This is a genomic window from Marinomonas sp. MED121, from assembly GCF_000153025.1.
GTDB lineage: Bacteria > Pseudomonadota > Gammaproteobacteria > Pseudomonadales > Marinomonadaceae > Marinomonas.
Map to the genome: position 1 here is coordinate 15,460 of NZ_CH672436.1, position 57,671 is coordinate 73,130.

Consider the following 57,671-nt stretch of genomic DNA (forward strand, 5'->3'; position numbering starts at 1 on the left):
TAAAGTAAAAGGCGGCTTCGATCCAGTAAATGGTTATGACTACACTCAGTTAATTTCTAAGTTCACCATGGGGGCTGTGTTCTACAACCAAGCCGTTGATGGTTATCTAGACGAAAAGCTGAATGATACTAAGAAAACAAACGATAAAGCCTATAAAGAGGGTGCTGCTTATTCTGCTAAAGAGCACTATTGGGATGAAGCTTTTGGCTATTTTGGTGCGCCAGCCCATGCTTTAACGCTTGATGCTAAGGCGCTTTACGGTATTGCTAAAAAAGATCCAAAATACTTTGCAGCAGCTGATTATAACAAAGATGGCGTAGTCGATCTTAAAACCGAAATGGTTTATGCCCATGCTTATTATGCCGCTGGTTTTGATAAGTCGGGTAAAACGACTTACCTTAATAATATCGTTAGTGCGTTCTATGATGGTCGTGCGCTAATTCATGATGCTCAAGGCAGTAAGCTAGATAAAGCACAAATGGCTAAGCTGAATGATTATGTGAATACTATTCGTATAAACTGGCAACAAGTGATTGCTGAAGCGGCATTTAAATATGCAGGTTCTGTTTATAAAGACCTTGATAAATTAAGTGTAATCCAAGAAGCAAATGGTGATGTGACTAAAGCTTACCGCGCTTATGCTAAACATTGGGGTGAGCTAAAAGGTTTTGCAATGGCGCTGCAAGTGGGTGGTGAAGACTTAGGTGAAGCAGCGGTTAAATTAAATCGTTTAACAGGCTATAGCCCAGTTTTACTTGGCGATACACAAGTGATTGCTCGTAACGTTAAAGGCGAATTTGTTCAGTCTTCAAGTATTTCAATGGAAGAGTACAAATTACACATGATGAAGGTTCAGCTACTATTGGCTGAGCGCTTTAACCTTAAGGCTCGTTCAAATGATGTTCTAGCTGGCATGGATGACTTAGCCGCTAAGCTAAGCTCTTCAACGTCTATCGAAAACGACTAATTCCTATTAGTTGTATATCTTAGTTAGCCTATTTCAGGCTGACTAAGATGTTTGGGGTTACTCTGTAATGGAAGTATTTTGGAATGAGTATTGGCAAGCGCTTTTTGGGGACCTCATTAGTCCACAAAAGAGAGTGTCTCTGACTTATTTATTAAGTGCTTTCATTATTGCCCTTTTAAGCCTGTCCTTCTTTGGTCATAAACTCCCTATAAAACGTGCTGTGCGACATGTTTTTCAGGCCAAGGTATGGTGGTCGGCGACCGCATTTGCTGATTATAAAACACTTGTCATTAACGCTTTTATTCTTAAGCTGATTTCTCCCTTTTTATTGGCTAAGATGCTGGTGGCAATTTGGCTGTTTGAACAATGGCATTGGCTATTACCTGATAAACCAGAGCCAAATATTTGGCCAACCTGGTTGGTTGTACTCTGCTTTACGGTTTTTCAGTTTGTATTAGATGATTTCTGTCGATTTTATCTGCATAGACTGATGCATAGATGGCCATTTTTATGGGCTTTTCATCGGGTTCATCATTCTGCAACTGAATTAAACCCCTTTACTGTGTTTAGAACGCATCCGGTAGAATCCGTGTTGTTTTCTTTACGTTCAACCCTGAGCCAAGGTTTTTCAATTGCCTTGTTTTTTTACCTGTTTCCTAATCAGGTAGATATCTACATGGTGTTAGGGGTGAATGTTGTCACCTTTGTCTTTAACCTTTTGGGTGCCAACTTACGTCACTCTAATGTGATGCTTTGCTATCCTCATTGGCTAGAAAAGCTATTTATCTCTCCGGCACAACATCAAATTCACCACTCTGTGGCGAGAGAGCATTGGGATAAAAATTTTGGCGTGGTATTAGCTTGTTGGGATAGGTGGTTTAAGAGTTTGCATCACTCTGACCCAAAGCAAGTGCTTAAATTTGGGTTGAGTTTGAATACTCAGGAAAACCAACATTCTCTTTATGCTCTTTATCTTTCGCCGTGTTTTCAATCTTTGCGGATGCTGCTTCTTGTGCCTAGTCAATTTGTGGTTAAAAAACTGAAAGCGAGTACAGAAAAGCCGAGAGTTTAAATATAAATGGTAATTAATTTCATTTATAATCCCTTTAATATTTCCACGTTTTTTCATTCGGATAAATACGGCGACATTTTATATGCTTACTATTAACACTGAAAAACTATTAAATTCTATTACTCGTCCACGTTTTAAAATGGCATCAATTTTATCTTTCTTGCTAGCCTCTAGCGTTTCTTTACCTGTCATGGCAGATGAGGAAGTGAACGTTTACTCCGCCCGTAAAGAAGCACTGATAAAGCCTATGCTAGATCGTTTTGAAGAAGAAACAGGTGTCGCTGTAAACTTAATTACCGGATCTGCTGATGCACTATTAAGACGATTACAGGTCGAAGGTGAGTATAGTCCTGCGGATATTTTTATTACGGTTGATGCTGGGCGTTTACATAGAGCAAAACAAGCGGGTGTATTGCAACCCTTTCAAACGGCGAAGATAGATGAGCTGGTGCCAGAGCATCTTCGTGATAGTGATGATTATTGGTATAGTTTGTCACAGCGTTCGCGCACTATTTTTTATGCTAAAGATAGAGTCAATAAAAGTGAATTATCCAGTTATGAAGCGCTAGCAGATAGTCAGTGGAAAGGCCGTATTTGTGTAAGGTCTTCTGGCAATATTTATAATCAGTCTTTAGTTGCTTCTATGATCGAAGTGAATGGCGAGGATGCAACCCAAACTTGGGTGAAAGGTTTGATGGCAAATCTAGCCCGTCCTCCTTTTGGTGGTGATACAGACCTATTAAAAGCGGTTGCGACTGGCGTATGTGATATTACGATTGCTAACACCTATTATTTTGGTCGCATGATGAGAAGTGATAATGCGCTGGATCAGTTAGTTGCTGAAAAAGTGGGAGTGTTTTGGGCAAATCAAGCTGAGTCTGATCGTGGTGTACACATGAATGTAAGTGGTGCTGCTATTACTGCAGCATCAGTTAATAAAGACAGTGCGATCAAACTTATCGAGTTTTTATTATCCAATGAAGCACAAACCTGGTATGCCGATGTAAACAATGAGTATCCTGTTGTGGATGGCATTGCAGCACCAGTTAATCTGGCAAGTTTTGGTGATTTTAGGACTGATAAAATAAGCTTAACTAAATTAGGTGACAACAATCTAAAAGCCGTTAAGATTATGGATGCGGCTGGTTGGAAGTAGGGCGCTCTCTGCTTCACTCGATTTAAATAAGTGGATTAAGCAAAAGGAATAATGGTGAATAAAGCCAAAAGTATGCCCTTTCTTCGACCGAATTGGTTGTTGCTTATTTCTGTTCTGGTTGCTCTTCTACTCGCTTTGCCTGTGATGGTTATTTTAACCAATGTACTCACAGGTCAAGCAAATGTTTGGCAACATCTAATCGATACCGTATTAGCTGATTACATCTCTAGCTCATTAATTTTAATGCTTGGAGTGGGGGCAGGGAGTTTGTTGCTGGGAGTGCCTACGGCTTGGTTGACCAGTGTTTGTCGTTTTCCTGGACACAAATGGTTAGCTTGGGCGCTATTATTACCTTTGGCCGTGCCTGCCTATATTATCGCTTATACCTATACTGGTTTATTGGATTTTGCGGGTCCTGTGCAGTCATTAATTCGTGATCTAACAGGGCTTTCCTACGGGGAATATTGGTTTTTTGAGGTGCGTTCTCTCGCTGGCGCTATCGTCATGCTTTCCTTGGTGCTGTATCCCTACGTTTACTTGATGGCTCGCGCTGCCTTCTTAGAACAATCGGCTAATACATTAGAAGTGAGTCGCTCATTAGGGTATAGCCATACACGCTCATTTTTTAAATTAGCCTTGCCACTAGCAAGGCCAGCTATTGTGGCTGGGGTTACCTTGGCATTGATGGAAACTTTGGCAGATTATGGCACGGTAAAATATTTTGGAGTCACCAGTTTTACCACTGGCATAATGCGAACGTTTAATGGTTTTGGTGATGCGGCTGCCGCATCCCAATTAGCATCCGTACTGCTTTTATTTGTTACCTTTTTGATTCTAATGGAGCGTTATTCTCGGCGCCGAATTAGTTACCACTCTTCAGGTATTCGTAAAGCCTCAAATCGAAAAATAGAACTAACAAGACAGCAGGGAATACTTGCTGCCTGTGTGTGTTTTTTGCCCGTACTATTTGGTTTTATTGTGCCTGCTTTGCAATTGTTATACTGGGCCATTTTTAGTGCTCAAAGCATAGATGCTGCTTTTTTTAAGCTTGCTTGGAACTCTCTTTATTTGGCGGCACTCGCTGCCTTGATTGCCGTGTTGCTGGCTTTAGTTTTAGCTTATGCAAGTCGGCTTAATAAGCGTCCAACCGTTCAAGCATCGGTTACAGTGGCGGGGCTTGGTTATGCCTTACCAGGTACGATTATAGCGATAGGCATTATTATTCCCTTTGCTTGGTTAGATCATCAAATCATTGCTTGGGTTAAGCAAGCCTTTGAAGTGCGTTTGGGGTTGATTCTATCTGGTACCTTATTTGCGCTTTTATTTGCCTATACAGTTCGCTTTATGGCGGTATCTTTAGGTGCGGTGCAAAGTGGATTGGGTAAAATTACACCTAGCCTTGATGCAGCAGGGCGTTCACTAGGTTATAAACCATTGGATGTATTACGTAAGATACATGTCCCCTTGCTCAAGAGTTCAGTGCTAACAGCCTTGTTAATCGTTTTTGTCGATGTGTTAAAAGAGTTGCCGGCCACCTTGATACTGAGGCCTTTTAACTTTAATACCTTAGCTGTAAGGGCATTTGAATTAGCGTCTGATGAAAGGTTAGCTGACGCTGCCCCTGCTTCTTTGATGATTGTTCTCGTGGGGTTAGCCCCCGTAATACTTTTGAGTCGCTCTATTGGCTCTGTTAAAACACATTAATTCTTGAGTTAGCTTAAGTGAGTGATATGACCTCTTTACCGCCCAGCCAAATGTTAACCGATTTAAGCATTGAGAATGTGGCTGTTGTTTATGATGATAAATCGATTATTGAAGGCATTGATTTTCAATTAAGTGCTGGTCAAATCGGATGTTTACTCGGGCCAAGTGGCTGTGGTAAATCAACTTTGTTGCGAGCAATCGCAGGCTTTGAACAAATTGCAACTGGCTCTATTGCGCTTGATGCTCAAACCTTATCTGAGCCTGGGTTTGTGGTGAACCCTGAAAACCGAAATATTGGTATGGTGTTTCAAGATGTTGCTCTTTTTCCTCATTTAACCATAAGTCAAAATATTGAGTTTGGTATTCAAAGCTGGAATAAATCGGATAGGCAAGAAAGAACGCGACACCTCTTGTCATTGGTAGGATTAAGTGGCTATGAGCAGAGGTATCCAGATTCTTTGTCTGGTGGACAGCAGCAGCGTATAGCGTTAGCGAGAGCTATAGCGCCTAAACCTAAGTTACTTTTAATGGATGAGCCTTTCTCTGGTTTAGATGCCAAGTTAAGAGAGGAGCTTGTACCGGATGTTAGGGCCATTTTATTAGCTGAAAAAATGAGTGCTATTCTGGTTTCTCATGACCAGATGGAAGCCTTTGCCATGGCAGATCAAATTGCTGTAATGAGTGAAGGGCAAATCCATCAATTGGCTTCAGCATATCAAATTTATCATAAGCCAGCGACTAGATTTGTGGCGAGTTTTATTGGTCATGGAGATCTGTTGCCTTCAAAAGTCTGTGGGCCAAACTGTGTTGTATCTGATCTAGGTGAAATTACTGGACAAACTGATCATGGTTTTAGTGCAGATCAGGAAATTGACCTTTTAATTCGACCTGATGATATTTTGCATGACGATGATAGTGAGTTTACGGGAGAAATTGTCAGTAAGTGGTTTCGAGGGTCGCATTTTTTATACCGAGTACGTCTAGCCTCTGGCAAGGTGGTTTATTGCTTTGCATCATCACATCATGATCATTCGATAGGTCAATCTATTGGTTTATCGGTAAACTTAGATCATTTAGTGCTTTTCCCAAGAGATGCATAATTCGGCCTTAATATAAAAAAAGGAAGCTCAGCTTCCTTTTTTATATTAAGGCAGGTATTGAAGGATCACGCGGCCCCAATCCCTTGTTCATGGCATGCTTCAATAATGCCTTCAAAATCGTACTGGGTAAGCTCAAGGTGCTCTAGGCAATAGTGGCCCACCTTTTCCCATTCATAATCTACTTTTGCATTGCCAACAATTTTATAGGTCTCACAAATGTGCTCCGCCATTTTTAAAATGGAAGCGAAGGTCAGTGTTTTTGTGTCGCCTGCAATGCGTTCACTAAAAAGCCGGTCTAGTCTGTGCTGATGAGCGATGACATGGGAGCAAGTTTTAGGCAGCCCCCAAGACTTAGCAAGGTAGTAACCTATGACTGAATGGTTGGTTTTAAAATGATCATTCTCAATATTAGTCAGTAGAAAGTTAGGGTCGTTATAACCTTCTTCTAAAATCGGTACATAGTTTTTAAAGCGCTGCATCATTAAAGGAATGCCAGCGTTATGAAAAAGGCCTAATGCGTAACACTCGTCTTGGTATTTAAAGCCAATTTGTTTAGCAACACTCGAGCATACTGCTGCTACATCCATGGCGTTATCCCAAAAGCTGTGTAGTGACGCAATAGAATCATCAGATAACTCGCTTTTTACTGCGAGTGCATTGATGATATTAGCGACACTATTAATACCCAACATCATCACTGCTTGCTTGATTGACGTGATCTTACGTTGCAAGCCATAAAAGGCGGAATTAACAAACTTTAGCGTGGCAGCAGAAAGGCCGACATCTTGAGAAATAATTTGAGCAATCCTGTCCATATCAGGATCTGGCATAGCTTGTTCCATGTGAAGGTCAACCATTACCTGAGGTTGAGGAGGAATGGTGATACCTTGAAGGACGCGCTTTAATTGTTCAGTGTTTAGATCGGAAGACATAATTACTCGATATACAAACTTGATAAATATGGTCGGTGAAAACTAAATTTTTATGCTAGATGAAAAACGGAAATATTTATTTTATAAAAAGTGACTGGTTTGCTGCAAAATCATAGCAAAATTTGACTTAATAATTATAATACTTTTTTCTCTTTCGTGGATGACTATTTTGAGTGTAATACGACTAAAAGGCCAAGCGGATCGTCGCTTAAGAGCGGGCCATCAATGGATTTACAGTAATGAAGTAAATACAGATGCTACCCCTTTAAAGCAGTTTTCTGCCGGTGACCAAGTAGTAGTTGAAGCTGCTAATGGGAAGCCGCTGGGCATTGCAATGATTAATCCTAACACCCTAATATGCGGTCGTTTAATTAGTCGTGACCTTAAATCTCCCATGGATAAGTCTTTGGTTGTGCACAGGCTGAAGATTGCTCTATCTCTGCGTGACTCTGTTTATGCTGCACCTTATTATCGCCTTGTCTTTGGTGATTCGGATGGGCTTTCTGGTCTTGTTGTTGATCGGTTTGCTGATATCTTGGTTGTGCAAATTTCGACAGCCGGCATGGAGCGTATTAAAGAAGAAATTATTACCGCCTTGCAAGAGGTGGTAAAACCTTCCGCTATCTTAATGAAAAACGACGGTAAAATGCGTGATGTTGAAGGGCTTGCTTCCTATGTGGAAGAAGCATTCGGCACTGTGCCTGAGGTTGTTTATTTGCAAGAAAATGAGGTCTTGTTTGAAGCGCCTGTTTGGGATGGCCAAAAAACGGGTTGGTTCTATGACCACAGAGAGAACCGCAAAACCTTACAAACTTTTAGCCCAGGTAAACGTGTGTTGGATGTTTTCTCTTATGTGGGTGGCTGGGGCGTACAAGCCGCTTCTGCTGGCGCAAGTGATGTGACCTTTATTGATGCTTCTGAAAAAGCATTGGGCCATGTGGAAAGTAACTTGACCATGAACCAGTACGAAGGCAATGCTAATTTGATGCAAGGCGATGCGTTTGAATCTATGCAATCTTTGATTGATGATAAGCAACGTTTTGATGTGGTTGTGATTGATCCACCTGCGTTTATTACGCGTCGTAAAGATACTAAGGCAGGTGAAAGTGCCTATTATCGAGCTAACCAGTTAGCAATGCGTCTTGTTGCTAAAGGCGGTACCTTAGTAACGGCCTCATGTTCTATGCATTTAAAAGAAGAGAAGTTGCATGAAATTGTTCGTAGTAATTCGCGTTCTTTAGAGCGATTCTCTCAGCTGATTTATCGTGGTACGCAAGCGCCAGATCATCCAGTACATGCATCGATTGAAGAAACCGAATATTTGAAGGCGCTTTTCTATCGCATCCATAATAATATGGGCCTGTAATGGCTTAGTTAAGATAGATTGCGTGTTTAAAAAGGCAGCTTAGGCTGCCTTTTTGTATTTTAGCTATGAATCTCGTAACGAAATGTTGAGCCAGCCTTTTTGTGTTGCAACCTGAGTCAGTTTTTCATCGGCATCAACAATGATTGGGTGACTAACAAGCTCTAATAAAGGTAAATCATTATGGGAATCACTATAAAAATAGCTATCTTCAAGCGAGTTGCCTGTTTCTTCTAGCCAAGCCTTTAGTCGAGTTACCTTGCCATCTTGAAAGCTTGGAATGCCAGTAATGCCGCCAGTGTATTTTCCGTCTTTAATTTCTGGCATAGGCGCAATCAGATGATCCATGCCAAGGTATTGACTGATTGGGCCAGTTACAAATTCATTGGTGGCAGTGATTATCATCAAGAAATGGCCTTGATCCCTGTGTTTTTTGATCAAATCAATCGCTTTCTCTTGCATCATAGGCATGATTTTCTTTGTCATAAATTGCGCATGTAAATCACTAAGTTGAGTCTGATTAAACTCAGTTAATGGCGCTAAACTAAAGGCAAGGTACTCATAAATATCTAGCTTGCCAGAGAGATAGTCTTGATAAAACTTATCGTTTGCTGCCTTGTATGTGCTGGCGTCGACGATTCCTTCTTCTACTAGAAACTGCCCCCAGTTGTAGTCACTATCACCCGAAAGTAGGGTGCCGTCCAGATCAAAAATAGCCAGTGTCACAGGTCTTCCTCAATATATGATTTTAACCAAAAGTATACCTTTCGTGAGAATAATTAACAGAGGTTCGATTTGTGAAGAAGTGGGAAATATGGAACAATGGCGTAATTTATTTTAACTTTCGAAAGAACGATTTTAAAAGGTAATAGCTCGTGATTGATGCGGACGGATATAGACCGAATGTGGGCATCATACTGATGAACGAGCGTGGCCAACTTCTTTGGGCTCGACGAATTGGGCAAAATGCTTGGCAGTTTCCACAAGGCGGAATTAAGCATGATGAAACGCCGGAAGAGGCTCTCTTTCGTGAACTAAAAGAAGAGGTGGGGCTAGAGCCTCACCAAGTTGAAATCATCGGGAAAACCCGAGGTTGGTTACGTTACCGTTTGCCAAAACGTATGTTGAGGCACAATAGTAAGCCGCTTTGTATCGGACAGAAACAAAAGTGGTACCTGTTATCCATACGCTGTGCAGATGCTTGTGTATGTGTTGATTCTGCGGATTGTCCAGAATTCGATGGCTGGCGATGGGTTAGTTATTGGTATCCTTTAGGGCAAGTTGTCGCATTTAAAAAAGATGTTTACCGACGCGCTTTAAAAGAACTGATTCCCAATGCCCATAAAAGGCTAAAGAAACTCGATAAGTCCGTGGCTTAACGGACTTTTTGCTTGTAAGGAAAGCTATGCTAGGTTTACTCAGACGTATTACCCAAGAAGTGACAGCAGCGCAATCATTGCCAGCTGCATTGGATATCATTGTTCGCCGTGTTAGGCGCGCGATGCGTGCTGAAGTATGTTCTATCTATCTGGTTGACCCTAACTCACAAGATTATATTCTCATGGCAACTCGGGGTCTTAACTCCGAAGTGGCAGGTCAAGCAAGTTTAAAGCCGGATGAGGGCTTGGTGAGCTTGGTTGGTCGTCGTGCAGAACCAGTTAACCTTGAAGACGCTCATTCCCACCCTTCATTTCATTATTTAAAAGGCACGGGCGAGGAGAGATATCAATCCTTCCTAGGTGTGCCGATTATTCACCACCGACAAGTACTGGGTGTCTTGGTTGTTCAGCATGAAGAAAAAAGACGCTTTGATGAAGGTGAGGAAGCTTTTCTAATCACACTTTCTGCTCAGCTAGCTGGGGTTATTGCCCATGCTGAAGCGACAGGTGCGATGACGAGTTTAAACTCGAACGCTAAGCCTGAAGGTGATTTACGCTATAAAGGGATTGCAGGCAGTTCTGGTGTTGGTATCGCCAAAGCCATTGTCATTTACCCTCCCGCTGATCTAAATGTTATCCCTGATCGTAAAGTGACTGATGTGGAGGCGGAATTAAGCGCTTTTAACGCAGCTCTTTTGGCGGTACGTAAAGATATAAAGAAAGCAGGTAACCGCCTTTCTAAGCACCTTTCTAGTGATGAAAAAGCCTTGTTTGATGTCTATCTTAAGATGCTAGATGACAACGCACTAGCGTATGAGATTGAACAAAAAATACGTGGCGGAAACTGGGCGCAGGGTGCGTTAAGAGAAGTTGTGCAATTCCATGTATCGCATTTTGACCGTATGGATGACCCTTATATCAGGGAAAGAGCGTCTGATCTGCGAGATCTTGGGCGACGAATCTTATCTCACCTGCAAGAAAATGCGCCAAATTTAGCTCAGCGGTTTAGTGAGCCGGCCATTATTGTTGGTGAAGAGTTGACGGCATCTATGTTGGGAGAAATCCCACTGGATAAGATCAAAGGCTTAGTTTCTGTAATGGGTTCTGGTAACTCCCACGTGGCTATTTTAGCCCGTGCTATGGGAATACCAACGGTTATGGGGGCACTTGATCTGCCTTATAATCAGCTTGAAAACGTTGATATGATTATTGACGGTTATCAGGGACAGGTTTTTACCTATCCTTCAGAGACATTGATTGAAAGCTTTCAACAAATTGTTGATGAAGAAAAAGCCCTTGAAGAAGAATACCTCACCCTTAAAGATTTGCCATGTGAAACCTGTGATGGGCATAGGCTGTCTTTGTTTGTGAACACAGGCCTTTCGGCGGATATCTGGCGTTCTCTTGATAGAGGAGCAGAAGGCATTGGTCTTTATCGTACTGAAGTGCCGTTTATGGTGCGAGAGCGCTTCCCAACCGAAGCGGAACAAGTGGCTATCTATCGTCAGCAGCTTGAAGGTTTTGCACCTGCCCCAGTGACAGTTCGTACTCTAGATGTGGGTGGTGATAAGGCATTGCCTTATTTCCCGATTGTAGAGGAAAACCCCTTCTTAGGTTGGCGTGGTATTCGCGTTACCTTAGATCATTTAGAAATTTTCATGGCGCAAATTAGGGCCATGATCAAAGCCAGCGATGGTTTACATAATCTGAAAATCTTATTGCCAATGATTTCCAATGTGGCAGAAGTCGAAGATGCATTGGCCCTGGTGCGCAGAGCCTATGCGGAAATTAAAGAAGAAGGTTATGACGTTAGGATGCCCGAAGTTGGCGTCATGATTGAAGTTCCTGCTGCGGTTTATCAGGTGAAGCAACTGGCATCTCTGGTCGACTTTATGTCTGTGGGTAGTAATGATTTAACTCAGTATTTACTCGCGGTAGACAGAAATAATCCTAGGGTGGCAGATTTATATAACTGCTTCCATCCTGCAGTACTAAGAGCCTTACTTAATATTGTTATTGAAGCTCAGCATGAAGCGATTAGTTTGAGTGTTTGTGGTGAAATGGCTGGTGATCCTATGGGAGCCATTTTATTAATGGCGATGGGCTATGACATTCTTTCTATGAGTGCTACCAGCTTACCTAAAGTGAAAGCTGTCATTCGCAATATAACCGAAGAACAAGCACAACTTATGTTGGAGCAAGTGATAGGCTTAGCTCATGCTGATGCTGTGGTACAAACTATGAATCGTCTTATGCGTGAAGCCAATATCGAGCGTTTAGTTAGGCCGAGTAAGAGTAAATCGAGTAAATAACCAAAACACTGAATTGATAATTGAACCTAAGTCCTTATTAATGCTCTTAATCAAAGAATGATTATTTAACCTAACACGCCTTTCATGAAGTAGATAAAAAACTATGATCGACTACCCAAATATTGATCCTGTCGCCATTGAGCTGGGCCCAATTGCTGTACATTGGTATGGCATTATGTACCTTATTGGTTTTGCTGGTGCGTATTTACTTGGTAACTATCGTGCTAAAAAATCAGATGGCGTGTGGAATCAAGAGCAAGTCAGCGACATGATTTTTTATGGCGCAATGGGCGTGATTCTTGGTGGTCGTATTGGCTATGCTTTTTTCTATCAGTTCGATCACCTTTTAGCTGATCCTTTAAGTATTTTACGAGTATGGGAAGGCGGCATGTCATTCCATGGCGGCCTCATTGGTGTGATACTCGCCATGTTGCTTTTTGCTCGAAAATACAAAAAACACTTTATTGATGTGATGGATTTTTTAGCGCCATTAGTCCCTATCGGCTTAGGAACGGGTCGATTAGGTAACTTTATTGGTGGTGAGTTATGGGGACGTCAAACTGATGTTTCTTGGGCGATGATCTTTCCAACAGACCCTCTTCAGCTTGCTAGGCATCCTTCTCAGTTATACCAGTTTGCTTTAGAAGGTGTCTTACTCTTTTCAATACTTTGGTTAATTTCACGAACACCTAAACCACGTTATTTTGTCTCAGCAAGTTTCTTAGCCTGCTATGGTTTATTTAGAATTTTTGTTGAATTTTTCCGTGAGCCGGATGCCCATATTGGTTATATTGCTTTTGGTTGGTTAACCAAGGGTCAACTTTTGTCTATACCCATGTTGTTAATTGGCGCAGCTCTCATTTTTTACAGTTTAAATAAGCAGCAAATTAGTAAGCCCCTGGCGACTAAAAAATAGAAGTGAGTTTGAAACTCAATCACTATTCTATCTTCTGCATCATGATCACAAATAGGTAATAAATATGCTTCCTTATATTCAGCTTCTTAATGACGTCCTCGAAAATGGACAATTTAAGGGGGACCGCACAGGCACAGGTACTTATAGTGTATTTGGCCGTCAAGTGCGATATGACCTAGCTGAAGGTTTTCCTTTGTTGACGACTAAAAAATTGCATATACGCAGTATCTTGCATGAGCTTTTGTGGTTTCTAAAAGGCGAAACAAATATTCAGTACTTATCCGATAATGGCGTGACTATTTGGGATGAGTGGGCAACGAAAGAAGGTGAACTTGGACCTGTATATGGTGCCCAATGGCGTTCTTGGAAAGGTGAAGACGGAAAAGAATACGATCAAGTGACCGCGCTTATTAACAGCTTGAAAAATAATCCAAATAGCCGTCGTCATATTATTAATGGTTGGAATGTGGCCTGTTTGCCAGATGAATCTAAAGCACCTGATGTAAATGCGGCAGAAGGTCGTATGGCGTTACCTCCTTGCCATGTTCTGTATCAATTTTACGTGTGTGACAATAAGTTAAGCGCGTCGCTCTATATTCGTAGTAACGATCTGTTTTTAGGTAACCCTTATAACACCGCGTCTTTAGCTTTTTTAACCCATATGTTGGCGCAACAATGTGATCTTGATGTGGGAGAAATTGTTATATCCATTGGTGATTGTCATTTGTATTCTAACCATATCGAACAGGCGAAAATTCAGGTTCAACGAACACCTAAAAAATTGCCGAAGCTAAAAATACACAGAAAACCAGAGTCTATTTTTGATTATAAGTTTGAAGATTTTGAGATTCTTGATTACGATCCAGAACCACATATCTCTGCACCCATTGCGATCTAGTCGCGACTTTAATAAATAAGGTAGAAAGATGTTATCGTTAATTGTTGCTATGGCGCAAAATCATGTAATTGGTATTAATAATAGTTTGCCCTGGCATTTGCCTAATGATTTGAAATATTTTAAGAAAGTCACTATGGGTAAGCCGATCATCATGGGACGTAAAACCTATGAATCAATTGGTAAGCCTTTACCTGGAAGACGAAATATTGTTATTACTAGACAAGACGCTTACACAGGCGTGGGAGAAAATGATGCTATTGATGTGGTGTCTTCATTAGATCAGGCGATTGATCTGGGTGAAAGTATTGCCCTAGTAGAAGGTCATGAGGAGGTGATGGTGATAGGTGGTGCTGAAATTTACAAGCAGGCTCTCCTAAAGGCAGACCGATTATATATTACCCATGTTTTGGCAGACGTTGAGGGTGATGCTTATTTTCCTCAAGTGGACTGGACTTTGTATGAAGAGGTTGGTCATGAGGCGTTCGCTGCATCAGGTCACAACCCTTATGATTATCGTTTTAGTATCTATCAAGTGAAGGAATAACGTTCAATACTGTTTGCTTGTAAGAATAAAAAAAATGCACGTTTAAGTGCATTTTTTTATGTCAGATGAAGTGTCATTATGGCTACTTTAATTCAATGATGGTGTCATTGTTATCATAAGCTTCAACAGCATTGTTGGCACTTTCTTCAAGCTCTTCGACACTTTCGCCATCTTCAGGAAAGGTTGCGATTCCAGCACAAATGGCTAAAGAATGTTGCTGCCCATCTTTTTTAATAAAGTTAAGATTATGAATCGAATTAATGACATCATCGAGCAGGTGTTTTGCATCACGCACATTGGTATTAGGTAGTAAAAGTAATAATTTATCAGAGGCTACCCTGGCTAAAATATCCCCTTCTCGAATATTGCCATGTAAGTCTTTTGCTGCCAGTTTGATGATTTGGTTTTTTTCTTCATAAATCATCTGGCTCAAGACACCATCCGCATTTAGGTTGATCTTCACCATAGTCAGTGGCGTGTATTGGCGCTTAGCTAACCCTAATTGTTTATTGAAGTGTGTGGTTGCAGCGCTATGTGTTAGCAATCCGGTTAAGTCATCAAAAGTAGCTTGGCGGCGAAGGTGTTGTTCAAGTTTTTTTTGTGAACTGATGTCTTCAATAAATCCTACGGTTTTAGCGATAGTGTGATCACTATTGACGGCATAGGTTAGGCCTCTTTCTTTTACCCAGAGGTAGTTACCATTACCTTGTAGGATTCTATAGCTGGCTTCATAGCTTTTAGTTGCTTGAGCGATATGAGACTCAACAATCTGCTTTAGGTTTGCAAGATCTTCTGGGTGAACCAGGCAGTGCCAAGTGGCTGTTGATTTTGGGCTAGATTGCATTGAGCAGCCAATAAGGTCACACAGTGACTGAGAGCACTCAACCGCATCACTTGCAATATCCCAGACCCAAATGCCAGAAGATGACTCAGATAAAGCGAGTTTTAAAAGGGAGTTTTCATTGCTTGCGATGTCTAAATGTTCACCGCTATAAAGGCTGACAAGGAAGTGCTCTTCATCAAGGTTTTTAAAATGCAGTTCTACCTTAATTTGCTTATCACCCAAACGTAATACTTCGTGACAGGGTGAGCTTTGCTGTTTTTGCATCGCATCACTAAATGCTTGCCACTGGTTAATATTTTGCGTGCTAAGGCTGAGTTCTAGCCAGTTAGTTGGTTGAATACTATCTTGTTTAGTAAAGATGTCAGCAAAGTTTTGGTTATGCTCTAGAATCTCCCCGCTTATTTTGTCGAGAACAAAAGCGGGCGTCGGTGTGAGCTTAAAGGCGTTTTTAAAAACATGGTTACTGACTGACATCTTTTACTCCAATTTAAATGCTAGGCTTTTAGAAGCCCGTCCCTGAACAATGTTAGCCCTGCTATTTTTACGGCAAGCAAATTAACAAGTCTATTGCTTTTGTGTTAACACTTTTCTAATGGCACTACTCTGGTGTTATCCAACGCAATTGAAAACTTGAGCGATTATCTTCCTGTAAAAGCTCTTTTAATATTGGCAGAAATTCTTGTGCTTCGCTTTCCATTTTCCAAGGTGGATTAACGATTATCATGCCGCTGCCATTCATTCCCTTATCCGCATCTATGTCACGGATGTTTAATTCTAGCAATAAAACATTACGGATTTTTGTTCTCTGGACAGAATTAATTAAGTTATCAGCTTGCTTACGGGATAATACCGGGTACCAAATTGCATAAATACCATGTGAAAAGCGCTGATGTCCTTCTACAAGAGCTTTTACCACGGTTTTGTAATCTTCTTTTACTTCGTAAGGTGGGTCCATTAGGACAAGTCCACGCTTTTGTGGTGGCGGTAACATGGCTTTAACAGCAGCAAAACCATTGCCTTTTTCGACATTGGCACGACGCTTATTAGGAAAAAGGGCGGCTAAGGTTGGGTGGTCTTTGGGATGAAGTTCGCATAAATGCATTTTGTCTTTCTGGCGAGTATAGGCCTCAACAACTTTTGGGCTACCTGGGTAGACCTTTAGGTTAGAGGTAGGATTCATCTCTTTAACTATTTTTAGGAAGCGCTTAATTGAATCGGGCGCACTTTTTAATTCAAGTAGTTGAGATATACCTGTTTTGAACTCTTTGTTCATTTGCGCCTGTTGTGAATCCAAAGCATATTGTCCAATGCCAGCATGCGTATCTAAGTAAAAAAATGGCGCTTCTTTAGCGGTTAGATGATGGCAGATTTGGCTGACTACAAGGTGCTTTAAAATATCCGCATGGTTGCCGGCATGATAAATATGGCGATAGCTGAGCATAGTGATTCTCTAAATAAAAGGCCATGAGATAAATCACCCCATGGCCTTGGTGTCTACTAATTAGGCTATTTTATGGAGAAATAGCTAGTAGTGATAGTGCCTGCTTAGATTAATCTTCTAGCAGATCCAAGTTACGTACCGCACCTTTGTCAGCACTTGTTGCAAAGTGAGCGAACACTTTCAATGCTGGTGTGACTTTACGTGGTCTTGCTTTTTCAGGTTTCCAAGCGCTTTTACCCTTGGCATCCATAGCAGCACGACGTTCTGCAAGCTCTTCATCACTGAGTAGTACGTTGATAGAACGGTTAGGGATATCGATGCGAATGATGTCGCCATTTTTCACAAGGCCAATAGCACCGCCAGAAGCGGCTTCTGGTGAAACATGACCGATAGAAAGGCCTGAGGTGCCACCAGAGAAGCGACCATCAGTTAACAAAGCACATGCTTTGCCTAGACCTTTAGATTTGATATAGGACGTTGGGTAAAGCATTTCTTGCATGCCTGGACCACCGCGAGGTCCTTCGTAACGAACGATAACCACATCACCTGCTTTAACTTCATCGGCTAAGATGTTGCTAACGGCTTCATCTTGAGATTCAGTGATATGAGCAGGTCCTTCAAATACTAAACAAGATTCATCAACACCAGCACTTTTTACGATACAGCCATCGAGTGCTATGTTACCTGTTAGGACAGCAAGGCCACCTTCTAGAGAAAATGCGTTTTCGATATTGCGGATACAGCCATTCTCCCTGTCTCCATCAACCGAAGGCCAGCGCGTTGCTTGGCTAAATGCAGTTTGTGTCGGAATACCGGCAGGACCTGCTTTATAAAACTCCATCACCTCTGGAGTGGGCTTGCGCATGATGTCCCACTTTTCAAGGGCTTTTGTCATTGTTTCAGCATGCACTGTATGGACTTGATTGTGTAATAAACCTGCGCGATCAATCTCGCCCAAGATACCAAAAATACCCCCTGCCCTGTGAACATCTTCAATGTGATACTTAGGAGAGTTTGGCGCAACCTTACAGAATTGTGGGATTTTACGTGATAGGCGATCAATGTCTGCCATCGTAAAATCAACACCTGCTTCATGTGCGATAGCCAATAAATGCAGAATGGTGTTTGACGATCCACCCATAGCAATATCAAGCGTCATGCAGTTTTCAAATGCATCAAATGATGCAATCGCTCTGGGTGCCCAATGAGGTTCGTCTTGTTCATAAAAACGTTTGGTAATATCAACAATGCGACGGCCAGCTTCTAAGAAAAGTGCTTCACGGTCTGCATGTGTTGCTAGCATGGTGCCGTTACCTGGAAGGCTTAACCCCATTGCTTCTGTTAAACAGTTCATTGAATTTGCGGTAAACATGCCAGAACAAGAGCCACAGGTAGGGCAAGCTGAGCGCTCGTATTCCGCTACTTTTTCATCTGATGCTGAGTCATCAACTGCGATCACCATGGCATCAACTAGGTCTAGTTTGTTCTCTGAAAGCTTAGTTTTACCTGCTTCCATTGGACCACCAGAAACAAAGATAACCGGAATATTAAGGCGCATTGCAGCCATTAGCATTCCCGGTGTGATCTTGTCACAGTTTGAAATACAGACAAGTGCGTCAGCACAGTGTGCATTTACCATATACTCCACAGAGTCGGCAATTAAGTCTCGTGAAGGTAGGCTATAAAGCATGCCGTCGTGGCCCATAGCAATACCATCGTCCACAGCAATGGTATTAAACTCTTTGGCTACGCCGCCTGCTTTTTCAATTTCACGTGCTACAAGCTGTCCCATATCTTTTAGATGGACATGTCCAGGTACAAATTGAGTGAATGAATTGGCTACCGCAATGATAGGCTTATGAAAATCTTCATCCGTCATTCCGGTTGCGCGCCACAATGCGCGAGCTCCTGCCATATTACGGCCGGAGGTGGTAGTTTTAGAACGATATACTGGCATGTTAACCCCACATGGTACTTTTGTATCTTATTAAGCTATGCATGTTACCAAGTTTATTTGTAACACCCAATGGCAATTTCTTTAGAATCGGGCGACACTAGCTATGTATTCTTGATTATGGCTAGATGAATTATGGAAAATAGGTTTGATACTCACACGCTTGTTGCGCTTGCTCGTCAACCCGTACTAGATGCTAAGCAATCCATTTTCGGTTATGAGTTGCTTTATCGTGATAGTGGTACAGCAACAAATGCTGAAATTTTTGATGACGTCAGTGCTACGGCGCAAGTGGTATCTACAAGCTTATTAGAAATTGGTATGTCCAACTTAGTGGGTACTGGTAAGGCCTTCGTTAATTTTCCAAGAACTTATTTGCTTAATCCAAGTGGTGTTCCTCTCGATCGAGAGCAAGTCGTCATTGAAGTAATGGACAATGCAAATTTTGACGCGGTTTTATTGGCGGCGTTAAGAAAATGGCATAATTCTGGGTACGCCATTACCTTAGACGATTTTAGGTTTGAAGCGAAACTGACGCCCTTTATTGAGCTTGCAAGCTTTGTAAAATTAGATTTGCAGGCACTTGGTCGAGACGCTTTTATTACCGAGTTAGAGTTTCTTAAGAATTTCAATGTGAAAGTGATTGCTTGTAAGGTTGAAAGTTGGGATGAATTTAATTTTTGTCGCATGTTAGATGTGGATTACTTTCAAGGTTACTTTTTTGAAAAACCAGAAACCATTGAACGCAAAGCCGTTAAAGTAAATAGTATGACCTTGCTGCAATTAATGGCGGAATTGCTGAAAAACAATGAGCTTTCAGTTGATGAGCTTGACCGAATTGTGAGTCAAGATGTGGGCTTGGTTCATAAGTTACTAAAATACTTAAATTCTCCTATAACGGGTTTGGTTGCATCCGTTGATAGTGTCAAGCTTGCAATTGTATTGGTTGGCGCGGAGCAACTTAAATCTTTAACAAGTTTGCTACTAATGTCTGAAATGGTGGGTGATAGACATGCACTACTTCAGCAAGTACTTATTAGGGCAAAACATGCAGAGTTATTTGCCCTTAAAATGGGCTACACCAATCAAGATAAGTACTTTTTAGCAGGCATGCTGTCTATGATAGATGTTTGTATGGGAATGGATTTACCGGATGTTCTTGCTTCTTTACCGTTACCTGGTGAGCTTGCTAATGCAATCGTTAACCGTAGCGGTAAAATCGGACTGACCTTGACCCAAATAGAACAGTATTCAAAAGGGCATCAAATTACAGGTTCTGTTTCTCAAGAAGTGCTAAAAGAAACCTACTTAGAGGCCATTGCTTGGGTTGATGAATTTCTTAGTACTTTTTAATTCAATTCTTCTTCAACTTCTTTCTTGTGAGAGATGTCTTACTAGTAATGTAGGACATCTCTTTTTGTTTTGTACGCCTTGTGTTTTAAATTCTGTAATTGGTTTTTAACGTATTGAAAATAAAGAAATAATCTTTATTCATGGTTTTTTATAAAAGTTGAAATCTTCCTTTTTACTGGTACATTGAAATTAATCCAAACGGAAACTCATGGAATAAGAGTAAAGCAAGGATTGCTGAGTACAGGAAGTAATGAGGGCTTTGAGATTGATTACAGGATGTAATCCAAAAAGTACTCCATCGGACGGATTGATTTGCTAATTTTACCTTTGAGTAAATTAGAAACCAAGATAGGTTTTCATCACGGACGATGACGAAAAGGAACTTCAGCTTATTGCAAGGGTGACTTAACAGGATGTGAGTCAGAAATAGGGCAGCTTTGGCTGCCCTTTTTTTGTTTTAGAAAAAGATTTCTGAGGTGTTTGGAAGGAGGTTTTATTAAAACAAGAAAATTAAAAATAAAGTTTTGTAAGATATGTCTTACAGTCTTGTAGGATATATCTTGTTGTTATGTAGGAGTTGTGTTTTTTTATCTGTAGTTTGTTTTTATCTTATTGATATAAAAGGAAAAAATTGATTTTGTTGTGATTTTTAAAAACTTGAAACTTTTCATTTTACTGGTAAATTAAAGACATCCAAACGGAAACTCATGGATTGAGATGGAAGCAAGGAGTGCTGAGTACAGGATGTATTTGGGATGATAGGATAAAGATTGCAGGAAGCAATCAGTTGAATGGATTCTATCGAATGGAATTTGAGCTAACGTACAAAGAGTGTAGGTTAGGATCTAGGATAGACTTTAATCATGGAAGATGACGAAAGGGATTTTCAGCTCATTGGATGAGTCGCTTAACAGGATGTGAGTGAAAAATAGGGCAGCATAGGCTGCCTTTTTTTCGTCTAAAGAAAAAGGAATCAGATAGATTCCTTTTTGATTATTTCTCTAAATGCTCTAGTTTGTCTTCTACCCCATCCCACGTCGCCGCATCTGCAAGGGCGTCTTTTTTCTCCGTGATGTTAGGCCAAACATTAGCAAGATCTGCATTCAACTCAACAAAGTGTTCTTGATCTTCTGGTAGTTCATCTTCTGAGAAAATGGCAGAGGCAGGGCACTCAGGTTCACATAAGGCACAATCGATACATTCATCAGGATTGATTGCCAGAAAGTTCGGACCTTCATAAAAACAGTCGACTGGGCAAACTTCTACGCAGTCTGTGTATTTACAACGGATACAATTATCAGTTACGACGAAAGCCATAAGCTATCTCCTTCGATATGGGTAATAGTTTTTACCACTTAAATAAAATTGCTCGTATTCTAGTGGCTAAGCTGGTTAAGCAGCAAGATGATATCCATTTAAAATATATGTAATCTAAATTAGATCTACTTATATGCTGCTTAAGCTTTTTGTTAAATCAGAGCCTGTAGTTCGTATAAAGCATCAAGGGCTTGTTTTGGTGTCGTATCGTCAAGCTTAATGCTTGAGAGCTTATCCTTTACCTCTTGATCTAAAGAGGAACTAAAAAGGTCTGCTTGCAATGGTGCTGCTTGGCTTTTTGGTGGTTTTGTATGTGTGGGGCTCTGGCTGATATCAAGGTCTTGATTTGAAAGCTCAAGTTCAGCAAGTTTATCTTTTGCTGCTTGAATGACATCTCGTGGTACCCCAGCTAATTGAGCAACTTGTAGTCCGTAACTCTGACTTGCTGCACCATCATGAACCTTATGTAAAAAGACAATCGAGTCTTCGTACTCAGTGGCAGTAAGGTGTACGTTAGCAGCATTTTTAAGCTCGTCTGCTAATAGTGTCAGTTCAAAATAATGGGTAGCAAATAGCACATTACATTTTACCTGATTAGCTAGATGATCCACGGCAGACCAGGCTAAAGAAAGGCCATCGAAGGTGCTTGTGCCACGGCCAACCTCATCCATTAGAACGAGGCTTTTTGGTGTGGCATTGTTGAGAATATTTGCAGTTTCAGTCATTTCAACCATGAAGGTAGAGCGACCACCTGCTAAGTCATCGGATGAACCCATACGGGTAAAGATTCGATCAACCAAAGAAAGGTTTGCTGCTTCTGCTGGTACAAAACAGCCTGTATGGGCAAGTAAAGTAATGAGCGCAATTTGTCTCATATAAGTAGATTTACCCCCCATATTAGGGCCAGTAATCATTAATAAAGAGCGTTCGGGACTCATTATCAAATCATTTGGAATGAAAGGTTCTGTGATAACTGATTCTACTACTGGATGCCTGCCTTCAAGTATTTCTATCCCTGGTTTGTCCTCAATGACTGGCCTGACATAGCGATGACGCTCCGCACGCTCAGCAAAGTTTGCTAGCACGTCTAATTCCGAAAGAGCATTACTGCTGGTTTGTAGTGCAATAAGTTCTTCATTAATGGTGCCAAGGAGTTGCTCGTAAAGGTGTTTCTCGCGGGCTAGTGCTTTGGATTTTGCGCTTAGAGCCTTGTCTTCAAATGTTTTAAGCTCTGGGGTAATAAAGCGTTCAGCATTTTTAAGTGTTTGACGGCGTACATAATCAACGGGGGCTTGATCAGAATGCAAGCGGCTGATCTCAATATAGTAGCCGTGTACACGATTAAAGCCGACTTTAAGTGAGTTGATCCCAGTACGCTCTTTTTCTCTTTGTTCAAGCTCAGCAAGGTAATCAGTCGCATTAGTGGATAAAGCTTGTAGCTCATCTAGTTCACCATCATAGCCTTTGGCAAAAATACCACCATCACGCACAACGGAAGGTGGATTCTCAACAATGGCAATGGCTAATTCCTGAGTTAATTCAGGGAGAGGTGAAAGTTGCTGATTGAGGGCTTGAAGGTGGGCGTCATCAATAGCAATTAGGTGCTGTTTAATCTTTGGAATCGCTTCAAGCGCAAAACGTAACCTGAGTAAGTCTCTTGGTCTGGCTGAGCCCAATGCGACACGCGCTAGAATACGCTCTATATCACCGACCTCTTTAAGCTCTGGCTTAATCAAGTCATAAAGGTAATTGTTTATGAGATTCTGAACCGCATCTTGTCTTGCGTTGATAATGCTTAAGTTGCGGCTAGGCTGATGCAGCCAGCGCTTCAATAATCGACTTCCCATTGGGGATGAGCAGCGATCAAGGACAGACGTTAAAGTATTACTTGTGCTACCTGAAAGATTGAGATCTATCTCAAGGTTACGTCTAGTCGCCCCGTCAATTTGTACGCTTTCATCTTTGTGTTCAAGGGTAATTGCTTGGATATGAGGTAGCGCCGAGCGTTGAGTATCTTTAGCGTATTGAAGCAGGGCGCCTGCAGCTGCGATGGCCGCGCTGAGCTCTTCACAACCAAAGCCGGTTAGATCTTTGGTGTCGAACTGCTGTATTAACTGGCGATAGCAAGATTCATAATCAAAATGCCAAGGGCCAAGCTCACGTACGCCTTTTTCTAATGTGATAAGATTTCTGCTGGGGAAATCTTCCGAGACTAATATCTCAGTTGGGGCTAAACGTTGTAATTCGCTGTCAAAAGCGTCAACGCCTTCCACTTCAAATACAGAAAAACGACCACTGGCCATATCTAAATAAGAGAAGCCATAGATATCCTCTTGCTTACGAGATAAGTGAGCAATGGAGACTAAAAGGTTTTCTTTTCTTTCTTCTAAAAATGCTTCATCACTTAATGTACCTGGAGTGACAATCCTTGCTACTTGGCGCTCAACAGGGCCTTTGCTGGTGGCGGGATCTCCCACTTGCTCGCAGACAACAACAGACTCCCCCATGCGAACTAATCGAGCAATATAGTTTTCGGCGGCATGATAAGGGATGCCAGCCATGGGAATAGGTTGACCACCAGAATGTCCTCTAGAGGTCAAAGTAATATCAAGTAAGTGTGCGGCTTTCTTTGCATCATCATAAAAGATTTCATAAAAATCACCCATACGATAAAAAAGTAATTCATTGGGGTGCTGTGATTTCAGCCCAAAATATTGACGCATCATAGGTGTATGGTTATCTTTTGCCGCTTGACTCATGGTGTAGATCGCTCGATTGTTATCCTTAAATTAGGGCGCTATTCTACGGCAAAAGCCCGATAGGTTTAAGCGCTTGTTTTAGCATTCTAGAACTTCGTTAAGGAGAGATTCAAATTGCAGGAAATTAAAGATCCAAATCAAGATGTAATGGCTCTGGTAAAGGGGGTTGCTGATCATTTAACGCTACATAAAAGAATGCTGATAACCGCTGAGTCATGCACTGGTGGAATGATAGGTGCTAGCTGTACTCAATTAGCCGGTAGTTCGGCTTGGTTTTTTGGTGGTTTGATTAGTTACGACAATTTGGCTAAAGAGCGCATGTTGCAAGTGAGCCATCAAAACTTAGAAAAGTTTGGTGCTGTTTCACAAGAGGTGGTTGAGCAAATGTGTGCTGGTGCATTGGGGTATGGCGTTGATGTTAGTGTTGCTGTGAGTGGCGTAGCTGGGCCTGGTGGTGGCAGTGATGAAAAACCTGTCGGCACAGTTTATATCGGTTGGCAAAGTAAAGCGTCATTGGCTAAAGGTGAGCAAGCAATTGTTAGGCGTTATCAGTTCGAGGGTGACCGTGATGCAATAAGGAGTTTAACTCTGCTCAATGCTCTGCAAGGGATTTTATGGCTGGAATAAGGTGCAAAATCAGACCTCAATAAAAATACTGTTTTTTTATACAGTGTTTTGTTGAAGTCCTGAATAAAAAGCGTTAGAGTTCAGCATAACAAAATTACTCACATATTCGAAAGGTTTTAAACATGTCATCTATAGCTGATAGCAAGAAAAAAGCGTTAGACGCTGCGCTCTCTCAAATTGAACGTCAGTTTGGTAAAGGTGCCATCATGAAGATGGGTGAAGGCGCTAAATTAGATATTGAGACTGTTTCGACTGGTTCTCTAGGTTTGGATATCGCGCTAGGTGCTGGTGGCCTTCCTTTCGGTCGTATTTGTGAAATTTATTAATACCAAATAGCAAAGTGGTACATATTTAAAATTCACCCGTATATGGGTTTTATATGAGTTTTTTCTTACAGTACTAGTACATGTGATGAATTTAAAAAAATATAGGTATAATGATGGACTCTAAAGTTACTGAATCAAATAAGAAAAAAGCACTTGATGCAGCTTTGTCACAAATTGAGCGTCAGTTTGGGAAAGGCGCCATAATGAAAATGGGTGACAAGCCTCGTGAAGCTATACCAAGTGTTTCAACAGGCTCACTAGGTTTAGATATAGCATTGGGGATTGGAGGACTTCCACTGGGTCGTTGTATAGAACTATACGGACCTGAAAGTTCTGGTAAGACAACCCTAACGCTTAGTACAATTGCACAGGCTCAAAAACAAGGTTACACGTGTGCTTTTATTGATGCAGAGCATGCTCTCGATCCTATTTACGCTGAGAAGCTTGGCGTGAATCTAGATGAGTTACTTTTATCTCAGCCTGATACTGGAGAGCAAGCGCTTGAAATTTGTGATATGTTGGTTCGTTCTAATGCTGTAAATTTAATCGTAATTGACTCAGTAGCAGCTTTAACACCAAAGTCTGAAATTGAAGGTAATATGGGTGACTCTCATGTAGGGTTACAAGCTCGATTAATGTCTCAAGCTCTCCGTAAACTTACAGGAGCTGCAAAAAACGCAAACTGTATGATTGTGTTTATTAATCAGATTCGAATGAAGATTGGTGTAATGTTTGGTTCGCCTGAGACAACAACTGGTGGTAACGCGCTTAAATTCTATAGTTCTGTCCGTCTAGATATTCGTAGGATTGGTTCTGTAAAACAAGGTGATGAAGTCGTTGGTAACGAAACACGTGTTAAAGTTGTTAAAAACAAAGTTTCACCCCCTTTTAGACAAGCTGAATTTCAAATTATGTATGGTGCTGGTATCTACCATATGGGAGAAATTATTGATTTGGGTGTGAAGCAAGGTCTAGTTGATAAGTCTGGAGCTTGGTACGCGTATAAAGGTGCTAAAATAGGGCAAGGAAAAGCAAATGCGGCTAAATACCTTGAAGATAATATAGATATTGCGAATGAGATTGAGGCTGAAATTCGGAAACAACTCATCCAGACTACCACTAATAAAGAAGCAGAAGAGAGTAAGGCAACTAAAGAAGAAGTTCAAAAAGATCTTCTATAAACTATATACAACAGTTAGGTGCTAGAAATAGCATCTAACTTCTCTAAGGATGTAAAAATTAATTTTAGCAAAAATCGAGATTTCACTTTATATTCGGACACATTACCTCAAAAATTTCTTCTAAATGTTGTAGATGCATGGCAAATGCTTAGTGCAACATTTAAATCTGAATCTACAGAAAAAACTTACTATGAGCACATCTCAAGGTGGCTAGCTTTTTTAAAAGAAAGGCCAAAACATTTGGTTTGGTGCTATGTTGAATTAAATAGCATTTCAATACAGGAAGAGTTTCTCGCTTGGCAAAACCTTCTAACCGAATATCGAAACTATATACTTGAATCTTACCCCAAAGTAGAGCAAATAAAGACTCGTAACAATAAATTAGTTGGAGTCCGAAAGCTATTAGAGTATTTGACCTATAAAAAAGCTATACCTCATGGCCTTATTCTAAATGGATGGAAAGAAGATCACAGGCTTGGCCAGGGTACAACATTTTTATCTAATGACTTTTACCAACTAATAAATAGAAGTAAACATGACCTGCAAAAGCTTGTAGATTTATTAGATGATAATGACATATCGCTCGATGAGGATGTTATATCTTTTATTAAGCACACACTTGAATATACTGAAGACGATTCTGATTTCAGCCCAACCTCCCTAGTAATTACTTCACTGCAAAGTAGAGCGTCTCAGCTCAAAAATGAAGCTGCTAAAGATTATTTTTCATATATCAAGGCCACAAATAAAGCTAAAGAATGGGCTAATGATATTAAGATAAGTGCTATAGCAGATACATTCCATAAAGTAATGTTATCGAATGACTACCCACATTCTAAAAAGCATCTCTATGATGGTGTATTAGAAGGAAACTCAATCCCAGTTCTAGTAAATTATTTAATACGTTATAACGAAGGAAGACTTCTTTTAAATGAAGACCCACGATATGGGCTTCTTTGGAATGCAGAAAGAATGGTTCAGTATAACTACAATCGTGAAGTCATTAGGTGGCATCTAGGCTGCTCAAATTATGCCATCGTTTGTGCTTTTACGTTTATTTTGCTTGAAACCAATGCTAATACAACAAGTATTTGGGAGTTAAAAGAGAGTGATCTCATTGATTGTGATATTAACTACTTTCAACTTAATTGGACTAAAAGGAGGCAGCGAGGACACGAGGCTAAACATAGAATACTTCCAATGCGCGTTGACAAGCTTTCTCCACAAACCCTCACGGTAAGAGATGTGTTTATTCACCAAATAGAATGCCGTAAAAAATTTCTAAAGAATGTATTTGAAAGAGATAGAGAGTACCTATTTATAAATTGGCACAAAAATCATATAAAAAATGGTGTGAATAAGCATATTTATGTGCCGACAAGACCGACATTAGAGTGTTTTAATCGTATTTTTAAACTACTTTGCAAAAAAGCATCTAATGACGTGTGGGTGACAACACCTAAAGCGATTAGGGGGAGCGCTCTACTACTTACGGGGCTTATAACTCGAGATGCAACAGCTGTAATGATGGAGGGACAACATAAATCTTTAAATATGGGTAAACGTTATACATATCATTACCCTGAAATATGGTTGCAAGATAAAGAAATACGATCATTTCTTAACTGGTACCAGGCATTATTGACTATTAATATTGAGGGTTTTGCTGAGAAAATTGGTATTGACCCCGTTTTATATGCTGAAAATAAAGAATTGGCTATAGAACTTCATCAAAAAGAAACACAAAAAGCCATTAATCAGCAATTTGGGGGTATTCATTGTATTGACCCCACTGCTGGAGTTCAGCCTGGCACAAAAGTTGGCAGTGTGTGCAATAAGGTAGATCGATGCCCAACATGCGCTCAACGTAGAGGTGTATTTGTTACTTCAACCAATAATTTAGCCAACGTTATTCAGTGGCATGAGACTCTTCAGCAATTAAAGCATGTATTGAATGATGATGATTTTTATAAATGGCGAGTTTGGCATGTTTTTACAACTCTTATTATTGATACCTTTTTAAAGGATCCAACCCATGCTCGATTAGTTAGACGAGCAAATGAAAAAGCAGAAGTCACTCAAAACCCTTACTTAAGCCTAATACCTGTCAATGAGGTAATAACTTAATGGGATTGGCAATCATTAACTATGTCCAATTTTTTACAGATACTAGCAACAGAAATGATATTGGATCTCTTAGAATAAGATGGTTTAAAAACTGTACTTATGAGTCAAATGTTTGGATTTTACAAGACACAAGGAACATGAAAAGAACTTATGAAATTGATTGGGAGAATGTTCATGTTGGCCCGAAAGGTCAGAGGTTAAATGAGTTTTATGGTGTTGTGGAATTGATAAAAATGAGCCTCTTGATAAGAGCCTCGACGACGGATAAAAGCCAAGGTATGACTACTTCACCGGAAGCATTGTTTAAGACAGCTAACATGCTCATTAACTTTTATCGATATCTCTTGTATTCCCCTAAAATTTCAAATCTATCCAGCATTAATAGTTCGATTATTGAACAGTTGATAAATGATTATACTAAAAAGGGGCTAATAGAGCGTCTAGATTTAGATCGTCGTGCCGTAAAGCACCTCAACGCAATTCTTTCTAATGGAAAGCTTGAGGATTACACTAAAAGAAGGGGAGCCTTAAAATACCAAAATACAAGGTTAGAGTTCGATCATGATAAATTTTCTGCTGAGCTTGGGGTAGGCTCTCGTGTTCTACAAAATGCAAAAGAATATCAATTTCTTAAGTGTAAAAAATTAAAACCAATAGGTTATGTATTTAAGGGAGATGGTGAGGTCAAAAGTGATTTTAGAACTCAGTCAGAAACTTCAATCAGAAAATCATTGTCAGCCGTATCAAGCTTAATGCGACAAATCTATTTAATGCCCGACTTATTTGCTGAAAATCATAGGTTGGAGCGTATGTGGTTGGAAGACTTAAAAGTTTCCAAGCTTTCTAAAAAAATGGCCTCAACTTTTAGTTCAAAGACACGGAACATACCACGTAATGTTATGTATGAAGTTATGGACGAGGCTATCCGTTGGATTATTGATTATGCTCCATCTTTGCAAAACCAATTTCATTTAGCTCAGAAGGTCTATAGAGAAAAGTTGGAAGGTATAAAGGATTATGGAAAAGGTGGGAGTTATGAGTCAAAAAAACATTATGCTAGAAAGCTCACTGCTCAATGGCTTAGGGATAATAAACTAATTAACTTTCCGCACCCTGTAACATCATTTCGGCATCAAAGAACGTCTATAGAGCAAATAGTTAACAAGCATCTCGTTTCTGCTTGTTTGCTTGTTATATTTGCATTTACTGCCCGTCGTAGGGATGAAGTTTATGGGCTTAAATCTGGTTGTGTTTACGAAGAAGGAGGGCTCTGGTATTTAATTGTGGATCAAGAAAAGTTTAATCAAGGAGAGCGAGCATTACCAACATTGAAAATTGTAGCTAAAGCAATTTCTATTCTTGAAGAGCTATCAGCAAACGCTCGTGAAATGGGTCAGTTTGATAATCTTTTGCAAGTCACTGACGCAATTTATAATCATGGTAGAGCCTGGCCGGATTTTAATGGTTTTTGTGATTATGTAGGGATAGCGTCAAAAGATGAAAACGGTAAACCGTTTACATTTGCAGACCACCAGTTTAGACGCTTTCTAGCTATGGCATATTACTACCAATACCGTGACCCTAGTCTCTTCACGCTCAATTGGTTTTTAGGACACGAGTCAATTGCAATGACGATGGAGTACATCACTGACAGCAATGGACAGTGGGAGATGCAGCAAGTAAAGAATGAGCGAATAATAGATTTAATCGAGGAAGATTACAGACCAGATCAGTCGTTAGTTGGTAACGAAATTGCAGCGCTATTTGGAGCCATTGAAGGCCAGAGCGAAAAGCGTATTTTAAAAATGGAAGCTAAAGGAAGATTAGTAGACAAGTATGTATTAAGTTTTGTTAGAGATGGAGGCTGCTTTGGCTTAACACCTCATATAAAAGAGAGAAGTAAATGTATAGAAAATGGTGCTATACAGTACTCTAGCGCAACGAAAGGTAGTTGTAAAAATTGCCCAAATTTACTACCTGTTCAACTACCAATTAACGGACTTGATTTTACGGATTTAATTTGGTCTTCATCATCTATACTTGAGGCAATGCAGAATGAATAATGGTCTAAAAGACGTCTTCATGCAAAAGGTAGAATGTAAAATAAAAGCGCTGGAGAATTATAAAGGCGGTTTAGATATAGACTTTACATTGCCCAATAAATTTTCATTAAATTGGTTTGTATCGTTTTCAGAAGGAAAGTACGAGAGCTTATCAAAATCTACCAAAAGCATTAAAAGTGGTACAGTATTAAATAAGCGTGTTATAGCACTTTTAAGTGAATGTGAAGAGCGCAGAAAAAGTGACAATAAACAAAGTCAGCCTAAAGCCAAAGAGCACCAAAATTTAATCAAAAGGCTAAGAGAAGAGCTAGAAATTACAAAAAGAGAAAGAAATGCTCAAGCAGAAGAAAATATTGAGCTTCGTAGGCAGCTAATTGATACTAAAAGAAAGGTTCAAATATTTCGAGCACAGATACGTGATCAAAATACGAATCGAAAAATTCTTAGTATGAAAAATAATGAGTCATAAAGTTTTAAGGTTGCCCAATTGCCCTAAAGTAATATTCTCATCTGGTAGAACTGTTGTACCTATCACAGAATGGCTAATCCAACGTAAGTTTTCAGATTTATTTAACGATAAGACTGTGCGAGCTAATGCAGCTCATTTAGCTCACTGGCTTGATTATTGTGAATCTGAGAAAATAGATTACCTAATAGACCCAACGACACTTACAGTTCAACGATATCGTGATGAGTCGCTTGTTGAGCTATCTAATGAAAACTGCAACCTCTATTTAACTTCAATATGCCACTTTTATTGGTGGTGTCAAAACAATACTTCTTACTGCTCAAATATGATTGGGTGGCCAAATAAAAACACTGATATTGATTTTAATATTATAGTGAAGAAATCCTCAAAAGGCTCAAGTGGGTTCGGTATTCCATTTTTAAAAGCAACTATTCAAAAAACAATGAAGTACATTCCAAAAGCACATGAGGTGCGATTGTTGAATGATTATTTATCGAAAGAGATTGAAAATCAGGCCGGATCAGCGGGTCTTTTTTTAGCTATTAGAAATCAATTGATGGTTCGGTGGGTGACAGAGGCGGGATTACGAGCTGAAGAGATTGTTTCATTACATGTTTCTGACTTACCTAAATTGAGTGAAATGAACTCCTATTTGGTAAAAGTATTAATTCATCGTGGGACTAAGTATGGCAAGCGAAGAAATGTTGAGGTCACGGCAAGCTTGGTAAAAGCCACTTGGGATTATATTGAATATGAAAGAGGTGAAATTATAGATGAGTTATGGGCAAACCATAGAGATATTGAAAATGTTTTTATCAATGGCGGAAATAAATCTAAATCAGCAAAAATGGATCAAAAAACGTTTTATTCATTATTAACCTCCTTTAACCCAAGGCTAAACCCACATGCTTTAAGACGTTTCGCGCTAACAAGATATGCAGCAAGGTTGATTAGGGTCGAACGTAACATTAGGAGAAAAAGCAATGACCTCAAGCAAATTGATGTAATGCATGTAGAGCAAGCATTAAGACTACAAGCCGGTCATCAATCTATAACTACTACCATAAAATGGTATGTTAATTATGCGTTAGCAATAGATTTAAGCAAGGAAGAAATGGAATTAATGAGCATCAGAATTGAAGAGTTAGAGTGGGAGCTTGAGATGCTAAAGTCCAGACATAATGAAAGCATAGATTTACGAGAGTTTACGTAACTTAAAATTAGTAACTGTCAGATCTAGTCGGAACTAATACAATTAAGGCGCATTGCTCGACTTATTCGCATGTTCCCTAGTTTTCTGTTGCTTTGAAAGCATTTTTTGCAGGAAATAAATCAGTGAAAGAGAGAAACCCCAAAGGCTCCTCTCTTTCATGGTGTATCAGTTAAGGAGCCATTAAACGTTCATCAAATGGGTAATCTGATAGTAGCTCGATGTGGTTTTCGCCGATATAGATTTGTTCTTCCAGTTTGACCCCTTCGCCGCCGTCTTCATGACCAATGTAACTCTCGACGCAGATGGTCATTCCTGGTAAAAATATGCCGTCATAACCTTTGTCATCAATGTCTTCTCGGTGAACAACGTATGGATATTCACCGGTCATACCTACCCCATGGACCAAGGCAAAGTAGCGATTTCTTTTGTAACTATCTGGAATGCGCCATGCGCGCTCAGCGTATTCTTTGAAACTACGGCCCGCCTGCAATAGGTGGATGTTGGTCATGACTTGCTCATGGGCAAGTTTGTACAGCTCTTTTTGTTTTGCCGTGGCTGGCATGTCCCCGCATAAGAAGGTTCGAGAAAAATCAGCGTAATAGCCGTACTTACCCACTACGTCGGTATCCAGCGCAACCAAATCTCCTGCTTCGATTGGCCGTGAGCTGCACTCCTGAAACCATGGATTTGTACGTGGGCCAGATGAGAGCAAACGCGTTTCAACATAATCACCATCGGTGGCGATAACATGTTGGTGAAGATGAGACCAAAGCTCATTTTCACTGATGCCGGGCTTTATCTTACTTTCCATGATACGCACGCCTTCTTCCGTTGCTCTTAAACTGGCGCGGATCATCTTGAGCTCGTTCGGCACTTTGATGCAACGTGCTTGTTCTAATGGTTCTTGTGCGTCGAATATTTGATAGCCCAGCTTTTGTAGTTCAAAGGCCGCAGCAGACGTCGCGCTTTCAATGGCAATGCGTTTGGACTTTTTACCCGTACTTTTAATGACTAGCTCATCAATTTCAGCAGCCCACTCGGCGGTGACGTTACCTAGGAAGCTTTCGCAAAAATAGTAAGAAATGGCTTTTGCTGGACGAACCTCGTCAACAGTATTAAGTGTTTCCGCAAGGTGAAGACAACCGCCAAATTCAAACATTACGACTGAACCTTGAGCAGATATAAAGGCATAACGTGCTGGGTTACGCGCTGAGTAAACCTGCATATTGCGGGAGCCTGTGGCGTAGCGAATGTGTGTTGGATCAAATAATACGCAAGCGTCCAAATTTCGTTTGATTAATTCATTACGTACGCGTTGTAGGCGATCCAATTGGATTTGTTGGATTTCACGATCAGTTGGTTGACAATCAGACGGTGTGCGGTTTGGGGCAATTATATGTGTCATTTTAATTAACCTTTGATAAAGGAGATAAAATTAAGGCGTTTAAGAAGTACGCTGATTAATCGATAAGGGCATCACGTCGGATTTTATTTGCCTCGGAAATTAAATGCGCCTCAGAAAGGCGTCCGTATAACTGGCGTGTGCGTTCTGCACGACCAATGATGTTCGGTTGTTCGGAATATGCAAAAATAGCAGTGTGGCGCTCGGTTTCTCCACCCACTTTGGTAACACGATGCACAGAGAAACGGCCTTTGAAAATTTGCAAGTCGCCAGGATTCAACTCTAGTTTTTTGACGCTGGAGTGATCTTTATTGCCCACTACATCCAACACTCCATTAAGGTTTTCGCTATCATGGGTACGAATCATAGGTGAATATTCAAATACGCCCCCTTGTTCTGGCTTTTGTGTCATCATGCTGACTATGAATTCGTTTGTATCGAAATGCCAAGGCTGCTGTGCATACTCGGGAATCACGTTAATAACTAAACCAGCGAAAGGATCGGCGTATTCATAAATGACTTCTTCTTGAAGGCAGGCGGCGATAAATCGCTTCATCATCGGTGAAACATAAATACGATGAATAATTGTATCTGGGGCGATCATATCTCGGGTAACGAAACCACTGGTGCGTTCCATGAAGATACGACGTGGATCGTTTTGGGGCAGGCTGGTGTCATCTTCTGTAAAGTAAGTGTTCACCATACGCTTAGAAAAGAATGTTTTTTCCGATAGGGCTCGGCTCTCTTCTACTGCCTTTTCGAGCGCCTCCGGCTTTAAAAATTTTTTTAGTACACAGCAACCATCTTCCGCTAGCTCTTTTCTTGCGTACTCAATTAATTCGTTCAGGGTGACGTCGCCATAGTTGTTGATAGGGTAGCAATCTGTATTGACAATATCGCTGATGTCACCGATTTCAGCATCTCCTAGGGTGATATTTATCAGAGCCATTTTAATCCTCCTCAAATGAAGAAAGTTGTTTAAGAAAGTGAATTCAGTATCTTGATAAATATTTAAAAATAGAAACGATTTAAAATAATAGAATCCATCGATATTATTAATAGTTACATTGGAATGATAATTGCTTATTTATTTTTTTATATTCAATGAGATGTTAAATGAAAAATATTGATTCAGATTTATTGAGAACATTTGTTGCTGTATATGAGTGTAATGGTTTTTCATCAGCGTCTGAGTGTTTGAATAAAACTCAATCAACTATTAGTCAGCGTTTATTAAAATTAGAAGATATGATTGGTTGCTCATTAATGCAGCGTACTAGTCGTAATGTAAAGTTAACGCCTGCGGGAAAAGATTTTTTAGTGTATGCTCGACAAATATTGAAGCTGCATGCGGAAGCGATTGATGTTGCTAAATTAGCACAAAAGAATACTACTTTAAAAGTCGGTGTGCCCGATGATTATGCGCAACGCTTTTTAACACCGGTGTTGAGATTTTTCAGAGAAACTTATCCGGATCTGATCCCTGAAGTGGTATGTGAAACGTCGGTTCGGCTGATTGAAAAAACCATGCATGGCGAACTGGATATGGCGCTCTCTATCAAGCATGACAACACTATTCCGGGCGAGTTTGTTTGTAATGAGCCCCTTATATGGGCGGCAAGTCCCGATTATCTTGTGCAGGGGCGAGAGGTGATTCCATTGTCCGTTTATCCTGAAGGCTGTATTTTTCGCTCCAATGGGATCGGCGCCTTAGCGAAACACAGCCTGCCTTGGCGGGTTGCGTTCACCAGTCAAAGCCCAAGCGGAATATCAGTGTCCGTTAATAGTGGTGACAGTGTTACCATTACTAGTAAACGATTATTGCCGGATAACTGGCGAGTACTAACAGAAGAGGAAGGATTCCCTAAAATCAAATCTGCAGAACTAATGCTCTATCATTCACCAGTATTTGATAATCCATTTTCAAGTTGTTTTGAAGAAAAGCTACTGGAGTCACTTGGTGTCATCTCGCCTGATTGAGCCCTTCTTATCACACACTGTATGTGCTTTGTCAGGGCAATACCATTTAGCAATTCACGATAAATCGTGTCTCTGTGGCATTTAATGATGTAAGCTATTTCAGAGACGGAAAATTTTCGTTTTAAAAACACTGAAATTAGATATCTTTTGCCTTCGGTCAACTTGGGAGAATTCATGTTAGTACTGCTTTGTTCTGTGGTTAGAAGAAGTGTACCGACGTCAGAAGTTGGCTTTTTCTACACCTGATTTGCAGTGTCGAAATTATTATCTGAATTTAGGCCTAATAATTCTTTTATTTGATTATATGTTGCCTTATTTTTTTAACTAGGGAACCTTCGAATAACCTGACTTGTTCGCAGGTTCCCTAGTCGAAGCTAATATTTATAACCCTCTTTTTTAGAAGCTACAAACTTAGCCTTTTTGCCTGCTTTTAACGCAGAAAGAGCATTAGGGATGTCTAAAAAATCTACTATTACTATTCGATCTTTAATAATATCTTTGTGATTTTTATAAAGGTAATCAAACCCAGCTTGTAAACTATTAATTTCGCGGAGTGAAAAATATTTATGAAAAGTATTCAGTGCTACCTCATGAAGTGATATTGCCTTGTCAAAACTAGGGAAGGGGTTATTATCTATACGATCTTGAATTGTGACTAAATGAGAATTAACATCCAAGAATGGGTATAACGATTCTGCACTCTTTTTACTTACTGTATCAACTGCAGAATAAGCCAATTTTTGACCTAAATAATTATTTAATTCAGTTTTCCAATACTTATCATTATAATCAAAAAGCTTAGAAACTCCTCGTTCTCTTAAGTTGGTATGGTGCTCAGCGCTTGCGATTGCAATAACTTTAAAACCTCGCTTTAATGCTAATTCTGTCACTAGTCTGCCAACCAAACTACCAGCCCCGTTCACAATAAAGCACTCATCACGAATGACCGGGATTTTTTCGATAGTTTGCCATGCAGTAAGACCTGCACACATTAGAGCTGAAGCTATATTAAAATCAACATCATTTTCTAATGGAAATACTAGTTTACTATCAACTTTAGTATAACGTGAATAGGAGCCATGACTTGAGAGGCTTTGATGATAAGCAACTTTATCTCCCAAATTAACTTTTGCTTTAGGCCCAACAGCCGTGACTATTCCAGCACCATCAACACCTGCTACTTTATAACCATCATCACCTACCATATTGGGATTTATTACCTTCCAGTCAACAGGGTTTAGTGCAATGGCGTGATTCTCAATAAGGATATCACTTTCTAATAATATAGGTTTTTCTAAGGTTAATAATTTTAATTCCTCAGGACCTTTAGTGGATTTATTAAATACCCATGCTGTATTGACTTTATTATCCATATATCCTCCAATATAAAATTTTTATTATCATATACTCTTTATATAAAATACCTGCTAGTTATTTAACAGGTATTCTTAAAAATATTCATTAGTTAAATGCTTAATTGTAAGCGCCAGCAGCATAATGTAGTTCATAACTATGGCTATATATTTCTATAACATTACCAAAAGGGTCCTCCATAAAAATCATTCGATATGGCTTTTCTCCAGGAAAGTAGAAGCGAGGTTTTTTCATTCGCCTTTTTCCTCCGGCCATAACAATTCGATCTGCTAATCCTTCCAAGTCAGGGTCTTGAATACAAAAATGAAACACGCCAGTTTTCCAATATTCAAAATTATTTTCACGACTTTCTTGCTTTTCAAATTGAAATAGCTCAATTCCAATTCGATCCCCTGTCGACATATGAGCAATTCTTAACGAACCCCATCCTTTGCCAAGTGCATCGGTACACATCTCTCCTATATCTGAATCATCTTCAACGAGATCAGTTGGCTCCATTATTAAGTAAAAACCAAAAACTTCTGAATAGAATTTGACTGCCTCCTCTAAGTTAGGAACAGAAAGGCCAATATGAGAGAAAGTCCTTGGGTAGATATTATCATTCATTTTAAGCTCACTTTATTTATTTGATCGACATAATCAATAATAGCAATCATTAAAAATCATTAAAAATTATTAAAAGTTATTAAAATCATTACGTTTTGTACTTAAATTCTTGTTCATTGCTTTGCCGAGCATTGAATCGCCCCTAGTTTTCTAGATACCCTATAGCTACACTAAAAGCAGAGCCTCCATCTGTGCTCTTATTCATATTAACAATTTCTCCTAGAAAAAACGTTTAGGTAAAAAAGGAGTTATAGCAATAAACGGAACTTGATCTAACATGAGCTCAGCTATCAAGCGTCCTGTTGTAGGCCCAGTGCTAAAGCCAACATGTTGATGTCCAAAGGCCAGCCAAACATGCTTACATTTAGGATGCGGACCAATAGCAGGTAGCGAGTCTGGTAACGTAGGTCGATTACCTTTCCAAAGACTATTATTGGTAGGTTCTCCTAAAACAGCACTATTTTGTACTGACTTAATTGCCTTTTCTAATTGAACTGTATTAATTTCAGCGTCTTTATCATTCAATTCAGAGCCGCTAGTGAGACGGTATCCTTGGGTCATTGGTGATAAAACAAATGCATAATCTACATCATAAATTGGACGGGTTAATATCTCGCCTTGTGGATAAGCAAAATGTTTATGGTAGCCACGTTCAAAACACATAGGTAAAGGACTTGATATGGTTTTCAATAAATCATTCGACCAAGGTCCGGCAGCTATAACCACCTCATCCGCAATATATTGATGTCTGCCATGTAAAATAACTTTCTCGTTTCTCTTGCTAAGTCGTTTGATATCATCACGTATCACTTGTCCGCCAAGCTTAACAAATAAGTCGATATAGCTTTGTGTAATTTCACCTGGATGATCAACAGATACAGCATCTTTAATATGTATTCCACTACGATAGATGGGTTGAATCGCCCCTAGTTTTCTAGACACTGCTTTGCTTCAAAAAATAGTTCTTTTCATACTCCATAGGTGACAAGTTATTATTATTTCCATGACGTCGAGTTGGATTATAAAACAGCTCAATATAATTAAATATATCTGCTTTACCTTCTTCTTTGCTCTTATAAATTCTACGGCGAATACGCTCTCGTTTTAACAGTGCAAAAAAGCTTTCTGTACACGCATTATCATGACAGTTGCCTCTACGACTCATGCTTGGCACTAAATTATTCGTTTTAAGCATACTTTGCCAATCATAGCTCGTGTATTGAGACCCTTGATCTGAGTGAACAATAACCTCACCCTTTGGCTTGCGTCGCCAGTAAGCCATTGTAATAGCATTAAGTACCAAATCTGTACTATACGGCTACCCATAGACCAGCCAATGACTTGTCTTGAAAATAGATCAATGATCACAGCAAGAAAAAGCCAGCCTTCTCGTGAACGAATGTACGTAATATCAGTTACCCAAACGGTATTTGGTTTTTCAACGTCAAACTCTCGGTTAAGTAGGTTAGGTGCAACCGTTGATAGTTCTGTGCCGCCATAGTTATTTTTCCTCTTATAGCCTCGCTGAGCTTGAAGCCCTTCCGTTCGCATCAGTTGATATACGCGGTTCTTACCACACAGTTCACCTGTTGCTTGTAAATCTTTATAGACCTTGCTATAGCCATAAACACAGCCATTTTCTAGCCAATATTGTTTTATAAAACCCAGTAAATAATCATTATCTTTAGCACGTTTGCTTACAGGACTTGAAAGCCAAGCATAAAAACCACTGGGATGAACGTCTAATGCGCTACAAAGTGTGCGAGTAATCCCCCCGAAAAATAATAGAGGTCAGTTGTAGAGTTTTCTAATAAGCTAATTACTAGGGAGATCACGATGAAAAATAAAACCTATTCAGACAGTCAAATCATGGGCATCTTAAACCAAGCCGAGGCAGGTGTGCCCGTGGCGGAGCTGTGTCGCGAGCATGGCATTGGTAATTCAACTTTTTATAAGTGGCGAGCCAAGTACGGTGGTATGGATGCCTCTTTAATCACTCGAATGAAAGAGCTCGAAGAAGAAAACCGTCGTCTTAAAAAGATGTATGCCGAAGAAAAACTCAAGGCAGAGATCATACAGGAAGCCATGGCAAAAAAGTGGTGAAGGCCGCTGACCGTAAGCCGATGGCCAAACAGGCTGTGGTGACTTATCACCTCAGTATAGCATCTGCCTGTCGGACGTTTAAGATCAGCGAGACCTGCTACCGTTATCAGCCTAAACTTAATGATGAGAATCAGTTGATTGCTGAGCGATTAATCGGGCTGACCCAAAATCAGCGTAACTGGGGCTTTGGGCTATGTTTTCTCTACTTCAGAAATGTCTGTAGTTATCCATGGAACCATAAGCGTGTTTACCGTATTTATCGTGAGCTACAGCTCAACATGCGCATCAAACCTCATAAACGCTTAGTCCGTGAAAAGCCTAAACCCTTAGCGGTGCCAGAACAAATCAATGAATGAATGTTGGTCAATGGATTTTATGCATGATCAACTCTCAGATGGTCGACGTTGCTGTTTGTTTAACGTGATTGATACCGACCTATCCTTACCGGCAGAACGTGTCATACGCTCACTCAATCAGATTATTGAGTGGCGAGGTAAACCTAAAGCGATACGGTGTGATAATGGCCCTGAGTATATCAGTGATAAATTGGCAAGTTGGGCACAAGAAAACAGCATTGAGCTCAGTTTTATCCAACCGGGCAAACCACAGCAAAACGCTTATATAGAGCGATTTAACCGTACAGTGAGATATGATTGGTTAAGCCACTACCTGTATAAAGATATTAAGGCGCTTCAGGATAAAGCAACACACTGGTTATGGACTTACAATAACGAGCGACCTAACATGGGCATTGGTGGCATTACACCGATACAAAAAAGGCGTTTAACGCAAACTTTAAAGTCTACACCTGAACTCCATTAAAAATGGGGGGATTACCTGCGCACTGGATATTTTTGTCTGCGAGCTTTTATGAGCGTGTATTTTTCTTCGACTCGGTGGCAAAGAGCACGGCGGCTTCCTTTAAGATGTCGCGCTCTTCTGTTACACGTTTAAGTTCAGCTTTAAGTTTGCGCAACTCATCAGAATTGGATTGTTTTTCTTGGTAGGAGTGTGCGTTTTCGCCATAGCGATCACGCCAGTTATAAAGGCTTTTAGTCGTAATCCCTAAACGCTTAGCGACATCAGCGATTGAATAACCACCTTCAGTTACCTGTTTAACCGCTGCTACCTTAAATTCTTCGTTGTATCGTTCGCCGGCCATGTTGGGCTCCTCTTTAAGTACATTATATAGTTAAAGAGTGTCTAAGAAAGTGGGGGTGGTTCATATCAATACCTATACTAAAGTCTATATTGATTCATTATTGCTTGTGGCGTAGTTTAATTTTGATACGTTATGTCTCATTATTGATTGAGCATGAAATGTAATTAACCATCGGACTAGTAATTATGAATCAAGTAAATAAAACTGATGATAAGTTAGGCCCTTTATCAGGCATCACTGTGTTGGACTTCTCCCGAGTTTTGGCAGGTCCATACTGCACAATGGTTTTAGCAGATCTTGGTGCAAGAGTTATCAAGATTGAAAGGTTTAGTACTGGTGATGACACTAGAGCATTTGGTCCTTTTATAGGTGACGACTCAGCTTATTTCATGTGCTTCAATCGCGGTAAAGAAAGCATTTCACTGGATATCAAATCACCACGTGATAGAGAGTTATTAGAGCGCATGTTGGATAGTTGCGATGTTGTGGTTGAGAACTTTCGTCCTGGTGTTATGGAGCGCCTAGGTTATGGTCCTGAACGTCTTGCTAAAACACATCCACATATTGTTTATTCATCCATTTCAGGTTTTGGTCACAGTGGCCCATTTAGCGAATTACCGGGCTACGATATGGTGGTACAGGCGATGGGGGGGGTAATGAGCCTGACTGGGTGGCCTGATGAGGAACCGGCTCGAGTAGGTACGAGCTTTGGCGATTTAGGAGCTGCGCTGTTTGGAGCGATTGGTATTTTGTCGGCACTTTATAGTCGCACTCGTGATGCGCAAGGTACCAGAGTTGATATAGGAATGTTGGATTGCCAGGCTGCATTGATGGAAACAGCACTAGCAAGATATGACGTGGAAGGGATTGTTCCCACAAGAACGGGGGATAATCATCCATCGTTAGCACCCTTTGAAACTTTTACTGCAAAGGATGGTAAGTTCGTAATTTGTGCAGGTAATGACACACTATTCTTGTTAATGATGGATGCTCTAAGGGCTCCTCATATGGCTTTGGAGCCGCAATACTTAACGAACGATTTACGTGTTCAAAATCGCAAACAACTGGTGAAAGATGTTGAGACGCTAACCCTCTGTGAGCCCATGCAGCATTGGATTGACGCTCTTAATGAAGCAGGAGTCCCCTGCTCGCCTATCAACACAATTGACAAGTTATTTACTCACCCGCAGCTATTAGCGCGAAATATGATTGTTAAAGTAAAAGGCGAAAACGAAAGAGCAATTCGAACAGCTGGTAATCCAATCAAAATGAGCTCATTAGATGAAGTTGATCCTGAGGTACCACTGAAATCTCCGGGGCTTAACGAACATCGAGAAGCTATCTTAGAAGAATTAATGGCCAAGAACGGTGCATATGCCCCTACAGAGCCAACACTATAGCCTCACAATTCAGTAGGCATTCCTCCAACATTACAATTACCCGAGAAGAGAGAGTCGAATAATGAAAACAAAAAATAGCGCTAAAGCTAAGCCTGTCGACACAAATCAAGAAAACATAGCAACTGCGGATAATGCAGAATCTGTGGCCCCAGTGGAAACGATACTTGTCGAGCGTCGTGAGCGGGTGGGCATTATTACGCTACATCGCCCCAAAAGCCTGAACGCCTTGAGTAGACAGCTTGCTAGAGAAGTTGTTGATACTTTGAAGGCTTTTGACGCTGACGATAACATTGGAGCAATCGTTATTATCGGCAGTGCGCGAGCGTTTGCCGCTGGCGCAGATATTGAGGAAATGGCAAATTTGAGCTATTCCGAGTTCTACTGTGACGACATTTTTGCACCTTGGGATGAGCTGCGCTTAATTAGCAAACCGATCATTGCCGCTGTGAGTGGTTATGCGCTAGGCGGTGGCTGTGAACTAGCATTGATGTGTGATTTTATCATTGCCTCAGAAGACGCTCAGTTCGGACAACCGGAAATCAAATTAGGTATTTTACCTGGTATTGGTGGGTCTCAACGTTTGGCTAATGCCATCGGTAAATCACTCGCTATGGACCTTGTTCTGACAGGTAGGACAATTGATGTACATGAAGCAAAAGCGGCTGGCTTAGTTGCGCGAGTGGTCCCCGCTAAAGAGTTGTTACAAACCGCATTGGAAGCGGCACATACCATTGCAGGCTACAACAACCCTGCTGTACGTATGGCGAAAGAAGCTGTTAATGTCGCTTTTGAGACCAGCCTTAGTGAGGGCATACGTCATGAACGTCGGTTATTCCAAGCAGCCTTCGCTACAGAGGGGCAAAAAGAAGGCATGCATGCGTTTATCGCTAAGCGCGCCCCAGTTTTTCGCCACAATTAAAAACGTAAAACAATAAGTGGTGCGCCTTATGATAGTACGAAACCACTTATTAATATGATCAATACAGACAGGAGTTGTTATGTCTTCTCAAGTTGTTCTACCAAGGATTATGCAGGTTGGAGAAAATGCTAGCCTGGAAATCCCTAACATATTAATTAGCCTTAACTGTAAACGTCCGCTAATAATTACTGACAAAATGATGGTGGAGCTCGGCTATGCCCGACGTATAAAAGATTGCTTAAGCGAAGATCAAATTAGCGCCGATATTTTTGATGATACAGTGCCTGAACCCACGGTTCATTCTATTCAAGCGGGCGTTGAGAAAGCACGCGAGGGGAATTACGACTGTATTATTGCCCTTGGCGGTGGCAGTCCAATCGATAGTGCCAAGGCAATTGCAATACTGGCGAAGCATGGTGGGGTCATGCAAGATTATCGTTTCCCACGTATGGTCATAGAGCAAGGCTTGCCTGTGATAGCTATACCGACTACGGCGGGGACAGGCTCTGAAGTCACAAGGTTTACCATCATCACCGATGAGAGTAACGACGAGAAAATGCTCTGTGTCGGTATGGGTTTTATGCCTATCGCAGCGTTAGTTGATTACAAGCTAACGATAAGCTTACCTCCACGGATCACCGCCGATACAGGCATTGATGCGCTAACGCATGCGATGGAGGCTTATGTGAGTAAAAAAGCCAATGCCTACAGTGATAGTCAGGCAATTGCTTCGATAAAACTAATTGGCCCTCATTTGAGAAAAGCCTACCACAAGGGTGAAGATCAGCAAGCTCGAGAAGCAATGATGCTTGGCTCAACTTTGGCGGGTATTGCATTTTCTAACGCATCGGTCGCACTGGTTCATGGTATGAGCCGCCCAATCGGTGCGTTTTTTCATGTCCCTCACGGTCTGTCGAATGCCATGTTATTACCTAGTGTTACTGCCTTTTCAATTCCTGCTGCGCCAGCACGTTATGCGGATTGCGCACGGGCGATGGGAGTAGCAACGGTACAAGACAGTAATGATACTGCCAATCAGAAACTGTTGATTGAGCTGCAAGCATTAAATGAAGAGTTAGCGGTGCCAACACCACAACAGTTCGGTATTAATCGCGACACATTCTTCGATGTCTGTCAAACAATGGCCGAACAAGCGCTGGCCTCTGGCTCTCCTTCCAATAATCCCATTGAACCTTCTATCAACGAAATGGTCGCCATTTATAAAGGCTTGTGGGATTAACGTTAGTTATTAACATTTTATCTATTTAGGAATTACTTATGAATACTATTGGACATTTAATCAACGGCGAAATCTGTTCTGACGCCGAACGCACTCAAGATGTGTTTAACCCGGCAACGGGGCTGGCGACAAAGCAAGTCGCACTAGCCTCAGTTGAAACTGTCGAACAAGCGATTAGTTGTGCCCAATCAGCATTTCCGGCTTGGCGCAATACTCCTGCTATTAAACGCGCACGGGTGATGTTTCGCTTTAAAGCCTTACTAGAAGCGAACGCCGATAAAATTTGCCAGATGATTGGTGAAGAACATGGAAAAATTTCACATGATGCAGCGGGTGAATTACAGCGCGGGATTGAGAATGTTGAATATGCTTGTGGTGCACCAGAGCTAATGAAAGGGGAGCACAGTAAAAATGTGGGTCCAAACATTGATTCATGGAGCGAATTTCAGCCGTTAGGCGTGGTTGCTGGTATCACCCCTTTTAACTTTCCTGCGATGGTACCTTTGTGGATGTTCCCGATGGCAATTGCTTGCGGTAACTGCTTTATCTTAAAGCCATCGGAGCGTGATCCAAGCTCAACCTTGTTTATTGCTCAGTTATTAAAAGAGGCAGGGCTACCTGATGGTGTGATGAATGTCGTCAATGGAGATAAAGTCGCGGTTGATGTTTTGTTATCTGATGAGCGTGTTAAAGCAGTTAGCTTTGTCGGTTCAACACCCATTGCTGAATATATATATGCCACTGCTAGCGCTAATGGAAAACGGTGTCAGGCATTGGGAGGAGCAAAAAATCACGCCATCATAATGCCTGATGCCGATATGGAAAATGCCGTTAGTCAGCTGCTCGGTGCTGCATTTGGCTCTTCGGGTGAGCGTTGTATGGCACTGTCTGTTGCGGTTGCAGTAGGAAGCGAGGCTGGTGATGCTTTGGTTAACAGTATGACACAGGCAATGTCAGGCTTAAAAGTAGGTGCGTATAGCGATAGTAGTAATGATTTTGGTCCTGTTATCACAGCACAGCATCGTGACAAAGTAGTGGGTTATATCAATCATGCTGAAGAACAGGGGGCCACTATTGTGGTTGACGGTAGAGAACCTGAAGTTAAAGGCTACTGCGACGGTTTTTTTGTTGGTGGTACATTAATCGACAATGTGGCTCCAGATATGGTGAGTTACAAAGAGGAGATATTTGGGCCCGTTCTGCAAGTGGTGCGAGTTAATACAATGCAAGAAGCAATGGACTTAATAGATGATCATGAATATGGAAACGGTACATGCATTTTTACACGTGATGGTGAAGCAGCTCGATATTTTTCTGACAATATCAAAGTCGGTATGGTTGGAATTAATGTGCCATTACCTGTGCCTGTTGCTTATCATAGTTTTGGCGGTTGGAAACGCTCATTATTTGGTGATTTACACGCCTATGGTCCAGACTCAGTTCGTTTCTACACAAAGCGAAAAACCATAACTCAACGTTGGCCTTCAGCTGGGGTTCGTGAGGGTGCTGTTTTTTCAATGCCAACTATGAGTTGATTTTCATTAAGCAGTTTTTGCCTTGATATCTCTATGACAGGGGGGCGATACTAATATGAGACTTCTGCATAACTCGATAAATTGATTTATCGTGAAAAAAAACATCAATATGATCAAAGATTAATATTATTTGTTAAAATAAGGGTTATGCTGAGGTCTCAATATAATACAAAGTATCGCTTATTACTTAATTTCAGTGAAGGATAAATTCAGTTGTGTTTTTTAGAAAACTTGTTGTGATTGATTTAATAGCAGTCATAATAAAAATGAGGTAACAAAATAAGTTGTGCTTGAAGGGGGGCTCTCGATACTATTTTCACTTAACGTACTTATAATGATATCGATATTAATGACAGGATATAAAATGAGAGTTCAGCGAAGAGAAAAAGGTTCATCTATTACCAGGGTACTTGAAATAATCGAAACTGTTTCTCTGGCTGAGAGACCTTTGTCCCCCGCTGAACTAGGATTTTTACTTGATATTCCTAAGCCCAGTATACATCGTTTAATACAGTTGCTAGAAGCAGATAATTACGTGCAAATTAATATGCGTGGTTTGCTGGTTCCTGGTGACCGAATGCATAGTATTGCTTTAGGTGTTTTGCACAGCAGTAGGTTTAAAGCGTTACGTCAGGCCATATTAAAAAATTTAGCTCATACTATTGGCGAAACTTGTGGTATCGCGATACCAGATGGCATTGAAATGATTTATTACGATCGAGTACAGACAAATTGGCCGCTGCGGGTTCATTTACCTATCGGGTCTCATACACCCTCTTGGTGTACTGCCAGCGGTAAACTTTATTTAAGCTCTTTACCAACAGAGCGACGCTTGCGCATTATCGACAAATTGCCATTTGATCAGCTTACTCGTAATACTTTGACAGAGTCTGACTTACTAGAAAATGAACTATTAAAAATTCAGAAGTGTGAGTTAGGGACTGATAATGAAGAGTTTATCGATGGGATGGTGGCTTGTTCTGTTCCAATTAAAGATCAAGATGGTAGGCTGTTTGCCTGTCTATTTACGCACGCACCAGTGATCAGAAAAGACTTAAATGAATTATTAACTTTTGAACCAATATTGCGTCATTCAGCCATAGAGTTAGGTGGTTTATTAAAAGAGTAAGAATAACTAAGTAAAATTTGAAATAGTGCTATATTAAACACTTTTATAGTGTCGCTATTTAAAGAGGTTATGGAAATATGAAGAAATTTAAAATTAAACTGATAGGATCACTTAGTATAAGTGTTATTGCTATAATAACACTTATTATAACTTTAAACTATAACTCATTTAAAGATGAAAGTATCGCTCTTAATAAAACCATTTTAAAACAGAGCAATTTAACTATTGAGTCAGTATTAACTGAGAGGTTTAATGCCTACAAAGATTTCATCTCTGCTGTGGATGTTAGCGCAGATGACATAACTTCAAGTGGTCTATCTTCAAATGTCATTGCAAAGTTAAAAACTGTATACAAATCACAACGGAGGATAACTGATGGTATTTATCTGTTTAGAGATAATGGTGATATTTATGATGTAAAAGGTAATTTTTTAGATTTTAATGTTAAAGAGCTTAATCGTGAGTATTACAATGCGCTTTTCAATAATGGGGAAACTTTTTATATATCATCTCCTTTTAATTCAGCAGTATCAGGTAATGAGGTTTTGGGAATGGCTTATAAAATAAATAATTCTTTTGCTGTTCTGTCAACTATCAAATTGGAAGCTGTTTTAGGTGAGCTTATTAGCTTAAAAAATTTATTTATGTATACCAAAGAGGGCACAATACTGATTGCTCCATATCCTGACTTCATCGGGAAAAATATTTTTTCAGAGCGCCCTTTGTATAAAAGATTCAACAATAACAACCCTGTAATGTCATACTCTGCAACTGTTGACGGAAAAGTTAATGAATTTACAGCGTTTTGGGGTAAGTTAGAGGTAAATGATTGGGCATTTGTTTCTTTTGTAAATGATAATCTTATAGAGGAAAAGGTTCATTTTCAGCTAATATATTCTCTGATTACAGGCGTGATTTGTTTGATAATTACAGTATTTATTTTATCAGTATTAATCCAAAAACTAGTGCTTATACCAATAGGAGGTGCTCCTAGAGATATTGAATTACTTATGGCTAATATGGCTGAAGGTAGAATACCTCAAAGTTTAGTGAAAACAGACAACGAAACAGGGATATATAAGTCCTTGGTTAACTTATCGGATCAACTATCAGCACTAATTAAGAATTCCCACAGTATTTCTGAAAACGTAGCATCGGCATCTCAAGAGTTAAATGTAGTGATGAATAATACCTTATCCAATGCTCAACTTGAAATGGCACAAGTAGAACAAATTTCAACCGCAATTAGTGAGCTGTCATCTACCTCAAATGAGGTAAGTGGTAAAGCAGTAATGGCTGAAGAAAAGGCACAAGAAGCACAATTTAGTGTGTCTGCAGGAAAAAATAAACTAGCAGAAAATATTAGTTTATCAAAAGAGATCAACATATCGGTAGCTGATACCGCAAAGTTAGTTAATGAGTTACAAGAATTTGCGGTGGAAATTGGCAGCGTAACAGATGTTATAAAAGGAATTTCTGAGCAAACAAACTTACTTGCTTTGAATGCGGCAATTGAAGCAGCACGTGCTGGTGAATACGGAAGAGGGTTTGCTGTTGTAGCAGATGAAGTACGTAACCTAGCCTCTAAAACACAAAAATCAACAATAAACATCCAAGATTTGATAGAAAAGCTCCAATTGCAATCGGAGAAGGCTAATCAAAATATGAAGAAGAATGTCAACTTAATAGAAAATTCAGTGGTACTCGCAGATAAAATTGATTCTTCTTTTGAAGATATTTTTGTATCTGTAGAGTCAATTTCTGAAATTAATACTTTGGTTGCAACTGCTTCACAGCAGCAACAAAGTGTGACAGAAGACGTTTCTCGCAATACAACTCAAGCGCTTGACTTAGTAAAGGATAATGTCTCAGCTTTTAATCAAAGCCTTCAGGCTTCAAATGAGCTTTCGCAGCTATCAGAGTCACAAAAAAACGAGCTTTCTTATTTTAAAGTTTAACCTTACTCTAACAAAATAGTGATCAGAATCTTTAGTTTGATATCTGAGAAAATCTATTAAATAAATGACGCCGGTTTTGTGATAAGTCCCAGCTAATAGCTTGGGTCTATCATTGTGATACTTTATTGCTGTGTTTAATTATCTTTCAGGTTTTTATAACGCCATATGTAATCATATAAGGTAATTATTCAATCTGCTTTCGATCTAACTCGTTAGCATGGATATTTTCTTTATATTTTGCTCTGTCTGGTAGTGGATCATTAAGGCCTGATGCTGGCCTTATACAGACTCTATTTTTCGGAACTTAATAAAATTTCCTTGTACATATTAAATCGTAACGTTACCATTATTTCGGTTGGAAGAATTGTCGTTAACTTTTTAACCTAGGCATTTTAGTTTTATGTCATTAATGGTTAGAGGTTATCGCTAGAATTTTGCCTAACCTAAGAAGGCTAGTGTTTTTTAGCCAAGGAAATTGTTCTTAATTGAAGTAAGTCTCGAGTTAAGTCGGGCAGCATCGGAGAAACCATGTTTAACCTTACTCTTAAGCAGCAGCAGCGAATAATCATCTTAGCTTTTTTAGCTATACCGTTAGGGTTGTTGTTTACCTTTTCATACTATCCCGCTAGTCAATTGTTCTATATGAGTGTGACTGATTGGGATGGATACGCACCTGTTAAAAACTTGGTTGGCCTAGATAATTATCAATATATGGTTGAAGAGCCTGACATCTTGGGACCATTGCTAAACACTTTGTACTATTTTGTCGGCGCGGTGATTCAGTTGGTGTTGTCTTTATGGTTTGCAGTGTTAGTTAACACTAAGCTCGCGGGCCGAAACTTTTTTAAAACGCTGCTATTTATTCCCTTTGTTTTAAACGCCGTAGCTGCATCGATGGTATTTCAAATTTTCTATCAAGTGGATGGCGCCTTCGATAACTTCTTAGCGGCTTTGGGCTTAGATGCTTGGATCATGCCCTGGTTAATGGATAGTGACGTAGTTAACTGGTCATTGGTTGGTGCTTCGGTATGGCGTTACCTTGGTTTTAATCTAATCCTGTTTTTTGGTGTGTTGCAGTCTATTCCTCAAGACCAATATGAGGCAGCTAAGATCGAAGGTGCAGGTGAATGGGATCAGTTCCGCTATATAACTTTACCCTCTATTAAGTTAATCATTGGCCTTCAGGTATTACTCGCTTTTGTTGGTTCTCTATCGGTGTTCGAAATTCCAATGATCATCACCAAAGGCGCAAATGGTACCAAAACCTTTGTAATGGCAACTTTAGAAACAGCATTTAACTTCAACGACTTTGGTTTGGCATCTGCAATGGCAGTACTCCTACTGTTGATAGTGGTGTTGTTTATGATTCTTCAAAAAGTATTGTTCGGAGATAAGGCATAATTATGAGTAGTCAGCAAGTTTCCTCTATGACTCCCACGGCCTCTTTAGCTAGCCAGGTCAGAACCGGGGATGAAATTAAAAAAGCCCGCTTTATTGGTAAGTTGAAGCAGCCTCGCTGGGTATTCTGGACACTGTTTAAGTACATGACCTTAATACTAGCTTCTGTGGCTGTATTAGTACCACCTTTTGCTGTGCTATTGGCATCATTTAAAACCTCAAAAGAGTACTACACCACCAGTAAAGTAGCGCTGCCTGAAAACTTCTTGAACTTTGACAATTACATCAAAGTGTTTGCTGATGGAAACTTAGGGTTGGCGTTTACTAACACCGGTACCATCCTGATTATTTCACTATTCTTTACGGTAGTTTTTGGTACCCAAGTTGCCTATGTGTTATCGCGATTCAACTTTAAAGGCAAAAAGCTAGTGCTGTTGGCTTATGTGATTGCAATGGTGGTACCTGCAGTAACAACACAGGTAGCAACGTTTGAGGTAATTAAAGCACTTAATTTAATCAACCATAAAGGGTCCGTAATCATGTTATACATCGGTGCCGATGTAGTCATGATTTATATCTTCTTGCAGTTTATGAAAGGCATCCCACTAGAGCTGGATGAAGCTGCAAAAATTGAAGGTGCATCTTATTTCCTAATTTACTGGAAGATAGTTTTACCGTTGTTAAAGCCGGCGACTGCTACGGTAATTATTTTGCGTACCATCTTCATTTATAACGACTTTTACTTTCCATTGCTTTACTTGCCAGAGAAGTCTCAAGTGACCGTTTCTACAGCCTTATACAAGTTTACTTCTGTATTTGGTACTGAGTGGACCACTATTTCAGCCGGCATCATTATCATTTTGATCCCTTCAATTGTTGTGTTCCTACTACTGCAGAAACAAATCTACGCAGGTGTTACAAACGGCGCAGTGAAAGGGTAATTGTAATTATGAGCCAAGCATCCCCATTAATAACTTTTTGTAATTGGTTTAGCCAACTGGTTGTGATGAATTTGTGTTGGATGCTTATGCTTGTGTTGGGAGCTGGAGTGTTTGGCGTAATCCCAGCAACTAGCACCTTATTGTTAATATTTCGTCGTTTCATGAATAAGGGCAACAAAACCGGTTTGACTGATTTTTTTTGTGAATGGTGCAAAGAGCTGGTGGTTAGCAACGTAGTTGGCCTTCCCATTATATTGATGATGTTTTCTCTTGGCTGGTATTTACATTGGGCACTTGGCAGTGATACCGAAATATTACAGCTGCTTAGCTTGGCTATTTTACCTTTGCTGGCATTTTTGATGATGTTGTTGAGTGCATCAATTCTTCAAGGGAGCATATTCCGAGCATCAGCAAAGCAACGCTGGAGGCTGGCTTTGAGCCTATTGCGTAGCCACCCAAGTTTACCATTTACCCTTATTTTGGTGAGTGCGTTGTGCGTGTTAGTAGGCCTGTTTTCACCCATCGTGTTTTTGTTGTTTGGCATAACGCCAGCCGCCTTATTGGTATTGGCATGGTATATCCACAAATTTCCTGATTTGAATAAAAGTAATTAAAAATATGAAACTAAAAGACTTTAAGCAAGAAATGGCGCATGAGGTAGATAACAATATCTTGAGCTTTTGGCTTGAAATGATAGACGAGAGCAATGGTGGTTTTCACTGTTTTGCTGATTTCAATGGTACCGTTGATAAAGATCATGACAAAGCCGTTCTATTGCATTCTCGAATACTATGGAGTTTTTCAGCTGCGCATCGGATTCTTCCAAATGAGAAGTATTTGGCAGCCGCAAAACATGCGTATTTGTTCATAAAAGAACAAGCTTTAGACAGCGAGAGCTGCGGAGTTTACTGGATGCTCGATAGCAAAGGTAAAGTGAAAGACCCGCAAAAACATATCTATAACCAAGGTTTTGCTATTTATGCTTTAACTGAATATTTTCGCATAACTAAAGATCAAGAAGCGCTTGATATTGCCAAAGGCTTATTTGAACTTATTGAGTCAAATGCTTACGACCAGGTCAATGGCGGCTATATCGAAGCATTTGACCAGCATTGGCAGGCCATAGAAAACCATCTTGTATGTGATACCGCAGAAGAAGTTCTGGCTGAAAAGTCGATGAACACCCATCTTCACATATTAGAAGCTTATGCAAATTTGCATCGAGTATGGCCTAATGAACTGGTTGAGCAACGCCTTAGTGAGTTACTAGTGTTGTTCCGCGACACCATTGTTGATGAACATTTACACTTTGGCTTGTTCTTTAGTCGCGATTGGAAATGTGTGTCTAAAGATGTGTCTTATGGTCATGACATTGAGGGTACTTGGCTGTTAGACGACGCTGCAGCTTGTATCAGCAATAAGCAACTTTCTGCGAGCATTTATGCGCTAACTACCAAAATGGCCGATGTGACCCTGATGCAAGGCAGAGATGCTGATGGCGCTATTTTCAATGAGTTACAACACGGAAAAATGTTAGACAGTGATCGTATTTGGTGGGTTCAAGCGGAAGCAATGGTGGGCTTTTATAATGCCTTTCAAAAAGACTTTGACTCTAGGTATTTGGGGGCTGCTCAAGACTGCTGGAAAATCATTAAACATCAAATTGTAGATATGAAAAATGGAGAGTGGCATTGGAAAACCGATCGCCAAGGTAATCCATATACCGGTGAAGCGAAAGTTGAGCCGTGGAAATGTCCCTATCATAATGGCCGCGCATGCCTAGAAATTTATTCAAGAATCACCAGTTATGAGGAAAATAGCTATGCATGCTGTTGAAGTTAAAGCGTTAAATAAAGCCTACGGTAAAAATGTAATTATCGACGGTATTGGCCTAGAGATGGAAGCCGGTGGATTTACTGTTCTGCTTGGCCCATCGGGTTGCGGTAAATCAACGTTATTGCGTTTGATTGCAGGCCTAGAGGATGTAACAGCAGGGGGCATTTTTATCGGAGATAAAGACGTAACCTTAGAAGATCCGAAAAACCGCGATATAGCGATGGTGTTTCAGTCTTATGCGCTATTTCCACATATGACCGTTTCGGAGAATATCGGCTTCGGCATGTTAATCAACAAAAAGCCAAAAGCAGAGATAGAGAAGCGTGTTAAAGAAGTTGCTCAGTTACTACAGATTGAACCTTTATTAGATCGAACTCCAGCTCAACTGTCGGGTGGTCAACGTCAAAGGGTAGCAATTGGTCGTGCGTTAATGCGTAACCCTAAAGTGTTTTTGTTCGATGAGCCATTAAGTAACTTGGATGCAAAACTGCGTGGTGAGATGCGCTTAGAGCTTAAAAACCTGCACGCTAAACTAAACGCTACCATTTTGTACGTAACTCATGACCAAATCGAGGCGATGACCTTAGCGACGAAGATTGTGTTGTTAAATAAAGGAGAGATCCAACAAATTGGTACTCCTTATGAGATTTACAATCAACCTAGTAATGTGTTCGTAGCCAAATTTGTTGGATCACCACAAATCAACTTGTTAAAAGGTGAGTTAATGGGAGGCGAAGGTGACTGGAATGTATTGGTGAATGATATCCAGATTCCTATCCCAAACTATGAGTTTACTAAACAACCCAAGAAAGGCATGCAGGTGTTGCTAGGTATTCGTCCAGAGCATATTACCCAATCGCCGCTTAATAGCGCTTTTGAAACTGAGCTCACTGTAACAGCGTTTGAAATGACTGGATCAGAAACCTTAGCTGAGTTCGACATGCACGGCCAGCCAGTGAGAGCCAAGTTAGACGCAAATATTCAGATTAAGAACGGCGATAACTTTGGCTTGCACTTTAATCTGCAAAATATTTCGTTATTTAACGCAGAAACAGAGACCAGATCGTAATAATCGCTCCTTATGGGAAGTTTGTTTTTTGGTTAATTGAGCAAGGTTAATCGAAAGCTTTGACATGATTTGTAACTTTTGCATTTATAGGTGAGTATTCTATCCATACCCTTGTGGCTAAAGGGAGGGTGTGAGACCATTTTAGCTGAAATCGTTACGAATTTTTGTATAGGAAGTGAAGGTGATCATGGCAAAGGCAACGTTAAAAACTATTGCAGAATATACGGGTTTGTCTGTCACTACAGTGTCAAGGGCATTGAAAGATGGTGATGATGTAAAGCAACCCACCAAAGAAATAGTTAAGGCTGCAGCCAAAAAGCTTGGTTATCGACCCAATCTCTCTGGTGTTGGGCTTCGTACTGGTATTAACTACAACATTTGCGCAATTTTACCGGTAACCAAGCCTGGTGATATTGTCGGTGATGTTGGCTCACTTGCACTGATCGAAGGTCTCACCGCTGCACTTAAAGGAACACCTTACCACCTGACTGTATTACCAATGGCTCCGGATGAAGACCCAATGGAGCCTGTAAGGTATGCATTCGAAAATAACCTTTGTGGCGGTATGATTTTCAACTTAACTAAAACTCAAGATGAACGCGTTGCTTATCTGCATAACAACGAGATACCGTTTGTCACCTTTGGCCAAACGGAAATGAGTATTGAGCATCCATATGTGGATATCGATAACCATGATATGGCTTATCGTGCGGCAAGGCAGCTTTATGAGCAAGGGCGCAAAAATATTCGCTTGTTAAGTTCTTCTCATGATTATACCTATGCATGGCATAAGTATTACGGTGCGCGGCGAGCAGCTAGAGAGTTTGGTTACGACTTTGAGATTGAGAAAAACATTATTTTAGATTCCGATGTTGACGACTATCGTAAACTTGGCAACAAAATGATGTTGGGCGATCAAGCTCCTGATGGCTTAATTTGTGGTTCTGAAATCAGTGCCTGTGGTTTGCTGGCCGGGATCCAAGATACAGGCAAGACTATTGGTGAAGATATCGATGTGGTACTGGTAGAGACGTGTGATCTCCCAAGCTTTTTTATGCCGCCAATTTCGGGTTACAGACAAGACTTTCACCAAGTGGGTCGAAAGTTGATTCAACACTTGCTGCGCCGAATTAACGGCGAGACGGTTAAGCATCTGCAGACTTTACAAAAAACGGTTTATTATCAACGTTAAACGTCCAAGTAAACAGATTCGCGTGATTTGTAGCTTTAATGGAAAACGAGTTACAAGTCACATTCCCTAGTTTTTAGCTTACATTCTCTTGAATTAAGCTTTTTATATTGCAAAATGGTAACGTTACGATTTGGAGTGAATAAGACAATGCATAATACATCTGCTTTTAAAGCTTACGATATTCGAGGTAAGTTACCTGAACAACTAAATAACGATTTGTCTTATCGAATAGGCAGAGCGTATGCGGACTTTCTTAAACCTAAAAAGGTTGCTGTAGGCTACGACATTCGCCTTAGTAGCCCAGAGTTTGCCAAGGCAGTTATTAAAGGCTTAAACGATAGTGGTGTAGAAGTTTTAGAGCTAGGCTTAGTTGGCACCGAAGAAGTTTATTTTGCCACCGACCATCTAAACCTAGACGGCGGAATAATGGTTACAGCTAGCCATAACCCTAAAGATTACAACGGCATTAAGCTGGTAAAAGAATCTGCTAAACCGATTAGTGGAGATAGTGGTCTTAATGACATTAAAGCCTTAGTGGAAAGTGCTGACTATTCTGCCCCTGTTGAGTCTATTATTACTGGAAAATCGAAACGTTACGACGTATCTGGGGAATATACTCAACACCTACTGAGCTTTATTGAAGCTGCAAAATTAAAACCGCTTAAAGTTGTCGTTAATGCCGGCAACGGTGCTGCTGGCCATATGCTTGACAACTTAGAAGAGCATCTTCTGTTCGAGTTTATCAAAGTCAATCATCAACCTGATGGCAACTTCCCAAATGGGATCCCTAACCCACTGTTGCCGGAGAATCGTGAAGATACCCGCAAGGCGGTGTTAGCCCACAAGGCTGATTTTGGTGTCGCATGGGACGGAGATGTAGATCGTTGTTTCTTATTCGACGAAAACGGCGACTTTATTGAGGGGTATTACATCGTTGGTTTATTGGCAAAAGCATTTTTAGCTAAGCAGCCTGGTTCTAAGATCATTCACGACCCGCGTTTAACTTGGAACACCATTGATATAGTGGAAGCCGAAAAAGGTGAAGCAATACAAAGTAAAACTGGTCACGCCTTTATCAAAGAGCGGATGCGCGCAGAAGACGCAGTATATGGTGGCGAAATGAGTGCACACCATTATTTCCGCGATTTTGCTTATTGTGACAGCGGAATGTTGCCATGGTTGTTGATCGCTGAGCTGGTATCCAATGGAGAGCTATCTCTATCGCAATATGTTGAACAGCAGCAAGCTAACTTCCCAATTTCCGGGGAAATCAACAGTACCTTAGGTCATGCAAAAGCTGCAGTTGACGCAGTTATGGAAGCATTCAAAGAAGAAGCCTTAGTTGTAGATAAAACCGACGGCATCAGCCTTGAGTTTGAACAGTGGCGCTTCAACTTACGAAGTTCTAACACCGAACCGGTTGTTCGATTAAACGTTGAGTCACGAGGTGACCGCGCACTGATGGAACAAAAAACACAACAAATTTTAAATATTCTAAAACAATTTAATTAAGCTGGAGTAAGCAATGACAGTAAAAATTTTGGGTGAATCCCTACCAAATATTCCATGGGAAGACCGCCCTGCCAATTGCCAAGATGTAATGTGGCGTCACAGCAACAATCCAATTATCGGTTGGAATCCGTTTCCAGCTGCAGCCCGTGTTTATAACAGTGCTGTAGTACCGTTTAACGATGGCTTTATTGGTGTGTTCCGTTCTGACTACAAAAACGGTCGTCCACACCTGCATGTTGGATACAGTCAAGACGCTTTAAGTTGGGAATTTGAAGAAGAAGCTATTCAGTGGGTAGACGCTGAAGGTAAACCATTTCAGCCTACTTACGCTTACGACCCTCGTGTAGTAAAGCTAGATGATACTTATTATGTTACCTGGTGTACCGACGATCATGGCGCAACCCTTGGTATGGGCATGACTAAAGACTTTAAAACCTTTACTCGTCTTGAGAATGCCTGCGTGCCGTTTAACCGTAATGGTGTATTGTTCCCACGTAAAATTAACGGTCAATATGTATTGCTTAATCGTCCATCAGACAGCGGTCATACGCCATTTGGTGATGTGTTCTTAAGCCACAGTAACGATATGGAGTACTGGGGTAAGCACCGCCATGTAATTGGTAAAGGTGGTGAAGGTTGGTGGCAAGGTACCAAAATTGGTGCAGGTCCAATTCCGATCGAAACCAGTGAGGGCTGGTTAATGATTTACCACGGTGTTTCAGGTACTTGTAATGGTTTTGTATACAGTATTGGTGCTGCCATTTTGGATATCGATGAGCCTTGGAAAGTTAAATACCGTACACGTGATTATTTATTAACCCCAGAAAAAGAGTATGAAACGGCTGGCTTTGTGCCAAATGTAGCCTTTCCTTGTGCAGCTTTAGCTGATGCAGACACC

The 57,671-nt window shown here is 40.5% G+C and carries 45 protein-coding genes and 4 pseudogenes (1 of these 49 running past the window's edge); 35 read left to right on the forward strand and 14 right to left on the reverse strand.

All coding sequences use genetic code 11. The features are described 5' to 3' along the window. From MED121_RS22845 to MED121_RS22865, 5 genes are all read left to right on the forward strand, one after another. Nucleotides 1–967: DUF4856 domain-containing protein (locus MED121_RS22845; protein ID WP_009836168.1), on the forward strand; the 967-nt coding region annotated here is incomplete at its 5' end. A 67-nt stretch (nt 968–1,034) separates the two neighbouring features. Beyond that, on the forward strand, nt 1,035–2,039 hold the full coding sequence (locus MED121_RS22850; RefSeq protein ID WP_009836169.1) for a sterol desaturase family protein: 1,005 nt from the start codon (nt 1,035–1,037) through the stop codon (nt 2,037–2,039). Nucleotides 2,040–2,121: 82 nt separating this feature from the next. Beyond that, complete coding sequence (locus tag MED121_RS22855) at nt 2,122–3,195, forward strand: Fe(3+) ABC transporter substrate-binding protein (protein ID WP_009836170.1); 1,074 nt, start codon at nt 2,122–2,124, stop codon at nt 3,193–3,195. Between the two features lie 51 nt (nt 3,196–3,246). Then, a complete protein-coding gene (locus MED121_RS22860; protein ID WP_009836171.1) occupies nt 3,247–4,899 on the forward strand; it encodes an iron ABC transporter permease in 1,653 nt (550 codons plus the stop codon). Nucleotides 4,900–4,925: 26 nt separating this feature from the next. Then, nucleotides 4,926–5,999: an ABC transporter ATP-binding protein gene (locus MED121_RS22865; protein WP_009836172.1), complete on the forward strand. Its 1,074-nt coding sequence runs from the start codon at nt 4,926–4,928 to the stop codon at nt 5,997–5,999. Nucleotides 6,000–6,064: 65 nt separating this feature from the next. Here the strand turns inward: MED121_RS22865 and MED121_RS22870 are convergent, their stop codons facing one another. Next, the gene (locus tag MED121_RS22870) at nt 6,065–6,931 is read right to left on the reverse strand and encodes an HDOD domain-containing protein (protein WP_009836173.1); all 867 of its coding nucleotides are present in this window, start codon (nt 6,929–6,931) and stop codon (nt 6,065–6,067) included. Nucleotides 6,932–7,091: 160 nt separating this feature from the next. Between MED121_RS22870 and MED121_RS22875 the strand changes: the two genes are divergently transcribed. Beyond that, nucleotides 7,092–8,297, forward strand: a complete 1,206-nt coding sequence (locus MED121_RS22875) for a class I SAM-dependent rRNA methyltransferase (RefSeq protein ID WP_009836174.1) — start codon at nt 7,092–7,094, stop codon at nt 8,295–8,297. Nucleotides 8,298–8,360: 63 nt separating this feature from the next. Here MED121_RS22875 and MED121_RS22880 read toward each other — a convergent pair whose 3' ends face one another. Then, nucleotides 8,361–9,020: an HAD family hydrolase gene (locus tag MED121_RS22880; protein ID WP_009836175.1), complete on the reverse strand. Its 660-nt coding sequence runs from the start codon at nt 9,018–9,020 to the stop codon at nt 8,361–8,363. A gap of 149 nt (nt 9,021–9,169) precedes the next feature. Between MED121_RS22880 and MED121_RS22885 the strand changes: the two genes are divergently transcribed. The 5 genes from MED121_RS22885 (at nt 9,170) to MED121_RS22905 (ending at nt 14,343) form a co-directional block, all read left to right on the forward strand. Continuing rightward, complete coding sequence (locus MED121_RS22885; RefSeq protein WP_036181759.1) at nt 9,170–9,673, forward strand: RNA pyrophosphohydrolase; 504 nt, start codon at nt 9,170–9,172, stop codon at nt 9,671–9,673. Nucleotides 9,674–9,699: 26 nt separating this feature from the next. Further along, on the forward strand, nt 9,700–11,985 hold the full coding sequence (gene ptsP, locus MED121_RS22890) for a phosphoenolpyruvate--protein phosphotransferase (RefSeq protein ID WP_009836177.1): 2,286 nt from the start codon (nt 9,700–9,702) through the stop codon (nt 11,983–11,985). Between the two features lie 103 nt (nt 11,986–12,088). After that, nucleotides 12,089–12,901, forward strand: coding sequence for a prolipoprotein diacylglyceryl transferase (lgt, locus tag MED121_RS22895; RefSeq protein ID WP_009836178.1), 813 nt, complete (start codon nt 12,089–12,091; stop codon nt 12,899–12,901). A gap of 64 nt (nt 12,902–12,965) precedes the next feature. After that, a complete protein-coding gene (locus MED121_RS22900) occupies nt 12,966–13,799 on the forward strand; it encodes a thymidylate synthase (protein WP_009836179.1) in 834 nt (277 codons plus the stop codon). 28 nt (nt 13,800–13,827) lie between these two features. Next, nucleotides 13,828–14,343 carry a dihydrofolate reductase gene (locus tag MED121_RS22905; RefSeq protein ID WP_009836180.1) on the forward strand — a complete coding sequence of 172 codons (516 nt, stop codon included), beginning with the start codon at nt 13,828–13,830 and terminating at the stop codon, nt 14,341–14,343. A gap of 82 nt (nt 14,344–14,425) precedes the next feature. Here the strand turns inward: MED121_RS22905 and MED121_RS22910 are convergent, their stop codons facing one another. From MED121_RS22910 to ilvD, 3 genes are all read right to left on the reverse strand, one after another. After that, complete coding sequence (locus MED121_RS22910; RefSeq protein ID WP_009836181.1) at nt 14,426–15,661, reverse strand: PAS domain-containing protein; 1,236 nt, start codon at nt 15,659–15,661, stop codon at nt 14,426–14,428. Between the two features lie 124 nt (nt 15,662–15,785). Continuing rightward, entirely contained in the window at nt 15,786–16,628 is an 843-nt protein-coding gene (gene rlmJ, locus MED121_RS22915) for a 23S rRNA (adenine(2030)-N(6))-methyltransferase RlmJ (protein ID WP_009836182.1), read from the reverse strand. A gap of 109 nt (nt 16,629–16,737) precedes the next feature. Next, nucleotides 16,738–18,585, reverse strand: a complete 1,848-nt coding sequence (gene ilvD, locus MED121_RS22920; RefSeq protein WP_009836183.1) for a dihydroxy-acid dehydratase — start codon at nt 18,583–18,585, stop codon at nt 16,738–16,740. A gap of 132 nt (nt 18,586–18,717) precedes the next feature. On the opposite strand from ilvD, the gene MED121_RS22925 reads away from it, so the two are divergent. After that, nucleotides 18,718–19,935 carry an HDOD domain-containing protein gene (locus MED121_RS22925; protein WP_009836184.1) on the forward strand — a complete coding sequence of 406 codons (1,218 nt, stop codon included), beginning with the start codon at nt 18,718–18,720 and terminating at the stop codon, nt 19,933–19,935. Nucleotides 19,936–20,928: 993 nt separating this feature from the next. Here the strand turns inward: MED121_RS22925 and fdxA are convergent. Then, the gene (gene fdxA / locus MED121_RS22930; protein WP_009836185.1) at nt 20,929–21,252 is read right to left on the reverse strand and encodes a ferredoxin FdxA; all 324 of its coding nucleotides are present in this window, start codon (nt 21,250–21,252) and stop codon (nt 20,929–20,931) included. Between the two features lie 152 nt (nt 21,253–21,404). Then, nucleotides 21,405–24,011, reverse strand: coding sequence for a DNA mismatch repair protein MutS (mutS, locus tag MED121_RS22935; protein WP_009836187.1), 2,607 nt, complete (start codon nt 24,009–24,011; stop codon nt 21,405–21,407). A gap of 114 nt (nt 24,012–24,125) precedes the next feature. On the opposite strand from mutS, the gene MED121_RS22940 reads away from it, so the two are divergent. The 7 genes and pseudogenes from MED121_RS22940 to MED121_RS22970 all read left to right on the forward strand — a co-directional run bounded on the left by MED121_RS22940 (nt 24,126) and on the right by MED121_RS22970 (nt 32,017). Continuing rightward, the gene (locus MED121_RS22940) at nt 24,126–24,638 is read left to right on the forward strand and encodes a CinA family protein (RefSeq protein ID WP_009836188.1); all 513 of its coding nucleotides are present in this window, start codon (nt 24,126–24,128) and stop codon (nt 24,636–24,638) included. 122 nt (nt 24,639–24,760) lie between these two features. Then, nucleotides 24,761–24,961: pseudogene (locus MED121_RS22945) on the forward strand (DNA recombination/repair protein RecA); the annotation flags it as partial. Nucleotides 24,962–25,077: 116 nt separating this feature from the next. Further along, nucleotides 25,078–26,145 carry a recombinase RecA gene (gene recA / locus MED121_RS22950; RefSeq protein ID WP_036181763.1) on the forward strand — a complete coding sequence of 356 codons (1,068 nt, stop codon included), beginning with the start codon at nt 25,078–25,080 and terminating at the stop codon, nt 26,143–26,145. 18 nt (nt 26,146–26,163) lie between these two features. Next, nucleotides 26,164–28,272 carry a hypothetical protein gene (locus MED121_RS22955; RefSeq protein WP_009836191.1) on the forward strand — a complete coding sequence of 703 codons (2,109 nt, stop codon included), beginning with the start codon at nt 26,164–26,166 and terminating at the stop codon, nt 28,270–28,272. Then, nucleotides 28,272–30,335 (forward strand): site-specific integrase, encoded by a 2,064-nt coding sequence (locus MED121_RS22960; protein WP_009836192.1) that lies wholly within the window; start codon nt 28,272–28,274, stop codon nt 30,333–30,335. Before MED121_RS22955 ends, MED121_RS22960 begins: the two co-directional genes overlap by 1 nt. A 19-nt stretch (nt 30,336–30,354) precedes the next feature. After that, the gene (locus MED121_RS22965) at nt 30,355–30,804 is read left to right on the forward strand and encodes a hypothetical protein (RefSeq protein WP_131471015.1); all 450 of its coding nucleotides are present in this window, start codon (nt 30,355–30,357) and stop codon (nt 30,802–30,804) included. Then, nucleotides 30,794–32,017 (forward strand): site-specific integrase, encoded by a 1,224-nt coding sequence (locus MED121_RS22970; protein WP_009836194.1) that lies wholly within the window; start codon nt 30,794–30,796, stop codon nt 32,015–32,017. Before MED121_RS22965 ends, MED121_RS22970 begins: the two co-directional genes overlap by 11 nt. 169 nt (nt 32,018–32,186) lie before the next feature. Here MED121_RS22970 and MED121_RS22975 read toward each other — a convergent pair whose 3' ends face one another. Together MED121_RS22975 and MED121_RS22980 are read right to left on the reverse strand one after the other, a co-directional pair. Further along, nucleotides 32,187–33,422, reverse strand: coding sequence for a Xaa-Pro peptidase family protein (locus MED121_RS22975; RefSeq protein WP_009836195.1), 1,236 nt, complete (start codon nt 33,420–33,422; stop codon nt 32,187–32,189). Nucleotides 33,423–33,477: 55 nt separating this feature from the next. After that, nucleotides 33,478–34,368 carry a hypothetical protein gene (locus tag MED121_RS22980; protein ID WP_009836196.1) on the reverse strand — a complete coding sequence of 297 codons (891 nt, stop codon included), beginning with the start codon at nt 34,366–34,368 and terminating at the stop codon, nt 33,478–33,480. Between the two features lie 167 nt (nt 34,369–34,535). On the opposite strand from MED121_RS22980, the gene MED121_RS22985 reads away from it, so the two are divergent. Then, nucleotides 34,536–35,399, forward strand: coding sequence for a LysR substrate-binding domain-containing protein (locus MED121_RS22985; protein ID WP_009836197.1), 864 nt, complete (start codon nt 34,536–34,538; stop codon nt 35,397–35,399). A gap of 374 nt (nt 35,400–35,773) precedes the next feature. Here MED121_RS22985 and MED121_RS22990 read toward each other — a convergent pair whose 3' ends face one another. The 4 genes and pseudogenes from MED121_RS22990 to MED121_RS24235 form a co-directional block, all read right to left on the reverse strand. After that, nucleotides 35,774–36,772 carry a zinc-containing alcohol dehydrogenase superfamily protein gene (locus MED121_RS22990; RefSeq protein ID WP_009836198.1) on the reverse strand — a complete coding sequence of 333 codons (999 nt, stop codon included), beginning with the start codon at nt 36,770–36,772 and terminating at the stop codon, nt 35,774–35,776. A 100-nt stretch (nt 36,773–36,872) separates the two neighbouring features. Next, nucleotides 36,873–37,379, reverse strand: a complete 507-nt coding sequence (locus MED121_RS22995; protein ID WP_009836199.1) for a lactoylglutathione lyase family protein — start codon at nt 37,377–37,379, stop codon at nt 36,873–36,875. A gap of 219 nt (nt 37,380–37,598) precedes the next feature. Further along, nucleotides 37,599–38,321, reverse strand: a complete 723-nt coding sequence (locus MED121_RS23000; RefSeq protein ID WP_009836200.1) for an FAD-binding oxidoreductase — start codon at nt 38,319–38,321, stop codon at nt 37,599–37,601. Continuing rightward, a pseudogene (locus MED121_RS24235) lies at nt 38,314–39,143 on the reverse strand (IS3 family transposase); the annotation flags it as partial. The gene MED121_RS23000 and the pseudogene MED121_RS24235, both read right to left, overlap by 8 nt. Nucleotides 39,144–39,215: 72 nt before the next feature. Here MED121_RS24235 and MED121_RS23015 point away from each other — a divergent pair. After that, nucleotides 39,216–40,304, forward strand: a pseudogene (locus MED121_RS23015) (IS3 family transposase). Between the two features lie 17 nt (nt 40,305–40,321). Here the strand turns inward: MED121_RS23015 and MED121_RS23020 are convergent. After that, a pseudogene (locus MED121_RS23020) lies at nt 40,322–40,644 on the reverse strand (transposase); the annotation flags it as partial. Between the two features lie 185 nt (nt 40,645–40,829). Between MED121_RS23020 and MED121_RS23025 the strand changes: the two are divergent. From MED121_RS23025 to MED121_RS23090, 14 genes are all read left to right on the forward strand, one after another. Then, a complete protein-coding gene (locus tag MED121_RS23025; RefSeq protein WP_009836206.1) occupies nt 40,830–42,044 on the forward strand; it encodes a CoA transferase in 1,215 nt (404 codons plus the stop codon). A 61-nt stretch (nt 42,045–42,105) separates the two neighbouring features. Further along, entirely contained in the window at nt 42,106–42,963 is an 858-nt protein-coding gene (locus MED121_RS23030; protein ID WP_009836207.1) for an enoyl-CoA hydratase, read from the forward strand. A gap of 79 nt (nt 42,964–43,042) precedes the next feature. Then, nucleotides 43,043–44,203 carry an iron-containing alcohol dehydrogenase gene (locus MED121_RS23035; protein ID WP_036181767.1) on the forward strand — a complete coding sequence of 387 codons (1,161 nt, stop codon included), beginning with the start codon at nt 43,043–43,045 and terminating at the stop codon, nt 44,201–44,203. 38 nt (nt 44,204–44,241) lie between these two features. Next, on the forward strand, nt 44,242–45,738 hold the full coding sequence (locus MED121_RS23040; protein ID WP_009836209.1) for a CoA-acylating methylmalonate-semialdehyde dehydrogenase: 1,497 nt from the start codon (nt 44,242–44,244) through the stop codon (nt 45,736–45,738). 364 nt (nt 45,739–46,102) lie between these two features. Further along, nucleotides 46,103–46,867 (forward strand): IclR family transcriptional regulator, encoded by a 765-nt coding sequence (locus tag MED121_RS23045; RefSeq protein WP_009836210.1) that lies wholly within the window; start codon nt 46,103–46,105, stop codon nt 46,865–46,867. A gap of 77 nt (nt 46,868–46,944) precedes the next feature. After that, complete coding sequence (locus MED121_RS23050; RefSeq protein ID WP_009836211.1) at nt 46,945–48,825, forward strand: methyl-accepting chemotaxis protein; 1,881 nt, start codon at nt 46,945–46,947, stop codon at nt 48,823–48,825. A gap of 528 nt (nt 48,826–49,353) precedes the next feature. After that, nucleotides 49,354–50,226 (forward strand): sugar ABC transporter permease, encoded by an 873-nt coding sequence (locus MED121_RS23055; protein WP_009836212.1) that lies wholly within the window; start codon nt 49,354–49,356, stop codon nt 50,224–50,226. Between the two features lie 2 nt (nt 50,227–50,228). Further along, a complete protein-coding gene (locus MED121_RS23060; RefSeq protein ID WP_009836213.1) occupies nt 50,229–51,164 on the forward strand; it encodes a carbohydrate ABC transporter permease in 936 nt (311 codons plus the stop codon). 8 nt (nt 51,165–51,172) lie between these two features. Next, nucleotides 51,173–51,778: a DUF624 domain-containing protein gene (locus MED121_RS23065; RefSeq protein ID WP_009836214.1), complete on the forward strand. Its 606-nt coding sequence runs from the start codon at nt 51,173–51,175 to the stop codon at nt 51,776–51,778. A 4-nt stretch (nt 51,779–51,782) separates the two neighbouring features. After that, complete coding sequence (locus tag MED121_RS23070) at nt 51,783–53,000, forward strand: AGE family epimerase/isomerase (RefSeq protein ID WP_009836215.1); 1,218 nt, start codon at nt 51,783–51,785, stop codon at nt 52,998–53,000. Continuing rightward, entirely contained in the window at nt 52,987–54,069 is a 1,083-nt protein-coding gene (gene ugpC / locus MED121_RS23075) for a sn-glycerol-3-phosphate ABC transporter ATP-binding protein UgpC (protein WP_009836216.1), read from the forward strand. Before MED121_RS23070 ends, ugpC begins: the two co-directional genes overlap by 14 nt. Before the next feature lie 187 nt (nt 54,070–54,256). Further along, nucleotides 54,257–55,261 carry a LacI family DNA-binding transcriptional regulator gene (locus tag MED121_RS23080; protein WP_009836217.1) on the forward strand — a complete coding sequence of 335 codons (1,005 nt, stop codon included), beginning with the start codon at nt 54,257–54,259 and terminating at the stop codon, nt 55,259–55,261. A 147-nt stretch (nt 55,262–55,408) separates the two neighbouring features. Continuing rightward, nucleotides 55,409–56,773: a phosphomannomutase/phosphoglucomutase gene (locus tag MED121_RS23085; RefSeq protein WP_009836218.1), complete on the forward strand. Its 1,365-nt coding sequence runs from the start codon at nt 55,409–55,411 to the stop codon at nt 56,771–56,773. Nucleotides 56,774–56,786: 13 nt separating this feature from the next. Then, nucleotides 56,787–57,671, forward strand: partial view of a glycoside hydrolase family 130 protein gene (locus MED121_RS23090; RefSeq protein ID WP_009836219.1) — the 5' portion only. Its footprint extends 108 nt past the window's final position; 885 of the gene's 993 nt are visible here — the first part of the coding sequence; its start codon is at nt 56,787–56,789; its stop codon lies off the right edge, out of view.

Excerpts from the sequence above, each read along its gene's own strand:
- MED121_RS22910 (WP_009836181.1), bottom strand. The coding sequence starts at position 15,661 with ATGTCAGTCAGTAACCATGTTTTTAAAAACGCCTTTAAGCTCACACCG.
- MED121_RS22850 (WP_009836169.1), top strand. The coding sequence starts at position 1,035 with ATGGAAGTATTTTGGAATGAGTATTGGCAAGCGCTTTTTGGGGACCTC.
- MED121_RS22985 (WP_009836197.1), top strand. The coding sequence starts at position 34,536 with ATGAAAAATATTGATTCAGATTTATTGAGAACATTTGTTGCTGTATAT.
- MED121_RS23035 (WP_036181767.1), top strand. The coding sequence starts at position 43,043 with ATGTCTTCTCAAGTTGTTCTACCAAGGATTATGCAGGTTGGAGAAAAT.
- MED121_RS22905 (WP_009836180.1), top strand. The coding sequence starts at position 13,828 with ATGTTATCGTTAATTGTTGCTATGGCGCAAAATCATGTAATTGGTATT.
- MED121_RS22975 (WP_009836195.1), bottom strand. The coding sequence starts at position 33,422 with ATGACACATATAATTGCCCCAAACCGCACACCGTCTGATTGTCAACCA.
- rlmJ (WP_009836182.1), bottom strand. The coding sequence starts at position 16,628 with ATGCTCAGCTATCGCCATATTTATCATGCCGGCAACCATGCGGATATT.
- MED121_RS22870 (WP_009836173.1), bottom strand. The coding sequence starts at position 6,931 with ATGTCTTCCGATCTAAACACTGAACAATTAAAGCGCGTCCTTCAAGGT.
- MED121_RS22990 (WP_009836198.1), bottom strand. The coding sequence starts at position 36,772 with ATGGATAATAAAGTCAATACAGCATGGGTATTTAATAAATCCACTAAA.
- MED121_RS22960 (WP_009836192.1), top strand. The coding sequence starts at position 28,272 with ATGGGATTGGCAATCATTAACTATGTCCAATTTTTTACAGATACTAGC.
- MED121_RS22965 (WP_131471015.1), top strand. The coding sequence starts at position 30,355 with ATGCAAAAGGTAGAATGTAAAATAAAAGCGCTGGAGAATTATAAAGGC.
- MED121_RS22900 (WP_009836179.1), top strand. The coding sequence starts at position 12,966 with ATGCTTCCTTATATTCAGCTTCTTAATGACGTCCTCGAAAATGGACAA.
- MED121_RS22995 (WP_009836199.1), bottom strand. The coding sequence starts at position 37,379 with ATGAATGATAATATCTACCCAAGGACTTTCTCTCATATTGGCCTTTCT.
- ugpC (WP_009836216.1), top strand. The coding sequence starts at position 52,987 with ATGCATGCTGTTGAAGTTAAAGCGTTAAATAAAGCCTACGGTAAAAAT.
- MED121_RS23070 (WP_009836215.1), top strand. The coding sequence starts at position 51,783 with ATGAAACTAAAAGACTTTAAGCAAGAAATGGCGCATGAGGTAGATAAC.
- MED121_RS22855 (WP_009836170.1), top strand. The coding sequence starts at position 2,122 with ATGCTTACTATTAACACTGAAAAACTATTAAATTCTATTACTCGTCCA.
- MED121_RS23085 (WP_009836218.1), top strand. The coding sequence starts at position 55,409 with ATGCATAATACATCTGCTTTTAAAGCTTACGATATTCGAGGTAAGTTA.
- MED121_RS22865 (WP_009836172.1), top strand. The coding sequence starts at position 4,926 with ATGACCTCTTTACCGCCCAGCCAAATGTTAACCGATTTAAGCATTGAG.
- MED121_RS23080 (WP_009836217.1), top strand. The coding sequence starts at position 54,257 with ATGGCAAAGGCAACGTTAAAAACTATTGCAGAATATACGGGTTTGTCT.
- lgt (WP_009836178.1), top strand. The coding sequence starts at position 12,089 with ATGATCGACTACCCAAATATTGATCCTGTCGCCATTGAGCTGGGCCCA.
- MED121_RS22970 (WP_009836194.1), top strand. The coding sequence starts at position 30,794 with ATGAGTCATAAAGTTTTAAGGTTGCCCAATTGCCCTAAAGTAATATTC.
- MED121_RS23025 (WP_009836206.1), top strand. The coding sequence starts at position 40,830 with ATGAATCAAGTAAATAAAACTGATGATAAGTTAGGCCCTTTATCAGGC.
- MED121_RS23055 (WP_009836212.1), top strand. The coding sequence starts at position 49,354 with ATGTTTAACCTTACTCTTAAGCAGCAGCAGCGAATAATCATCTTAGCT.
- recA (WP_036181763.1), top strand. The coding sequence starts at position 25,078 with ATGGACTCTAAAGTTACTGAATCAAATAAGAAAAAAGCACTTGATGCA.
- MED121_RS23060 (WP_009836213.1), top strand. The coding sequence starts at position 50,229 with ATGAGTAGTCAGCAAGTTTCCTCTATGACTCCCACGGCCTCTTTAGCT.
- fdxA (WP_009836185.1), bottom strand. The coding sequence starts at position 21,252 with ATGGCTTTCGTCGTAACTGATAATTGTATCCGTTGTAAATACACAGAC.
- MED121_RS22925 (WP_009836184.1), top strand. The coding sequence starts at position 18,718 with ATGGAAAATAGGTTTGATACTCACACGCTTGTTGCGCTTGCTCGTCAA.
- MED121_RS22980 (WP_009836196.1), bottom strand. The coding sequence starts at position 34,368 with ATGGCTCTGATAAATATCACCCTAGGAGATGCTGAAATCGGTGACATC.
- MED121_RS22860 (WP_009836171.1), top strand. The coding sequence starts at position 3,247 with ATGGTGAATAAAGCCAAAAGTATGCCCTTTCTTCGACCGAATTGGTTG.
- MED121_RS22875 (WP_009836174.1), top strand. The coding sequence starts at position 7,092 with ATGACTATTTTGAGTGTAATACGACTAAAAGGCCAAGCGGATCGTCGC.
- MED121_RS23030 (WP_009836207.1), top strand. The coding sequence starts at position 42,106 with ATGAAAACAAAAAATAGCGCTAAAGCTAAGCCTGTCGACACAAATCAA.
- ilvD (WP_009836183.1), bottom strand. The coding sequence starts at position 18,585 with ATGCCAGTATATCGTTCTAAAACTACCACCTCCGGCCGTAATATGGCA.
- MED121_RS23050 (WP_009836211.1), top strand. The coding sequence starts at position 46,945 with ATGAAGAAATTTAAAATTAAACTGATAGGATCACTTAGTATAAGTGTT.
- mutS (WP_009836187.1), bottom strand. The coding sequence starts at position 24,011 with ATGAGTCAAGCGGCAAAAGATAACCATACACCTATGATGCGTCAATAT.
- MED121_RS23045 (WP_009836210.1), top strand. The coding sequence starts at position 46,103 with ATGAGAGTTCAGCGAAGAGAAAAAGGTTCATCTATTACCAGGGTACTT.
- ptsP (WP_009836177.1), top strand. The coding sequence starts at position 9,700 with ATGCTAGGTTTACTCAGACGTATTACCCAAGAAGTGACAGCAGCGCAA.
- MED121_RS23065 (WP_009836214.1), top strand. The coding sequence starts at position 51,173 with ATGAGCCAAGCATCCCCATTAATAACTTTTTGTAATTGGTTTAGCCAA.
- MED121_RS23040 (WP_009836209.1), top strand. The coding sequence starts at position 44,242 with ATGAATACTATTGGACATTTAATCAACGGCGAAATCTGTTCTGACGCC.